Source organism: Kitasatospora sp. NPDC096140 (assembly GCF_040303045.1).
Classification (GTDB): Bacteria; Actinomycetota; Actinomycetes; order Streptomycetales; family Streptomycetaceae; genus Kitasatospora.
In genome coordinates this window covers 1-47,297 of the sequence record NZ_JBEOUW010000060.1, presented here as the reverse complement: position 1 = coordinate 47,297, position 47,297 = coordinate 1, and the positions used below count along the sequence as shown (strand labels likewise).

The 47,297-nt window shown below is 73.9% G+C and carries 33 protein-coding genes, 1 tRNA gene, 1 pseudogene and 1 riboswitch; of the genes and pseudogenes, 9 read left to right on the top strand and 26 right to left on the bottom strand.

Annotated elements, in window-relative coordinates:
• Positions 1 to 137 precede the first annotated feature (137 nt).
• Positions 138 to 2,696 (top strand): ABC transporter permease, encoded by a 2,559-nt coding sequence (locus tag ABT048_RS37830; protein ID WP_350526161.1) that lies wholly within the window; start codon positions 138 to 140, stop codon positions 2,694 to 2,696.
• 170 nt (positions 2,697 to 2,866) lie between these two features.
• On the opposite strand, the gene ABT048_RS37825 is transcribed toward ABT048_RS37830, so the two are convergent.
• The 7 genes and pseudogenes from ABT048_RS37825 to ABT048_RS37795 all read right to left on the bottom strand — a co-directional run bounded on the left by ABT048_RS37825 (position 2,867) and on the right by ABT048_RS37795 (position 11,175).
• Positions 2,867 to 4,234 carry an NAD(P)/FAD-dependent oxidoreductase gene (locus tag ABT048_RS37825; RefSeq protein ID WP_350526160.1) on the bottom strand — a complete coding sequence of 456 codons (1,368 nt, stop codon included), beginning with the start codon at positions 4,232 to 4,234 and terminating at the stop codon, positions 2,867 to 2,869.
• A 428-nt stretch (positions 4,235 to 4,662) separates the two neighbouring features.
• Positions 4,663 to 5,598 (bottom strand): Ppx/GppA phosphatase family protein, encoded by a 936-nt coding sequence (locus ABT048_RS37820; protein WP_350526165.1) that lies wholly within the window; start codon positions 5,596 to 5,598, stop codon positions 4,663 to 4,665.
• Positions 5,599 to 5,804: 206 nt separating this feature from the next.
• A pseudogene (locus ABT048_RS37815) lies at positions 5,805 to 6,326 on the bottom strand (DUF501 domain-containing protein); the annotation flags it as partial.
• The gene (locus ABT048_RS37810; protein WP_350526159.1) at positions 6,298 to 6,780 is read right to left on the bottom strand and encodes an FtsB family cell division protein; all 483 of its coding nucleotides are present in this window, start codon (positions 6,778 to 6,780) and stop codon (positions 6,298 to 6,300) included. The pseudogene ABT048_RS37815 and the gene ABT048_RS37810, both read right to left, overlap by 29 nt.
• A 141-nt stretch (positions 6,781 to 6,921) precedes the next feature.
• Complete coding sequence (gene eno / locus ABT048_RS37805; protein ID WP_350526158.1) at positions 6,922 to 8,208, bottom strand: phosphopyruvate hydratase; 1,287 nt, start codon at positions 8,206 to 8,208, stop codon at positions 6,922 to 6,924.
• A 269-nt stretch (positions 8,209 to 8,477) separates the two neighbouring features.
• Complete coding sequence (locus tag ABT048_RS37800; protein WP_350526157.1) at positions 8,478 to 9,281, bottom strand: transglycosylase family protein; 804 nt, start codon at positions 9,279 to 9,281, stop codon at positions 8,478 to 8,480.
• 5 nt (positions 9,282 to 9,286) lie between these two features.
• Positions 9,287 to 9,453, bottom strand: a riboswitch (cyclic di-AMP (ydaO/yuaA leader).
• A 243-nt stretch (positions 9,454 to 9,696) separates the two neighbouring features.
• Complete coding sequence (locus ABT048_RS37795) at positions 9,697 to 11,175, bottom strand: cytochrome P450 family protein (RefSeq protein WP_350526156.1); 1,479 nt, start codon at positions 11,173 to 11,175, stop codon at positions 9,697 to 9,699.
• A gap of 266 nt (positions 11,176 to 11,441) precedes the next feature.
• Here ABT048_RS37795 and ABT048_RS37790 point away from each other — a divergent pair, with 266 nt between their 5' ends.
• On the top strand, positions 11,442 to 11,867 hold the full coding sequence (locus ABT048_RS37790; protein WP_350526155.1) for an SDR family NAD(P)-dependent oxidoreductase: 426 nt from the start codon (positions 11,442 to 11,444) through the stop codon (positions 11,865 to 11,867).
• A gap of 4 nt (positions 11,868 to 11,871) precedes the next feature.
• On the opposite strand, the gene ABT048_RS37785 is transcribed toward ABT048_RS37790, so the two are convergent.
• The 4 genes from ABT048_RS37785 to ABT048_RS37770 form a co-directional block, all read right to left on the bottom strand.
• A complete protein-coding gene (locus ABT048_RS37785) occupies positions 11,872 to 12,900 on the bottom strand; it encodes a nucleoside triphosphate pyrophosphohydrolase (protein WP_350526154.1) in 1,029 nt (342 codons plus the stop codon).
• 1,173 nt (positions 12,901 to 14,073) lie between these two features.
• Positions 14,074 to 15,762 carry a serine/threonine-protein kinase gene (locus ABT048_RS37780; RefSeq protein ID WP_350526153.1) on the bottom strand — a complete coding sequence of 563 codons (1,689 nt, stop codon included), beginning with the start codon at positions 15,760 to 15,762 and terminating at the stop codon, positions 14,074 to 14,076.
• Positions 15,759 to 16,499, bottom strand: a complete 741-nt coding sequence (locus ABT048_RS37775; protein ID WP_350526152.1) for a hypothetical protein — start codon at positions 16,497 to 16,499, stop codon at positions 15,759 to 15,761. The genes ABT048_RS37780 and ABT048_RS37775 overlap by 4 nt, the downstream gene beginning before the upstream one ends.
• A gap of 181 nt (positions 16,500 to 16,680) precedes the next feature.
• The gene (locus tag ABT048_RS37770; protein WP_350526151.1) at positions 16,681 to 18,942 is read right to left on the bottom strand and encodes an N-6 DNA methylase; all 2,262 of its coding nucleotides are present in this window, start codon (positions 18,940 to 18,942) and stop codon (positions 16,681 to 16,683) included.
• Between the two features lie 208 nt (positions 18,943 to 19,150).
• Here ABT048_RS37770 and ABT048_RS37765 point away from each other — a divergent pair, with 208 nt between their 5' ends.
• Entirely contained in the window at positions 19,151 to 19,789 is a 639-nt protein-coding gene (locus tag ABT048_RS37765) for a DUF4352 domain-containing protein (protein ID WP_350526150.1), read from the top strand.
• A 126-nt stretch (positions 19,790 to 19,915) separates the two neighbouring features.
• Here the strand turns inward: ABT048_RS37765 and mfd are convergent, their stop codons facing one another.
• The 4 genes from mfd to ABT048_RS37745 form a co-directional block, all read right to left on the bottom strand.
• Positions 19,916 to 23,545 carry a transcription-repair coupling factor gene (gene mfd / locus ABT048_RS37760; protein ID WP_350526149.1) on the bottom strand — a complete coding sequence of 1,210 codons (3,630 nt, stop codon included), beginning with the start codon at positions 23,543 to 23,545 and terminating at the stop codon, positions 19,916 to 19,918.
• An 818-nt stretch (positions 23,546 to 24,363) separates the two neighbouring features.
• Positions 24,364 to 25,905, bottom strand: coding sequence for a hypothetical protein (locus ABT048_RS37755; protein WP_350526148.1), 1,542 nt, complete (start codon positions 25,903 to 25,905; stop codon positions 24,364 to 24,366).
• 265 nt (positions 25,906 to 26,170) lie between these two features.
• Positions 26,171 to 28,873, bottom strand: coding sequence for an SUKH-4 family immunity protein (locus ABT048_RS37750; protein WP_350526147.1), 2,703 nt, complete (start codon positions 28,871 to 28,873; stop codon positions 26,171 to 26,173).
• A 76-nt stretch (positions 28,874 to 28,949) separates the two neighbouring features.
• On the bottom strand, positions 28,950 to 29,951 hold the full coding sequence (locus tag ABT048_RS37745; RefSeq protein WP_350526146.1) for an HNH endonuclease: 1,002 nt from the start codon (positions 29,949 to 29,951) through the stop codon (positions 28,950 to 28,952).
• Positions 29,952 to 30,505: 554 nt separating this feature from the next.
• Between ABT048_RS37745 and ABT048_RS37740 the strand changes: the two genes are divergently transcribed.
• Complete coding sequence (locus ABT048_RS37740; protein WP_350526145.1) at positions 30,506 to 30,967, top strand: YwqJ-related putative deaminase; 462 nt, start codon at positions 30,506 to 30,508, stop codon at positions 30,965 to 30,967.
• Between the two features lie 52 nt (positions 30,968 to 31,019).
• Positions 31,020 to 31,601, top strand: coding sequence for an SUKH-3 domain-containing protein (locus tag ABT048_RS37735; protein WP_402806137.1), 582 nt, complete (start codon positions 31,020 to 31,022; stop codon positions 31,599 to 31,601).
• Between the two features lie 22 nt (positions 31,602 to 31,623).
• Here the strand turns inward: ABT048_RS37735 and ABT048_RS37730 are convergent, their stop codons facing one another.
• On the bottom strand, positions 31,624 to 32,892 hold the full coding sequence (locus ABT048_RS37730; protein ID WP_350526144.1) for a sensor histidine kinase: 1,269 nt from the start codon (positions 32,890 to 32,892) through the stop codon (positions 31,624 to 31,626).
• A 259-nt stretch (positions 32,893 to 33,151) separates the two neighbouring features.
• Between ABT048_RS37730 and ppc the strand changes: the two genes are divergently transcribed.
• Complete coding sequence (ppc, locus tag ABT048_RS37725) at positions 33,152 to 35,950, top strand: phosphoenolpyruvate carboxylase (protein WP_350526143.1); 2,799 nt, start codon at positions 33,152 to 33,154, stop codon at positions 35,948 to 35,950.
• Between the two features lie 55 nt (positions 35,951 to 36,005).
• On the opposite strand, the gene ABT048_RS37720 is transcribed toward ppc, so the two are convergent.
• From ABT048_RS37720 to ABT048_RS37685, 8 genes are all read right to left on the bottom strand, one after another.
• Entirely contained in the window at positions 36,006 to 36,956 is a 951-nt protein-coding gene (locus ABT048_RS37720; protein ID WP_350526142.1) for a hypothetical protein, read from the bottom strand.
• Entirely contained in the window at positions 36,946 to 37,467 is a 522-nt protein-coding gene (locus ABT048_RS37715; RefSeq protein ID WP_350526141.1) for a SigE family RNA polymerase sigma factor, read from the bottom strand. The genes ABT048_RS37720 and ABT048_RS37715 overlap by 11 nt, the downstream gene beginning before the upstream one ends.
• A 104-nt stretch (positions 37,468 to 37,571) precedes the next feature.
• On the bottom strand, positions 37,572 to 37,886 hold the full coding sequence (locus tag ABT048_RS37710) for a hypothetical protein (protein ID WP_350526140.1): 315 nt from the start codon (positions 37,884 to 37,886) through the stop codon (positions 37,572 to 37,574).
• A 136-nt stretch (positions 37,887 to 38,022) separates the two neighbouring features.
• Entirely contained in the window at positions 38,023 to 38,601 is a 579-nt protein-coding gene (gene pth, locus ABT048_RS37705; protein WP_350526163.1) for an aminoacyl-tRNA hydrolase, read from the bottom strand.
• A gap of 129 nt (positions 38,602 to 38,730) precedes the next feature.
• Positions 38,731 to 39,318 (bottom strand): 50S ribosomal protein L25/general stress protein Ctc, encoded by a 588-nt coding sequence (locus ABT048_RS37700; protein WP_350526139.1) that lies wholly within the window; start codon positions 39,316 to 39,318, stop codon positions 38,731 to 38,733.
• Positions 39,319 to 39,598: 280 nt separating this feature from the next.
• Positions 39,599 to 40,576, bottom strand: coding sequence for a ribose-phosphate diphosphokinase (locus ABT048_RS37695; protein WP_350526138.1), 978 nt, complete (start codon positions 40,574 to 40,576; stop codon positions 39,599 to 39,601).
• 204 nt (positions 40,577 to 40,780) lie between these two features.
• Positions 40,781 to 42,235 carry a bifunctional UDP-N-acetylglucosamine diphosphorylase/glucosamine-1-phosphate N-acetyltransferase GlmU gene (glmU, locus tag ABT048_RS37690; RefSeq protein ID WP_350526137.1) on the bottom strand — a complete coding sequence of 485 codons (1,455 nt, stop codon included), beginning with the start codon at positions 42,233 to 42,235 and terminating at the stop codon, positions 40,781 to 40,783.
• Between the two features lie 143 nt (positions 42,236 to 42,378).
• A tRNA-Gln gene (locus ABT048_RS37685) sits at positions 42,379 to 42,449 on the bottom strand.
• 248 nt (positions 42,450 to 42,697) lie between these two features.
• Here ABT048_RS37685 and ABT048_RS37680 point away from each other — a divergent pair.
• Positions 42,698 to 43,693, top strand: a complete 996-nt coding sequence (locus ABT048_RS37680) for an acyl-CoA desaturase (protein ID WP_350526136.1) — start codon at positions 42,698 to 42,700, stop codon at positions 43,691 to 43,693.
• Between the two features lie 179 nt (positions 43,694 to 43,872).
• On the top strand, positions 43,873 to 44,475 hold the full coding sequence (locus ABT048_RS37675; RefSeq protein WP_350526162.1) for a TetR/AcrR family transcriptional regulator: 603 nt from the start codon (positions 43,873 to 43,875) through the stop codon (positions 44,473 to 44,475).
• A gap of 7 nt (positions 44,476 to 44,482) precedes the next feature.
• On the opposite strand, the gene ABT048_RS37670 is transcribed toward ABT048_RS37675, so the two are convergent.
• Positions 44,483 to 45,340: a methyltransferase domain-containing protein gene (locus ABT048_RS37670; RefSeq protein WP_350526135.1), complete on the bottom strand. Its 858-nt coding sequence runs from the start codon at positions 45,338 to 45,340 to the stop codon at positions 44,483 to 44,485.
• 111 nt (positions 45,341 to 45,451) lie between these two features.
• Between ABT048_RS37670 and ABT048_RS37665 the strand changes: the two genes are divergently transcribed.
• Positions 45,452 to 45,949, top strand: coding sequence for a MarR family winged helix-turn-helix transcriptional regulator (locus ABT048_RS37665; protein WP_350526134.1), 498 nt, complete (start codon positions 45,452 to 45,454; stop codon positions 45,947 to 45,949).
• Positions 45,950 to 45,961: 12 nt separating this feature from the next.
• Here the strand turns inward: ABT048_RS37665 and ABT048_RS37660 are convergent, their stop codons facing one another.
• Positions 45,962 to 46,978 carry a LuxR C-terminal-related transcriptional regulator gene (locus ABT048_RS37660; protein WP_350526133.1) on the bottom strand — a complete coding sequence of 339 codons (1,017 nt, stop codon included), beginning with the start codon at positions 46,976 to 46,978 and terminating at the stop codon, positions 45,962 to 45,964.
• Between the last annotated feature and the right edge of the window lie 319 nt (positions 46,979 to 47,297).

Sequence of the window (47,297 nt, the reverse complement as noted above, 5' to 3'; positions counted from 1 at the left end):
GAACTCCACCACCCCACCGCCGACACCGTCCTGGACCGCATGCGCCGCTTCGACGCCAAGGGCCGCACCAGCTAGAGCACACCCCCTCACGGCCCGCCGCCCCGCAGCCAGCCCACCGACCCTTCCCAGGACACCCCATGTATCGCACCGCACTGCGCAACGTGCTGGCCCACAAGGGCCGACTGCTCATGACGGCGCTGGCCGTCATGCTCGGCACCGCCTTCGTGGCGGGCACCATGGTCTTCTCCGACACCTTCGGCAAGGCCATGCGGGACAGCAACTCCAAGAGCTACTCGGACGTCTCGGTCCAGGTGGTCGACCAGGCGGCCGGCTCCGCCGCGAGCGCCAAGCAGAAGAGCGAGAGCGGCTCCGCCGCGCTCACCGACGCCACCCTCCAGCAGCTGGCCGCCCTGCCGGGCACCGCGAACGCGCGCGGCGTGGTGAGCGGCTTCACCGGCGTGGCCGACCACAAGGGCAACCTGATCGGCCAGTTCTGGGCCGCCAAGGGCGCCAACTTCGCCCCCGGCCAGGACGGCCGGGACCCGCGCTACCCGATGGCCGAGGGCCAGGGCCCGAAGAACGCCAAGGAGATCGCACTCGACCGCAAGACCGCCGACAAGGCGGGCTACAAGGTCGGCGACACGGTGCGGGTGGCCGCCAACGGCCCCGTGATCGAGGCGAAGCTCACCGGCGTCTTCACCACCGACGACCCGGTGGTGAACACCGGCGGCACGCTCACCCTGTTCGACAAGGCCACCGCCCAGCAGCTGCTGCTGGAGCCCGGCCGCTACAGCGGCGTCGTGCTCACCGCCAAGCCCGGCACCACCGAGGACGCGCTGCTCGCCCAGGTGCAGCCCAAGGTGCCGTCCGGCAGCCAGTTCGACGTCGAGACCGGCGCCAAGCTCAAGGCCGACGAGCAGAGCATGATCACCAAGGGCACCGACAACATGCGCACGATGCTGCTGGTGTTCGCCGGCATCTCGCTCTTCGTCGGCATCTTCATCATCGCCAACACCTTCACCATGCTGGTCGCCCAGCGCACCAAGGAGCTCGCGCTGCTGCGGGCCATCGGCGCCAGCCGCAAGCAGGTCACCCGCTCGGTGCTGGTCGAGGCCCTGGTGATCGGCACCGTCTCGGCGCTGGCCGGTCTGGCCGCGGGCGTCGGGATCGGCGCGGGGATGCAGTCCCTGATCGTCGGTCTGAACGAGAACATGCCGAGCGGCGCCCTGGTGATCAAGCCGGTCACCGTCGCGGTGACCCTCGTGGTCGGCGTCGTGGTGACGGTGCTGTCCGCGCTGCTGCCGGCCCTGCGCGCCGCCCGGATCGCCCCGGTGGCCGCGATGAGCAGCGGCGACCAGCCGGCCTCCCAGAAGAGCCTGGTGGTCCGCAACACCATCGGCTCGCTGCTCGCCGCCGGCGGCCTGGCCCTGATCGGCTACGGCGCCTCCACCGGCAGCACCGACGGCCGGGTCCCGGTCGGCCTGGGCGCGTTCCTGGCCCTGATCGGCGTGTTCGTCCTGCTGCCGCTGCTCTCCCGCCCGGTGGTGGCCCTGCTCGGCCCGCTGCTGCGCGGCCTCGGCGGGACGCCCGGCAAGCTGGCCCAGCAGAACGCGGTGCGCAACCCGCGCCGGACGGCGGCGACGGCCGCGGCGCTCACCATCGGCCTGACCCTGGTCAGCGGCCTCACCGTGATCGGCGCCTCGGTGTCGGACGTGGTGGACCGGGCCGTCACCAGCTCGATGAAGGCCGACTACATCGTCTCGACCGCCAACGGCATGAACCTCTCCGAGCAGGTGCCCGCGCAGATCGCCAAGGCCCCCGGGGTGGCGGCCTCCTCGCCGATGACCACGGCGTACTGGGAGCTCGACGGCACCGGCAAGTCGATCTCCGGTCTGGACACGGCGACCTTCGACCAGCTGGTCGACATCGACCTGACCAGCGGGTCCGCCGCCGCGCTCGGCAAGGGCCAGCTGCTGGTGGACGAGGACGTCGCCAAGAAGTTCAACGTCACCACCGGCTCGACCATGACCGTCTCCTACCCGGACGACACCAAGGGGCAGCTCACCGTCGGCGGCGTGTACAGGACGGGCGGCATGCTCGGCCCGGCCCTGCTGGCCAACAGCGAGATCGCCAAGCACGACCCGAAGCCGTACGTCTCCGACGTCCTCGTCAAGGGCAAGGACGGCGCCACCGACACGCTCAAGCAGTCGCTCAAGGACGCCACCGGCGCCAACCCGGTGATCGAGGTGAAGTCCAAGCAGGACGTCCGCGACGGCTTCAGCCAGACCATCACCTTCGCGCTGAACCTGATGTACGGCCTGCTGGGCATGGCGGTCCTGATCGCGATCCTGGGCGTGATCAACACGCTGGCGATGTCGGTCTTCGAGCGCAAGCGCGAGATCGGGATGCTGCGGGCGATCGGCCTGGACCGCCGGGGCATCAAGCGGATGGTCCGTCTGGAGTCCGTGGTGATCTCGCTGTTCGGCGCCGGCATCGGCCTGGCCCTCGGGTGCTTCATCGCCTGGGCGATCAACGGCACCCTGAAGTCCAGCCTGGCCGGGCTGACCACCGTCCTGCCGTACGGCCAGCTGGCGCTGTTCCTGGCGCTCGCCGGAGTGGTGGGCCTGGTGGCCGCGATCTGGCCGGCCCGCCGGGCGGCCGGGCTGGACATCCTGTCGAGCATCAAGACCGACTGACCCGGGACGCGCGGAGAGCCCCTGCCGATCCCGGCAGGGGCTCTCCTACTGCTGTACTCCGCCCGGTCACAGGGCCGGCTGAGCACCACGGAGGTCGTGGTCCGGCAACGCTGCCGGGCGGAGGGCCTCCGACTCATACCCCGGTGCTCCCACACCGGGGTCTCAGTCGCTTACTTGCTCGCGAGTTCCTTGTCGGCGGCCGGCTTGGCGGCCTCGACGGGCTTGGTGGGCGGGGTGACCTCCTGGATCGGAAGCTGCGGCTTCTCCATCTGGGAGAGGCCGACCATCTCGCGCTTCAGGAACATCGCGAGGGTCCAGTCGGTGAAGACGCGGACCTTGCGGTTGAAGGTCGGCACCATCGCGCCGTGGTACAGGCGGTGGAACCACCAGGCCGGACGGCCCTTCAGCTTGTACTTGCCGAAGAGGATCGCGACGCCCTTGTGCAGGCCGAGACCGGCGACCGCACCGAGGTTCTTGTGCTTGTACTCCGCCTGCGGGAAGCCGCGCATGCCGGAGATCACGTTGTCGCCGAGGACGACGGCCTGACGGCAGGCGTGCTGCGCGTTCGGCGGGCACCAGGCGCCCTCGCCGGCGGCGAGGTCCGGGACCTGGGCGTTGTCGCCGGCGGCCCAGACGTAGTCGAAGCCCTGGACCTGGAGGGTCGGCGCGGTGTCGACGTGGCCGCGCGGGCCCAGCGGCAGACCGAACTCGGACAGCACCGGGTTCGGCTTCACGCCGGCCGTCCACACGATGGTGGAGGCGTCCATCTCCATGCCGTTCTTCAGCATGACGTGGCCGTCGACGCAGGAGTCCATCGAGGTCTCGATGTAGACCTCGATGTTGCGCTCTTCGAGCTTCTCCTTGGTCCACAGACCGAGGTCCGGGCCCATCTCGGGGAGGATGCGGTTGGCGGCCTCGACCACGACGAAGCGCATGTCGTCGCGGCTGACGGTCCGGTACAGCTTGGACGCGTCGCGCGCCATGTCCTCGATCTCGGCGATCGTCTCGATGCCGGCGAAGCCACCGCCGATGACGACGAAGGTCAGGGCCTTGCGGCGGACCTCCTCGTCCGTGGTGGACTCGGCCTTGTCGAGCTGGGCCATGACGTGGTTGCGGAGGCCGATGGCCTCCTCGACCGTCTTCATGCCGATGCCGTTCTCCGCCAGACCCGGGATCGGGAAGGTGCGGGAGACCGAGCCGGTCGCGACGACCAGGTACTCGAAGGGCAGCTCGTAGCTGTCGCCGGCCGCGGGCTGGACGGTGGCGACCTTGCGGGCGTGGTCGATGCCGGTGACGGACCCGGTCAGCACCTCCGCCTGCTTGAGGGCGCTGCGCAGCGGCGCGACGAGGTTGCGGGGCGCGACGTTGCCGCCGGCCGCCTCGGGGAGGAAGGGCAGGTACGTCATGTACGACCGCGGGTCCACGACCGTGACGGTCGCTTCGCCGTAGCGCATCTTCTTGAGGATGCGCATCGCGGCATACAGGCCGACGTAACCACCGCCGACAATGAGGATGCGAGGACGCTCCGTGGTGCTCATATCCGAAAGTATCCAGCACCGTCCGGAGCAGCCTTCGTGAGCCCGGTCACAAGCTCATGGACCCCCCGTGCTACACTGCGCGGCCACAAAACCGGCACGGGCGCGCAACCTCACGGCCCTTCACGCCCCCTCGTGAACATGCGCCGGAGCACCACCCTGCTGAGCAGCAACGATCCGTACAGGGCCCGGGTTCCCGCGCGTGGTTTTGATATTCAAACCCCGAACGAGCCCTGACCTGCGATCCAAGGGTCGTCACTACCGGGAGGCCTTCGGTCCCACAATTCGGACGTAGCGGGCGAGCCGGTGCGACGAATGGCCTGATCGTCATGTGAAGAAATTCACGAACCTTTTCGCACGGGCCCGGGCGCGTCCCGGCCCCGGCCCTCCGAAAGGGGTGCCGGGGCCGGTCGGGTAAGCCCTGCCGGGGGTCAGGAGGCGATACCCCAGGCGATCCCGTCCAGGATGTCGTGCTCGCTCACGACCACCTCGGCGGCGCCGGTGCGCTCCATGATCTCCAGCAGCTCCAGCGCGCCGGCCGCGATCACGTCCACCCGGCCCGGGTGCATCGACGGGATGGCCGCGCGCTCGGCGTGAGTCGCGGCCAGCAGCTCGCGGGCGATCTCGGCGACCCGCTCCCGGCCGATCCGCGAGTGGTGGATCGCGGCGGAGTCGTAGTCCGGCAGGCCCTGGGCGATCGCGGACACCGTGGTGACCGTCCCGGCCAGGCCCACCAGGGTGGCCGCGCCGGTCAGCGGGACGACCTCCTCGGCCTTGTCCAGCTCGGCCCGCACGTGCGCCCGGGCCTCGGCGACCTGCTCCGCGGAGGGCAGCTCGGCGCCGCCGAAGTGCCGCTCGGTGAGCCGCACGCAGCCGATGTCCACCGAGCGCGCCGCCTGCACGTCCTCCGCGCCGAGCACGAACTCGGTCGAGCCGCCGCCGAGGTCGAACACCAGGTAGGGGGCGGGGAACTGACCTCCGGTCAGCTCCTTGGTGGCGCCCAGGAAGGACAGTCGCGCCTCCTCCTCGCCGCTCACCACCTCGGGCTCGACGCCCAGGACGTCGCGCACGCCCTTGACGTACTCGTCGCTGTTCTCGGCGTCCCGGGAGGCGCTGGTGGCGACGAAGCGCACCCGCTCCGGGCCGACCCCGAAACCGGAGATGATCTCCTGGTACTCCCGGCAGGCCGCGAAGGTGCGGGCCAGCGCGTCCGGGTGCAGCCGGCCGGTCTGGTCCACGCCCTGGCCCAGCCGGTTGACGATCATCCGGCGGTCGAGGTCGGTGATCTCCCCGGTCTCCGGGTCCAGGTCGGCGACCAGCAGCCGGATCGAGTTGGTGCCGCAGTCGATCGCGGCGACTCGGGTCATGGTCACTGCGACTCCTGCTGCCCGCCGGTGTCCCCGGCCGACCCGCCCGGGGCCGCCGCGTCCTGCGCCGCGTCCTCGGCCGGCTCCTGCGCGGCACGCTTCTTGGCGGCGCGCTCGGCGGTCTTCTGCTGCTTGGCGGCGATCACGGCGTCGTGGTCCTGGTCCTTGGCGCGGTTGCGGGCGACCCGCTCACCGGCCGCCTGGACCTCGGCCGGGGAGACGCACGGGCCCTTCGCCCACCAATCCTCCAGCATGCCGATCGCCTCGTCGCCGAGCGGGTTGACGCCCTCGCCGGCCGCCAGCGAGTGGCCGACCAGCACGTGCAGGCACTTCACCCGGTCCGGCATGCCGCCGGCGCTCGGGAAGCCCTCCAGCACCTCGATGGCGTCGCGCCGGGCGATGTAGTCCTCGTGCGCCTCCTGGTAGGCGGCGGCCAGCTCCGGGTCCTCGGCGAGCCGGGCCGTCTGGTCCTTCATGACGCCTTCCGCCTCCAGGGTGCCGATCAGCGAGGCGGCCTTGGGGCAGGTCAGGTAGTAGAGCGTCGGGAACGGCGTGCCGTCGGGCAGGCGGGGAGCCGTCTCCACGACGTCCGGGTTGCCGCACGGGCAGCGGTGGGCCACGCCGCGCAGGCCGCGCGGCACCCGGCCGAGCTGGGCGGCGATGGCCGCGACGTCGGCGTCGGAGACGGCGGGGTGGTTCTCAGTGGTCATGGGGGGAGGTGTCTCCAACGGGGGACGGTGGGAGCGAAAGGGGGGTGCCGGGGGCCGGCGCGGCGGTGTCGGCGGCGTCGACCGAGTCCCAGATGCTGGTGTACCAGGGCTTGGCGGCCGTCGCCTGACCGGCGGCCACCCCGGCGGCGGGGGCGCCGGCGGCGGACGAGGAGGGCTTGGCGGAGGCCTGGCCGGCCGGATCCACCGCGATGTACGGGGTCTCCCCCGGCACCGCGTAGTGCAGCCGGGCGCGCGCCTGCGCCTTGACGTACTCCGGGTCCTGCCAGCGGGCCCGGTCCCGGCGCAGCTGCTCGACCTGCCGGCGCACCTGGTCGGCCTTCGCCCGCTGGGCGGAGATCTCGGCGCGCTGGGAGATGAACTGCCGCGTCGGGTAGGCGAGGATCGCCACCAGCGAGCACAGCACCAGGACGAGGACGGTCGCCCGGCTCGTGAACCGAGGCCGGGCCGCCAAGCCCGGGATCCTCCAGCCTGCCATCTCCCGTATCCCCTCCTGGTCGCGACGGTGCCCCGCCGTCCACCCTACGGGGTGAACGGCGGGGCACCGGTCAGGCTTGCGCTACCGGGAGCGCTCGGCCCTCGTGACCTCGCGGTCTCAGCCCTCGTGCTTGAAGCGCGGGAAGGCGCCGCGGCCGGCGTACTCGGCGGCGTCGTCGAGGATCTCCTCGATGCGCAGCAGCTGGTTGTACTTGGCGACGCGCTCGGAGCGGGCCGGGGCACCGGTCTTGATCTGGCCGCAGTTGGTGGCGACGGCCAGGTCGGCGATGGTGACGTCCTCGGTCTCGCCGGAGCGGTGCGACATCATGCAGCGGTACCCGTTGCGCTGGGCCAGCTCGACGGCGTCCAGGGTCTCGGTCAGCGAGCCGATCTGGTTCACCTTCACCAGCAGCGCGTTGGCGGTGCCGGTCTCGATGCCCTTGCCCAGGCGGGCCGGGTTGGTGACGAACAGGTCGTCGCCGACCAGCTGGACCTTGTCGCCCAGCTTGACGGTCATGGCCTTCCAGCCGTCCCAGTCCGACTCGTCCAGCGGGTCCTCGATGGAGACCAGCGGGTAGGCGGCGACCAGCTCGGCGTAGTACTCGATGAGCTCGGCGGCCGAGAGGGCCTTGCCCTCGAACTGGTAGGCGCCGTCCTGGTAGAACTCGGAGGCGGCGACGTCCAGGGCCAGCGCGACGTCACGGCCGGGCACGTAGCCCGCCTTCTGGATGGCCTCGGTGATCAGGTCCAGGGCCTCGCGGTTGCTGTCCAGGTTCGGCGCGAAGCCGCCCTCGTCGCCCAGGCCGGTGGACAGCCCGCGCTCCTTCAGCACGCCCTTGAGGGTGTGGTAGACCTCGACGCCCCAGCGGACGGCCTCGGAGAAGGACTCCGCGCCGATCGGGGCGATCATGAACTCCTGGATGTCGACGTTGGAGTCCGCGTGCGAGCCGCCGTTGAGGATGTTCATCATCGGGACCGGCAGGACGTGCGCGTTCGGGCCGCCCAGGTAGCGGAACAGCGGCAGGTCGCTGGCCTCGGAGGCGGCGTGCGCGACGGCCAGCGAGACGCCCAGGATGGCGTTGGCGCCGAGCGAGGACTTGTCCGGGGTGGCGTCCAGGTCCAGCATGGCCTGGTCGATCAGGCGCTGCTCGGTGGCGTCGTAGCCGACCAGCTCCGGGCCGATCTGCTCGATGACGGCGAGGACGGCCTTCTCCACGCCCTTGCCGAAGTAGCGGTTCTTGTCGCCGTCGCGCAGCTCCAGGGCCTCGAAGGCACCGGTCGAGGCACCCGACGGGACAGCGGCACGACCCGTGCTGCCGTCGTCGAGGCCGACCTCGACCTCGACCGTGGGGTTGCCGCGGGAGTCGAGGATCTCACGGGCTACGACGACATCGATGGACGGCACGAGGCATCTCCTTGCGGAAGCAGGGTCCCACTGACGGTGGCGCTGTCGGCGGGACGATTGCGGAGTCGTTACGGACCAGAGCCTAACCGCCCGGGCTCTCCAGGCCACGTCGGCCTCGGTCCCGTCTCAGCGTGTGGCCCCGCTACCCACCGGTAGTTCACCTGCTTGTCCCAGCTTGTCCCACCGGAGCGGGCGAATGCGGACGAAGGGGGCCGGCCGGACCGACCCCCCGTCACGCGTGTCGCGGGTGCCGCCAGGGACACGTCGGCTCAGCCGAGGTGCAGCACCTGGCCGGGCAGGATCAGGTCCGGGTCGCCGCCGACGGTGGAGCGGTTCTGCTCGTACAGCGCGTGCCAGCCGCCGGACACGCCCTGGGTGGCGGCGATGGTCGACAGCGTGTCACCGGCGTGGACGGTGTAGTCGTGGCCGGTCTGCGCGGCCGGGGCCGGCTGCGCGGGGCGCGGGGCCGCGTGCTTGGGGACGTACTGCTGCGCCGACTGGTCGACGGGCTTCTCGGCCTGCACGGGGGCGGCGTGCTTCGGGGCCTGCTTCTGGACGGGCTTCGCGGCCGGCTTCTCGGCGGGCTTCTGGACCGGCTTCTCGGCCGGCTTCTGGGCCTGCCGCTTGGGCGTCTGCTGCTGCGGGGCCGACTGCGGCTTGGAGTCCGAGGAGGTGTCGACGGACGCCGGGGCACCGCCCTTGGTCAGGCCGGCCTTGACGGAGCAGACCGGCCAGGCGCCGGGGCCCTGCGAGGCGAGCACCTTCTCGGCGATCGAGATCTGCTGCGCCTTGCTGGCCTGGTTGGCCTGCGCCGCGTACGAGGTGCCGCCGTACGCCTTCCAGGTGCTGGAGGTGAACTGCAGGCCGCCGTAGTAGCCGTTGCCGGTGTTGATGCTCCAGTTGCCGCCGCTCTCGCACTGGGCGACGGCGTCCCAGGTGGAGACCGGGGCGGCGGAGGCGCCGGTGGCGGTGAGGAGCGGCATCGCGAGTCCGACGCCGGCCACACCGGCGACGGCGATGGCCTTCTCGGTCTGGGTGCGACGACGGTGACGGCCGGTTCCAACGAACAGCATGAAGAGGTCCCTCTCCGCACGCCTGCGAGGTGAGCTGTCGGGTTCGGACCGGGAGGTGGCCCGGCCGCCGTAAGCGGAAACGATTCCGCTCGGGCGGCTTCACCCCAAGCCGTGGGGACGGCAACAAACCTGGTTCCCCCGCCCCTGCCCAGGGTTCTGGTCGGTTTCCCGTGACGCGGCGGGCAGGATTCGGCGTTCCGCGCACGAGGTCCGCAGCTGCGAACTCCAGGGAGAGTAGACAGATCTTCAGACCGATCACAAGCTCATATCCCGGATATCACACAGAAATTACGGCACGTGTCCGATCGCCTACCAACGGCGCCACTATGTCGGCATTGATGGGTTTTCACACCCCGCCGGAAGCCCGCCGGGCGACGTTCCGTCAGCACGCCGCCCGGCGTTCCGCCACCTCGCGTCAGTTCGCCGGGGGCGCGGAAGGAGCGTGCGGCGGCGTATGCGGGGAGCGGCTCTCCGGAGTGAATTCGACCGGGAGTTCCCGCAGGCCACGCATGATCAGACCGCCCCGCCAGCGCAGATTCTCCGGGCTTTCCGCGAGCTGCAGATCGGGCAGCCGGGAAAGCAGCGTGGCCAGTGCGGCACGCCCCTCCAAACGGGCCAGCGGAGCACCGATGCAGTAGTGGATGCCGTGCCCGAACCCCAGGTGCGGATTGTCCGTCCGGGCCAGGTCCAGGGTGTTCTCGTCCGCGAACCGGGCCGGATCGCGGTCCGCGGCGGCCAGCACCACCAGCACCGGATCGCCGACCGGGATGTCCACCCCGCCGATGGTCACCGGACGCGTCGCGAACCGCCAGGTCGCCAGCTCCACCGGCCCGTCGTAGCGCAGGAGTTCCTCGATGCCCGTCTCCAGCAGCGCGCTCTCCCCGCGCGCCACCGACTCCTGCAGCAGCCGGCGCTGGCCCGGGTTGCGCAGCAGCGCGTACGTCCCGTTGCCGATCAGGTTCACGGTCGTCTCGAAACCCGCGAAGAGGAGGATGAAGGCCATCGCCGCGGCCTCGTTCTCGGTCAGGTGCTCACCGTGGTCGCTCGCGCGGATCAGGCCCGAGATCAGGTCGTCCCCGAGGTCCGCCCGCTTGCGGTGGATCAGCTCCAGCAGGTACGCCCGCATCCGCTTCACCGCCCGCCCCACGCCGCCGCGTTGGCCGCCGCCGTGCCGGATCATCATCCCGGCCCAGTCGCGGAAGTCGTCCTGGTCCTCGGCCGGCACGCCCAGCATGTCGCAGATCGCGTAGATGGGGAGCGGGAAGGCGAACTCGTGGATCAGGTCCGCCGAGCCGCGCTGCGCGAAGCCGTCGATCAGCCGGTCGGTGAGCTGCTGCACCCGCGGCTCGAACTCGGCCACCCGGCGCGGGGTGAACGCCTTCGACACCAGGCGGCGCAGCCGGGTGTGGTCCGGCGGGTCGATGTTCAGCAGGTGCGTCATCAGGTCCGCCTGCCGCTCCCCCGGAATGCCCACCCGGCCGGTGCGGTGCGCCTGCTCGCTGTGGTGCGCCGGGTTCTTCGACAGCCGGGCGTCCGCGAGCGCCTGCCGGGCGTCCGCGTACCTGGTCACCAGCCAGGCCTCGACACCGCTCGGCAGCTTGGTGCGGTGCACCGGGGCGTGCTCGCGCAGCCAGGCGTAGGCGGGGTACGGATCGGCGGCGAACTCCCAGGTGAACAGCTGCGGAGCGGCGGCCTCGGGCTGCGGCGCGGTGGCCTCGGGCTGCGGAACCTCGCCCTCGGGCTGCGGAGCGGCGGCGTCGGGCTGCGGAGCGGTGGCCTCGGGCTGCGGAGCGGCGGCGTCCGACGGGGTCGCTGCGGGCCGGGCGGGATCTGCGGGCGGGGTGGCGTCGGACGCGGTGGCTGCGGGCCGGGCGGGGTCGGGCTGAGCTGGCATGGGTCGACCGTATCCGCTGGGTGCGCTCCCCCCTCCGCCGACGGCTCGCGACCCCCGTGACAACGGCGTACGACGGGCGCCCCAACACTCCGTGGACGACCCGTGGACGGTCCGTGGACAGCTCTTGGACAGCTCTTGGCCGGACGGCGGGCGTGAGCCTGGTCACCTGAGGGGTAATCCCTGTTGCGGAGGGTCAGGTCGTGCCTACGATCCTCCGCAGTACGCGTGGGCGCCGGTGCGGTGTCGCCCACAGGGAGGAGCAGACCATGCGGGTCAGCGGGTCAGTCGTCGTCATCGCGGTACTCGACGGCGGGTCGGGCGCCGACCTCGCCCGCCGGTTCTCCGCGGCCGGCGCCGCCGGAATGCTGATCGCCGACCAGCACGTCGGCATCGCCGAGGACCTCGCCGCCGAACTCGACCGGCCGGGCTGCCCCGTCGTCGGCGTCTCCGGCGACATCCGCCGCCCCAGCGACGTCGCCGCCCTCGTCGACACCGCGGAGAAGCACCTCGGGCCGATCGACCTGTTCGCCGTCGCCGGCCCGGACGGCGAGCGGATCGTCTCCCTCGCCGAACTGCCCGACCACCTCGACCTGGAACGCCTCGCCGAACTCGTCGTCCTCGTCGGCGAAGCCATCGGCGAACTCGTCCCGCCGCAGCGGCGCCCGGTGGAGAGCACCGCCACGGCGGCCTGAGCGCCTACTCCCCGTCCGGCTTGAGGCCCTCGGCCGCGCGCACCGCGTCCCGGTAACCGCGCGCGGCCGAGCGCAGCGCCGCGTCCACGTCCACCCCGGCGTCGTGCGCCCGCTGCGCCACCGCGAGCAGCAGCCGGCCCGCCGACCCCGCGGTCAGCTCGGCCGGCAACTCGTACGGCTCGTCCGGCACCCCGGAGAAGCCCGACCGGCGCACCCGCGACACCAGCTTCGCCGCGTACGCCAGCGAGGGCAGCCCGGCCGGCACGCCGTCCAGCACCGACTCGCGGTCCGCCTTCTCCGCGGCCTTCAGCTGCTCCCAGTTCGCCTCCACCTCGGCGGCGCCCCCGGCCTCGACGTCCCCGAACACGTGCGGGTGCCGGTACATCAGCTTCTCGACGATGTCCCCCGCCACGTCGTCGATCGAGAAGGCCCCGGTCGGGTGCTCCTCGGCGATCCGGGAGTGGAAGAACACCTGGAGCAGGACGTCCCCCAGCTCCTCGCGCAGCGTGTCGCGGTCCCCCTCCTCGATCGCCTCGACCAGCTCGTACGCCTCCTCGACCAGGTACTTCACCAGGCTCTCGTGCGTCTGCTCGGCGTCCCACGGACAGCCGCCCGGCGAGCGGAGCCGGTCCATCACCGTCACCAGGTCCAGCAGCCGCGCCCCCGGCAGGTCGTACGAACCCGGCAGCACCTCGATCTCCGGCACCTCACCGGCCCGCTCCACCGCGAGCCGCGCGAGCGCGTCCGTCAGCCCCGGATCCCCGTCCGGACTGCCCAGCCACACCGTCGCCCCGGCCCCGGCGGGCTGCTCGGTCAACAACCGCGCCAACGCGGGCGCCGAACCGGGCGCCACCACCTCCACCGCGACCCCGGCCTGCCGGACCGCCGCCACCTGCGGATGCCCCTCGTCCGCCACCAGCACCCGCCCCGCCGCCCGCAACGCCTCCCACGCCGGCCACGCCAGCAACCCGGGGGCCACCCGGTGGGTCGTGGTCAGCAGAATCAACTTGGCACCGGGAACATTCGTCGTCACACCCCGAACCTACCCGCCCACCGCGGCCACCTGCGGCCCTCGCCCCACCCACCCCACCCCTCCCGGCGACCCGGGTAGGCGCGGGGCGACACACCCCGCCCACCGGAGTCGACCAGCCCGACGGTCGAACGGCGGAGCCGGGCCCCTGTGCTCCCCCCTCCATGGCAACGACACCCCGAGGCGGCCCCGCGCAGCCCGACAACGGAACCCAGCCCACCGGACTCCCACACCCAGGCGTACCGCCGGAGCGGCGCAGGCAGCGCCCTACGGGACGCGGCACCCACCGGTCGGAACCGAGACCGCCGGCCACAAGGCGGGCTCGGGGTTGGCAAGGCGTGGAGTCCGGACGACCCCGGTGGACACGATCCGCTCGTGGACGAGAGGTGCCCGGCGGGGTGCGGGCACCGACCACCCTCGCACGAGAAGTCGGCCCCGCCGACTTCCTGCGCACGCTGCGTCCGCCGGAGCTGGCCTCATCCCCCACGCAGCCCCCAGCGGTCTTGAACGCGGGACGGTCGAAGCTGCCCGCAGCGAGAGGCCCCAGCGCCAGAAGTCGGCCCCGCCGACTTCCCCCTCCGGCCAGCCGGCGACGTGGAGCGGGATCGGCGGAGGCAGCGCACGAGCCGGACGACGAAGTCCCCGCACCGCATCAGAGATCGGCCCAGCCGACTTCCCACTTCCGATCAGCGACGCCAGGCGGCAGGAGAGCAGGGAAGAGGCCCATAGGAAGTCGGCCCCGCCGACTTCCCACTCCTGGCCCGCGGTCGCGGGCCAGGAGTGGGGTGAGGGTTGAGGGCGGAGAAGAATCACCCCACCGACCTCCTATGCCCCGCCCGCGAGGGCCACGGGGTGAGGTGGGGGTCGATAGGTGAGCGCGATCGGCAGGGGCTGCGATAAGGCCAGGATGCCGAACCCCATAGGAGCCCACCGGAAGTCGGTCCCACCGACTTCCCACTCCCAGCCCGCGATCGGGCACCAGGGGATGAGGTGGGGGTGGAGAGGTGAGCGGTCCGCGAGGCCGCGAGGGCCAAGACTCCGAGCCCCATAGGGGCGCCACAGGAAGTCGGTCCCGCCGACTTCCCACTCCCGGCCTCGGTCGCAGGCCAAGGGATGCCCCGGTTGCGGTCGCAGACCACGGGGTGAGGGTGGAGGGGGAACCGCCCCGTCGGCGTTTTATGACCGGCCTGTGGGTGGGGACCAGGGGGTGGGGTGGGGGTTGAGGGTGGAGAGGGATTGGCGGAGGCGGCGGACGGCGGGGTGGTGGGGGCCGTCGCGGCGTTCGCGGTCGAGGAGGAGGGGGAGCAGCCACTGCCAGGCGTTCTGTGGGTCGCCGGTGGCCGCGAGGTGGAGGCCGATGCGTTCGCGCAGGTCGTAGGTCCGCTCGGGGTCGGTGTCGAGGCCGGATTCGAGGCGGGCGGTGTGGGCGGTGAGGAGGGCCTGGTACTCGGCGAGGGCTTCGGCGCCGTGGCCGAGGTGTTCGAGGCAGATCGCGGCGCGGTAGCGGTGGTCGAGGCCTTGGGGGCCGTGCGGGCCGCCGTCGGCGGTGGCGGCCAGGCGGCGGTACTCGGGGAGGGCCTGCCGGGAATGGCCCTCGTGGAGGAGGGTGCGGGCGTAGATGGTGCGGATGGTGCGGACCAGGGGTGCGGCGTCACCGAGTTCGGCCTCGGCGCGGGGCAGCAGGCCGGCGGCGAGGTCGAGGACCTCGGTGTGACGGCCGGCGTCGACGAGGTCGGAGAGACGGGCGCACTGGGCACCCAGGTCGGGGAGCGACGGCGGCGGAGTGGCGGGAGCAGGCGGAACCACCGGAGCCGCCGGTACGGACGGTGCGGACAGGACGGGCGGAACGGACGGGACGGGCGTACGCAGGAACGGGCTCGGTTCCGGGCGGACCGGCGGCTCCGGGGCGACGGCGGCGGGTTGCGGTTGGTGCGGGAACCGGTACGGCCGTACGGGGTCGGGCAGCGGCGTGTAGCGGGGCTGCGGGGTGCCCGTGGCCGGGGGCAGCAGCGGGAGCAGCCGCCCGTACACCGTCTGGGCGTCGGCGGGGCGGTCGGCGGGCCGTTTGGCGAGGAGGTCGAGGACCAGCCGCTCCAGTCCGTGCGGCACGTCCGGGCGCAACTCCCGCAGCGGGACGGGCGGTTCGTCGACATGTCGGCGCAGGACGCCGAGCGCGGTGGGCGCCCGGAACGGCTCCTCGCCGGCGAGCATCTCGTGCAGCAGGCAGCCCAAGGCGTAGAGGTCGCTGCGCGGGTCGGTGGTGGCGGCGAGGGCCTGTTCGGGGGCCATGTAGGAGGGGCTGCCGACGGGCACGCCGGTGAGGGTGAGGCGGGTGGCCTCGGTGTCGAGGGCGGTGGCGATGCCGAGGTCGAGCAGGACGGTGCGGCCGTCCTCGCGGACCATGACGTTGCTGGGCTTGAGGTCGCGGTGGACCACCGGGATGGCGTGGACGGCGGCCAGCGCGGTGCAGAGCTGGGCGGCGACGGCCACGGCGCGCTCGATGGGGAAGGGCGCGTCCTCGGCGATGAGGTCGGCCAGGCTGACGCCCGGGATGCGCTGCATGACGAGGTAGAGCTCGCCCTCGTCCTCGCCCGCGTCGAAGACGGTGACCAGTCCGGGGTGGTCGAGCGCCGCCGTGACCCGGCACTCGCGCAGGAACCGGCGGCGCAACTCGTCTCCGTGGCTGCCGCGTTCGCCGCCGGTACGGCCGGTGCCGCCGGGGAGCAGGTGCTCGGGGCGGAGCAGCTTGACCGCGACCGCGCGGTGCAGGCGTTCGTCCCGGCCGGCCCAGACCTGGCCCATGCCGCCGTGGCCGATCTTCTCGGTGAGCCGGTAGCGGTCGGCGATCAGCCGGGTGGTGGTCACGGCTGGTCCTTGCGGGCCTGCCGGCGCAGCAACTCGCCGAGCTCGCGCAGGTCGTGGGCGGTCCCGGGGGCCGGGGTGGCGGGCGCGGAGGGAGCCGGGGGCGCGGTGGGAGCGGCCGGTGCGGGAGCGGCGGCCGGCGCGGGTGCGCCGTACCCGGGCACGGTCGCCGCGTACGGCGGGGCGGGCGGCGAGCCGTACGGCGCGGGGTAGGGCGCAGCGGCCGGTGCCGCGTACGGTGCCGCGTACGGTGCTGCCGCCTGCGGCGCGGGCCGGCCGGACTCCCACACCGCGCGGCGGTCCATCAGCAGGAAGTGCGCCGTGGGCGCCAGCCACAGCACGACCAGGGTGATCTGGCCGGTGGTGTCGGCGGTCGGGTCCTGGAGGCTGCCGGCGATTCCGGCGGAGACCATCAGGGTCAGCAGCAGCGCGCAGAACACCACGGCGCCGACGATGTCGTACGCCCGTCTGCGCCGGACCGCCAGCACCAGCGAGGGGACGACGCCGAGCAGGCCGACCGTCAGCAGCGGGGCCAGCGCGCACGCGACCCGCACGGGCGTCCCGAATCGGCCGGGCACCGGAGCGCGGCCGGCACCCGGCCCCGCGCCCGCCGGCGGAACCGCGCCCGTCACCGGAGCCGCGCCCGGCCCGTACGGCATGCCCGGCCCGTACGGCATGCCCGGCCCGTACGGCGTGCCGCCGGGCGGCGGTCCGAACTGCCCCGGGTACTGCCCTGACATGCGCGCTCCTGAGCTGGTGAGGACCGGTGGCGGTGCGAACGGTCCAGCACACCGTACCGTCCGGCCCGGTCGGCCCGGAGGCCTTCCGTCCGCTCGGTGCCGCATCGGTATCGCGCCGGTACCGCCCCGCTACTGGGCCGCCACCCGGCCGACGGCGGAACGCCGCTGAGCCTGCGTCACCTCAGTCGGTCGGCGGCGCCAGGGTGCCCGTCGCCAGTGCGTCCGTCGCGCCCTGGACCAGGGTGCGTCCGAGGGCGGCGGCCTGGGCGAGAGCGGTGTCGAAGGCGGCGAGGCCGGCGAAGGCGGCGCCGAGCCGCCGCTGGGCGGGGAGCGGGAGGCGGGGCAGCTCGACCCGGCGGATGTCGAGGCGGGCGGTGGTGGTGGCGTGGCTGGCGGCGCGCCGGGTGCCGGCGGTGGAACGGAAGTGGCCGGCCAGGAACTCGGGGTCGAGGGCGCCCGGGTCGGGCCGCAGCAGGTGGAGTTGACGTCCGAGGGCGGCGCCGACCAGCGGGCCCTCGGCGGGGACGACGCGGGCGGTGCCGCCGCCGAGGGCGGGGACGAGGACGTCGCCGGGCCGGGTGCGGACGTCCCCGGCGGGGCCGGTTCCGGTGGCGAGGACGGCGCTGGGCGCGGCGCCGGTGGCGAGGTCCTGATCGGTGACGACCAGGGTGCCGCCCGCTGCCTCACCGGCCGCTCCCGTACGGCCCGTGCCCGCCCCCGCCGAGCCGGTGCCGGTGCCGGTGCCGGTGCCGGTCCCGGTCCCGGTCCCGGAGGAGTACACCTCCAACGCACCGCTGCGGACCAGTTCGCCGACGGTGACCACGCCGACGGACCCGGCGCCGGATTCGGCCCCCGCCACGAAGGCCGGAGCGACCCCCGCCACGACGCCCGCTTGCCCACCCGGCTGCGGCAGCAGCGCGACCGGGTCGGCCAGGCCGGCCAGGAGCTCGGCCAACCGGCCGGCGACGTGGGAGAGTTCGGCCGCGCCGCCGAGCGGGGCGGCGGGCGGGACGTGCCGGGCCGGGGAGAGGTCGGTCTCGTCGTCGAGCAGGTCGATGGCGGCCACGGCCCGGTGGACGCCGGGGCGGTCGGCCGGGACCGGCAGGCCCTCACGGGCTGCCAGGTCGAAGCTGCGCCAGGCGCCCAGGACGGTGCGGCGCAGCTCGGGCCAGTCGACCTTGTCCCGCCCGCCCTCGGCGGCGGGCGCCGCCGCGGCCCCGCCGGCGAGCGCCGCCTTGGTGGAGTGCGCCGCCCCGGCGTCGAGCAGCAGCACCTGGCGGAAGTCGTCCCCCGGCCGGGGCGCGCGCAGCACCCACAGGTGCAGCGGGACGCCGTACGGCGGGGCGGCGCCGGCGGGCAGCGCGATGACGGCGCGCAGCGCGCCGGAGCGGAGCAGTTCGGCGCGGACGCGGCGGCCGGAGCGGCGGGTGGCGACGGTCGGCGGCAGCAGGAGCGCGGCCAGACCGCCGGGGCGGGTGTGGGCGAGGCAGTGCAGCACCCAGGCGAGTTCGGACTCGCCGCGCGGCGGCACGAGCCCGCCGGGCCAGCGGGCGTCGAACTGCAACTCGTCGTGGCCCCAGTCGCGTTCGTTGTACGGGGGCTGGCAGAGCACGGCCTCGAAGGTGTCGCCGGGGTAGCCGTCGGCCCGCAGGGCGTCGCCGGTGCGCAGTTCCAGCGGGAGCGGGCCGGGTTCGTCGCCGGGGGTGTGCAGGGCGAGCCGGAGCCGGGTGAGGGCCGCGGCGACCGGGTCGGCGTCCTGGCCGTAGCGGGCGGTGGTCGGCGGGTGTGCGAGCAGGACGGCGCCGAGGCCGACGGCCGGGTCGAGCACGGTGGCGGGGACGCCGGCGACGGCGGCGAGCAGTTCGGCGGCCTCCGGCGGGGTGGGGCTGAGCTGCCGGGTGTTGGCTTCGGCGTGACGGGTGAGCAGCTGCTCGTACGCGCCGGCCGGGCCGGCGTCGGCGGCGAGCGCGGCGAGCCGTCGGGCGAGGTCCAGTTGGGTGCTGCCGAGCAGGCCGGGGAGGCCCAGGAGGCGGGCGCCCGCCGGGCCGAAGGTGTGAACGGAGGTGTCGGCCACAGCCCGGGGCAGCGCGAGGGCGAGCCGGGTGTCGGGCTGGTCGGCGAGCTCGACCCAGCGCGCGGGCGCCCGGTGCAGCAGCAGGAGCAGTGCGCCCGCCTCGACCAGCGGGGCGGCGGGGTGGCCGGCCGGGTCGCGGAGGGTGTCGACGAGCTGCCACACCTGCTCCAGCAGCGGGAGTTCGGCGATCTTGCCCTGGGCTCGCAGCCAGGAGTCCACGTCGGCGAGCGCGAAGGTCGGGCTGGCGTCGGTGCCGCCGACCGGGCGGGGGAAGTCGGGGTGGCGCCTCCGCCAGTTGCTGACCGCGGCCCGGCCGACGCCGGCCAGCCGGGCGATCTCGACGGCGGTGACTTCGGGGCGGTCCGGCACGGGGGCCTCCTTCGGTGGGGGCTGTGGCCACACAGCGGGGCTCTGTGACCACACAGCATAGCGATGCGCCTCACGATCAGAGTTCACATGTGAACAGAGGTCTTTCGCGAATCATCGTTGACAGGGTTCACAGCCGAGTGGTGGGATTTCTCCGTCGCCACCGACCGGGGGCGACACGGGGAAGACCACCGATCACCGGGAGACACCCATGTCCACGACCGCCCGCCGCACCGCCGTCCGCCGCTCCACCACCCGCCGCGCCGCCGCTCTGCTGCTGGGCGCCGCACTGGTGACGCTCTCCGCGACGGCGTGCAACTCCACCGGCGGCTCCTCCGTCTCGACCGAGGCGAAGCAGACCGCAGCCGCCCCCGCCGCCGGCACCGACGTCGCGAAGCCGGCCGAGAGCAAGCCGGCCGACACCGCCAAGGCCCCCGCCAAGGTCGGCGACACCATCGCGCTCAAGGGCAACGACCCGGCCGACACCGCCGACGTGACGCTGGTGAAGGTGGTCGACAACGCCGAGGGGGCGGACGAGTTCACCCACCCGGCCGACGGCAAGCGCTTCGTGGCGATCCAGTTCCGGATCAAGGCGAGCGGCAAGAAGGCCTACAGCGACGCGCCGGGCAACAGCGCCAAGGTGGTGGACGCCCAGGGCCAGGCCTTCGGCACGACGATCGCGGACACCAAGGCCGGCCCGAGCTTCCAGGTCCCCGCGAACATCGCCCCCGGTGAGAGCGCCCTCGGCTTCGTCACCTTCGAGGTGCCGAAGGACGCCAAGCTCGACAAGGCCCAGTTCGGCCTGGACAGCGGCTTCGCCCCGCAGACCGGCCAGTGGAAGCTCGGCTGACGGCCCTGTTCACAGCCGTCGGAGCCGCACAGCCGTCGGAGCCGCACAGCCGTCGGGGCCGCAGAACGCGCAACGGCGGCCCCGGGCCGAAGCCCGAGACCGCCGTGGACACCCCTGGGGGCGGTGCTACTTCTTCGCCCCCGCCAGATCGTCGAACATGGCCGACAGGAACTCCCGGCACCAGCCCAGCAGTTCCCGGCCGACCAGCGGCTTGCCGCCGATCCGCCCGGTGCTCGGCCGGGGCACCAGGAGCTGCTGGGCCGCCGCCTTGACCTGGCTGCGCGGGTAGAGCCGGTTCAGCCGCAGCTGCTGGGACTCCCGCAGCTCCACCGGCCCGAAGCGGACGTTGGAGCCCTGCAGGGTGATGTCCGAGATGCCGCACCGCCGGGCGTACAGCCGCAGCGCCGCGACCAGCAGCAGGTTCTCCACCGGCTCGGGCAGCTTGCCGTAGCGGTCCACGAGTTCGTCCCGGACCTGCTTGATGTCGTCCTCGGAGTTGACCGCCGCGATCGAGCGGTACGCCTGCAGCCGCAGCCGCTCGCCGGGCGCGTAGTCGTGCGGCACGTGCGCGTCGACCGGCAGCTCGATCTTCACCTCCAGCGGCTCCTCCTCCGGCTCGCCGCCACTCGCCAGCGACTCGCGGAACTCGGCCACCGCCTCCCCGACCATCCGCATGTAGAGGTCGAAGCCGACGCCCGCGATGTGCCCGGACTGCTCGCCGCCGAGCAGGTTCCCGGCGCCGCGGATCTCCAGGTCCTTCATCGCGACGTACATGCCGGCGCCCATCTCGGTGTGCTGGGCGATGGTGGCCAGGCGCTCGTGCGCGGTCTCGGTGAGCGGCTTCTCCGGCGGGTACAGCATGTACGCGTAGCCGCGCTCGCGACCGCGCCCCACCCGGCCGCGCAGCTGGTGCAGCTGGGAGAGGCCGAAGGTGTCGCCGCGCTCGACGATCAGGGTGTTGGCGTTGGAGATGTCGATGCCGGACTCCACGATCGTGGTCGACACCAGGACGTCGAACTCCTTCTCCCAGAAGTCGACGACGACCTTCTCCAGCGCGGTCTCCCCCATCTGTCCGTGCGCGGTGGCGATCCGCGCCTCGGGCACCAGGTCCTTCAGCCGGGCGGCCGCCTTGTCGATCGACTCCACCCGGTTGTGGATGTAGAACACCTGGCCCTCGCGCAGGAGTTCACGCCGGATCGCGGCCGAGATCTGCTTCTCGTCGTACGGCCCGACGAAGGTCAGCACCGGGTGCCGCTCCTCCGGCGGGGTGGTGATGGTGGACATCTCGCGGATGCCGGTGACCGCCATCTCCAGGGTGCGCGGGATCGGGGTCGCGGACATGGTGAGCACGTCCACGTTGGCCCGCAGCTTCTTCAGCTGCTCCTTGTGCTCGACGCCGAAGCGCTGCTCCTCGTCGACGATGACCAGGCCGAGGTCCTTGAACCTGGTCTCGGAGGAGAACAGCCGGTGGGTGCCGATGACGACGTCCACCGAGCCCTCGAACAGCCCCTCCAGCACGGCCTTGGCCTCGCTGTCGGTCTGGAAGCGGGACAGCGCCTTCACCGTCACCGGGAAGTTGGCGTACCGCTCGGCGAAGGTCGAGAAGTGCTGCTGCACCAGCAGCGTGGTCGGCACCAGCACCGCCACCTGCTTGCCGTCCTGGACCGCCTTGAACGCGGCCCGCACGGCGATCTCGGTCTTGCCGTAGCCGACGTCGCCGCAGATCAGCCGGTCCATCGGGACGGACTTCTCCATGTCGGACTTGACCTCGGCGATGGTGGTCAGCTGGTCCGGGGTCTCCGCGTACGGGAACGCGTCCTCCAGCTCCCGCTGCCACGGGGTGTCCGGGCCGAAGGTGTGGCCGGGGGCGGCCATCCGCGCCGAGTACAGCTTGATCAGGTCGGCGGCGATCTCCTTGACCGCCTTCTTGGCCCGCTGCTTGGTCTTCGCCCAGTCCGCGCCGCCGAGCCGGTGCAGCGTCGGGGCCTCGCCGCCTACGTACTTGGTGACCTGGTCGAGCTGGTCGGTCGGCACGAACAACCGGTCGCCGGGGTGGCCGCGCTTGGCCGGGGCGTACTCCAGCACCAGGTACTCGCGGGTGGCGCCCTGGACGGTGCGCTGCACCATCTCGACGTACTTGCCGACGCCGTGCGCCTCGTGGACGACGTAGTCGCCGGCGGCGAGCGCCAGCGGGTCGATCGCGTTGCGGCGGCGCGAGGGCATCCGGCGCATGTCCTTGGTGGAGGACTTCTGGCCGGACAGGTCGGTCTCGGTGATGACGGTGAGCTTCAGCTCCTCGTCCACGAAGCCGTGTTCGATCGAGCCGCAGGACACGTGGACGACGTCCCGGGTGGGCGCCTCGGCGAGGTCGGCGACCAGCCGGGCCGGGATGCCCTCGTTGCCCAGCACCTCGGCGAGGCGGGAGGCGGGCCCGTGCCCCTCGGTCACCATGACGACCCGCCAGTCGGAGGCCAGTCGCTCCTTGGCGTCGGCGATCGCCCGCGCGGTGTCGCCCCGGTAGGCCTCGACGGCGTGCATGCCGAGGGTCAGCGTGTTGGCGTCGAACTCCAGGATGCCGTCGACGGCCGACTCGCTGGTCGCGAACGGGCTGACGGACCACCAGGGCAGCCCGATCTCGGCGGCGTGCTCGCGCACCTCGGCGAGCGAGCGCAGCGAGGCGGCGGAGACGTCGATCGCCTCCAGGTCGATCGGCCGGTCCCCGCCGGCCGCGGCCGCGACCCAGGAGGCGTGCAGGAACTCCTGGCTGGTCGCCACCAGGTCGGCGGCCCGGGTGCGGACCCGCTCGGGGTCGCAGACCACCGCGACCGAGCCGAGCGGCAGCACGTCGACCAGCAGCTCCATGTCGTCCACCAGCACCGGCGCCAGCGACTCCATGCCCTCGACCGCGATGCCCTCGGCGATCTTGTCCAGGATCTCGGCCAGTCCGGGGTGCTCGGCGGACAGCTCGGCGGCCCGCGCCCGCACCTCGTCGGTGAGCAGCAGCTCACGGCAGGGCGGCGCCCACAGGCCGTGCTCGGCGATCTCCAGCGAGCGCTGGTCGGCGACCTTGAAGTACCGGATCTCCTCGACCTCGTCGCCCCAGAACTCCACCCGCAGGGGGTGTTCCTCGGTCGGCGGGAAGACGTCCAGGATGCCGCCGCGGACGGCGAACTCACCGCGCTTCTCGACCAGTTCGACCCGGGCGTAGGCGGCTGCGGCGAGCCGGCGGGCCACCTCCTCCAGGTCGTGCGACTCCCCCCGCCGGACGGCCACCGGCTCCAGCTCGGCCAGGCCCTTGACCTGCGGCTGCAGGACCGAGCGGACCGGGGCGACGATCACCTGCACCGGCCCGGCCGCCGGGTCGTCCGCCCGCGGGTGGACGATGCGGCGCAGCACGGCCAGCCGGCGGCCCACGGTGTCCGAGCGGGGCGACAGCCGCTCGTGCGGCAGCGTCTCCCAGGCGGGGAACTCGGCGACCGCGTCGGCGGGCAGCAGCGAACGCAGCGAGGCGGCCAGGTCCTCGGCCTCCCGGCCGGTGGCGGTGACGGCGAGCACCGGACGGCCCCGGTCCCCGGCGGCCTGCCCGGCGAGCGCCCGGGCCAGTGCGGCGATGGCGAACGGCCGGGCGGCGGGCGGTCCGACCAGGTCCAGGTGGCGGCGTCCGCCGGCCGCGGCTCCGGTGGCGGTGGCCGCCTCGATCGCCTCGGCGAGCGCCGCGTCCCGCGCGACGACATCGAGCAGTCCGGTCAGGCTCATCTGGGGTCTCTTCTTCGTCCCGTGGCTGGAGCTGCCCCCGGGCGACGAGGGCCCGCCAGGGCAACACGAACGACCCGGCACGCCGAGCGGCCGGGGGTCTCCAGACTACGCCGCGGCAGGGACACGCACGCGGCGTACCGCCCCGGCGGGGCCGGGCGGGGACGAACCGCCGCCCGACCCCCTTCCTCCGGCCCGGGCGCCGCCCTCCTCCGACCGGCCGCGGCCCACCCCCGGCGGGAGCGCGTCCGGGGACGAACCACTGGACGGAACACCGGCCGGAACGCCGGACCGGCGGGTGGACGAACCAGCCGGACACCGCGCCCCACCGGCCACGGCCATCCGCCACGAACTGGACATACTCCGGTCACTGGCCGTCCATGGAGATCGCGCACCATGGTGAACGTGCCCGCCGCACCCAACCGTGGGGGATGGCTGTGGCGGCACTGTCGCACCCCCGATGGGGGTCGGAGGTGCGAGGCCGGGCGACCCTGGGTGGGGGCGCCCGCCCAAGCGCCGGGAACCGTGGCGCCCTTTCCTGGAGGGCGCCACGGGTCTCGGCCTACTTCGTTTCCCCGGCCGGCGCGTGGCCGCCGCACCGGACGGCCACCACTGTGGGCCACCGATGCCAGCCACCGATGCCGGCCACCGTTGCGGGCCGCCACTGCCGATCACCGATGCGGGCCGACCGCACGGCGGAGGCCCCGACCGCCCGGCAGGAGGCGGTCAGGGCCCGGGACGGGACACTCACCCGGCCGCTCGCGGGCGGGGCGAGCCGGACGGCACCGTGGCGCGCAGCCGCCGGAGGACCCGGCGTACCGTCAACGGCGCCGGTAGCTCACGGTGTTGGGGGTCGCGTAGCCGCTGCCGTCGTCGACGATGATGATCTTCGGGACGATCCGGGTCTCCTCCTCCGGCTGCCACGGGGCACCGGCTCCGACCTTCCCTTCCGTACCGCCGTCCCCGTCGACCGCCGCGTCAGCCGTCGCTTCGGACGGCGAGGCGGACGGCGCTTCGGACGGCGATGCGGCCTGCGGGGACGGCGGCGACGCGGGCTTCGGCGGGACGGCGGCCGGAGTGACCGGACCGGTCACCACGGCCTCGGCGGGCGCCTTGACGGCGCCCCCGCCGACGACCGGCGAGCGCAGCGCCGTCGTCGCCTTCTCCGCCGCCGTGCCCGTGCCCGCACCCACGGCCCGCAGGGCGGTCGGCGCCTGCCCGGAGGTCGAGGCCTTCCGCAGGTTCGTCACCGGGATCTCCCCGGTGTCCGCCTCCGAGTCCACCGACCCGGCACCGGCGACCGCGTCCGTCGGAGCCGGAGCCGGAGCGGAGTCCGGTGCCGACGCCGGAGCGGACGCCGACCCCGGAGCGGACGCCGGTGCCGACGCCGGCTCCGGTGCCGGGGCCACAGCCGGGACAGGAGTCGCGGGCGCCGCAGGCCCCGCGGGAGCCGCCGCAGCGGCGGCCACCGCCTCGGGCTCGATCTGGCCGACCGCCGCCCCGGTGAGCGAGGCCAGCGTGGCCTTGATGTGGTCCAGGTGCTGCTGCACCGTGTCCAGCCGGGTGTCGAACTCGCGCTGCTCGCGCTCGCTCGCCGCGTTGATCTTCTCGGCCTCCCGGCGGGCCTGCTCGATCAGCTGGTCGGCCTTGGCCTGGGCGTCCGTCTCCTGCTGCTTGATCCGGTTCAGCACGGTCTCCCGGTGCTGCTCCGCCTCCTTGACCCGGCGCTCGGCGGTCGAGGAGACCTCCGCCTCCTCGGCGTCGGCCTCGGCCTGGGCGGCGGCGAAGGTCTCGTCGGCCTTGCGGCGCCGGGCGGCCAGCTCGGCCTCGGCCTGCTCGCTGGCCTCGGCGGCGGCGACCCGCACCTTGGCGGCGTAGGCGGTGGCGGAGTCCCGGGCGGCGCGGCTCTCCCGGTCGGACTCCGAGCGGATGCCCTCGGCCTCGGCGCGGGTGCGCTCGTCGGTGCGGCGGGCGGCCGCGTCGGCCTCGGTGCGGGTGGTGGTGGCGTACTCCTTGGCCTCCCGGTCGAGCGTCTGCCCGGCCTCGTAGACCTCGTCGCGCAGGTCCTCGGCGAAGCGCTCCGCCTTCTCCCGGACGGCGCGCGCCTCGTTCCCGGCCATCACGGCCAGTCCGGCGGCCTGCTCGCTGAGCACCTGGTAGTCGGGCTCCGGAGCCTCCTCGGCGGTCCGGCGGATGTCCTCCAGCCGGGCCTCCATCTGCCGGATCCCGGCACCCAGGACGCTGAGCCGTTCCCACGCCTCGTCGCGCTGCGCGGTGAGCGCGACGAGCGCTCGCTCGACCTGCTCGGGCGCGTAGCCGCGCCGTGCCTGGGTGAAGCCGTACTGGGGGACGGCGTCGCTCATGGGCTCTTCCCCTCGTTCGCGGGCTGCGGAGCCCATGATCGGACGGAACGGCCGGATCCGGAACCGGTTCGGTGCCCGGGGCCGGATTCGGTCGTCGTGCGGACCGGAATACGTCGAGGACCGGACGAATAGATCCATCCTCTTGACCTATTTTGCGCAGATCCGGGCGAAACCCCAACGAGGCACAGCCACGGCGGCACGCCGGAGGGGCCGTCCCGGACACCGGAACGACCCCTCCCCACCTGCGAGGATCCTCGACGGTCCGCTACAGCAGACCGTCCCAGAACTGCTCCAGCAGCACGGCCCACCACGTGTCCGCGTTCTGCAGGGCCGCCGGGTCGATCGCGGCGAGCTGGGCCTGGAAGTCGGTCGTCCAGCGACCGGCCTGGTCCGGCGTCAGCCCGTACCGCAGCCGCCACATCCGGCCCAGCAGGGCCAGCGCGCGGACGAACTCCGGTACACCGCTGTTGACGAACCGGGGCGGCTGGCCGGTTCCATCGACGTCCACCGCGACCACGTTCGCCGTGCCGTACTGGACGCAGAGCTGGCGGCCGTAGTCGTTGCCGAGCACCAGGTAGCCGCCGAAGTCCGGGCCCCCGGCCAGGCCGCGCTCGGCGGCCAGCTCGGCGAGCGTCGGGATCGGACGGCCCTCCTGCGCCTGCGCCCAGAAGAACGGCCCGAAGTCGCGCGGCAGCCCGGCCCACATCAGGCTCTGGGACACCGGCTCGGGCACGCCCTGACGGGAGACGGCCCGCTGCTCGTAGCGGAACACGTTCTGCCCGAAGGCGGCGCCGACCTCCTGGGCCAGCTGCTGCGGCGGGAGCGGCGGCAGCGCCTGGACCGTCCCGGGCGCGGGCGGCGGCACCCGGAACGGGCGGACCCGCTGGGCACCGGAAGCCAGCTGGTGCAGCTCGTCCAGGTGGTCGAGCAGCTCGGCCATCCCCGCCTGCCGGGACGCGTGGTCGCGGCCGTACGGGGCGGTGTGGGTGAGCCGGACGTTCGGCCAGGACGCGGCGATCATGCGGTTGCAGTACCCGCCGGGCAGGTCGCACGACTCCAGCTCGGTGTAGAGCTCCAGCACCTGCTCCGGCGGCACGTTGAGCCGGCGCAGGTCCTGCAGGATCTTCCACTCCGGGTGCGGGGTGCCGGGCTCGCTGCGGTGCAGCAGCTTCTGCTCCGAACCGTCCGGGCCCCGGTAGCTGAGCGCGGCGAAGTAGCCCGGGCCGACGGCGGGCACCCCGGGGGGCACCGGCGCGGCCTGCGGCGAGCCGGTCACCGCCGCCGGGGGGACGACCCCGGCGGCGCCGCCCGCGTTCGGGTAGCCGTAGCCGGCCGCGGGCGTGGCCGGGGCCGCCGGACCGCCGGGCGGCGGCGGGACGGCGGGGCCGCCGGACGGCGGGGTGCCCGGGTCCGCCGGGCCTGCGCCCAGCAGGGCGGGGTCGATCGCGCTCGCCAGCTGGGTCGCCTCGTACGCCACCCCGGCCGAGGGCGTGCCACTGGCCGGAGTGCCCTGGGGCGCCGGGGCACCGCCGCGCAGCCCCGCCGGGGGCGGGGGCGGCGGGGCGGAACCGGCCCCGCGACCGCCGGGGGCGCCGGCGGGCGTGCCGGAGCCCGCGGTGTGCTTCAGCCCGGCGGGCGGGGGCGGCGGCGGGGCGGAGCCGCCGCTGCGGCCCAGTGCACCGGGGGCGGCGCCCGCACCGGGCGAACCGGCGGGGCCACCGCGCAGCGCGGCCGGCGGGGGCGGCGGCGGGGCCGAGCCCGGCGCGCGGCCGAGCCCGCCCTGCGGCGCGCCGGCGGCGGGCGTCCCGGTGGGCGGGGTGCCCGGGGCGCCGGGCAGGCCGGCGAGGCCGGGGGCTCCCCCGGGCGGGGCCAGCATCGTCGGCGCCTGCTCCACCGGGGCGCCGGGCGGGGTCGCCGGCGCACCGGGCAGGCCCATCAGCCCGGGCATGGCGTCCGGCGGCGCGAGCAGCGTCGGCGCCGGTTCGGCAGCCGGGGCCGGGGCGGGTGCCTGGGTCGGCGGTGCGGCCGGGGGCTGGGCCGCCGGCGGCTGGGCGCCGGACGGCGGGACCGGAGGCATGCCGTAGCCGCCGCTCGCCGGCGGCATCAGCATGGTCGCGGCCTCGGCACCCGGCGCGGGCGCGTCGGGCAGGTCCGAGCCGGTGGTCCGCAGTCCGTCGGGCATCAGGACGGTCGCGGCCTCGGCACCGGCCGGAGGCGCGGGCGGTCCGGCGGGCGGTCCGGCCGGAGCGGCGGTCGGCGGGACGGGCATGGCGGCCTGCGGCTGCGGCGCGGCGCCCGGCCCGTCGAAGCCCGGCGGCGGGGCGAGCATGGTCGGCGCGTCCCCGGCGGGCCGGTCGGAGACCGGCGGCTCGGTCAGGACGGCGGGCGCGGGCGGCACCGGCGGAGCGAACGGCTCCTCGACCGGCACCGGAGCGGGCGCAGGCGTCGGCGCAGGCGCAGGCGCAGGCGCAGGCGCGGCAGCGGCAGTGGGCGCAGGCGCGCCGGCCTGCGGGGCGGCCGGACCGCCCGCCAGCCGCTCCGCCTCCGCCGCGATCGCCGCGGCCCCCGCCTCCTGCAGCCACTGCGGCGGGCTGAGCAGGAAGGACGTCGCCTCCACCGGCCCGGGCGCGGGCTTCGCCGCCCCCGCCGGGTTGGCCGCGACCGGCCGCCCGTAGACCTCCTCGTACTGCCGGACCACCTCGTTGACGGGCAGCGCCGGCCAGAGCGTGCTGGCGCCCGTGTCCCGGGCGATCACCAGCCGCGCCTCGCCCGAGCCACCGCCCGGAGCGACCGAGCCGTCCGGCCCCACGGCCCCGGCCGCGTTCCCGGTGCCGTCCCCGGGCGGCATCGCCCAGCAGACGAAGCCCAGGTCGAACTCCCGGACCCGCACCTCACGCTGTTGCGAGCGCGGCACCCCGCCGTTGATCCACTCCTCGGCGAGCTCCTGCGCCTGCGCGTACGTCACCACGCCCGGTTCACCCCTGTCCGCATCCTCGTCGTCCCCCGTTCCACCAGCACCACCACGTCCACCGCGATCCCGTGCATCAGCCCACCGGGACGGCCCGGGCGAACCCGCCGTCCACCATCAGCTCCGCGACCGTCTCCAGCTCCGGCGGGCTGCCCGCCAACCGCAGCAGGAAGGCGTCGAAGTCTTCGCCGCAGGGCAGCAGCAGTCGGGCGCAGCGGTCCTCCGGGGCCTCCGGGCCACCGGAGTCGCGGGCGTCGTCGTACAGGTGGAACCAGACCGAGCCGGTCCGCTCGCCGCGCACCTTGAGCGCGACGAGGCCGCCCTGCGCGTAGGCGACCGCCAGGTAGTCCTTGGTGAGGTGGTCGCGCAGGCACTTGTTGGCGTACACGACGTCATCGGTGCCGTACTCCTCGGTCAGCGTCAGGAACGGCTGGTCGAGCAGCAGGCCGAGGTCGGTGTCCAGCGCCACGCCGACGGGGGCGCGGCCGCCGCCCAGCTTGAGGAAGGTGCGGTAGGCGCCGGGCAGCCGGTAGCCGAGGCGCTCCTCGGCGCGCTGAACCAGGTCCTCGGGGACGCCGATCGGGTCGCCGCCGTCCTTGGCCAGCGAGAAGTGGACCGGCCGGCGCTCCTGCAGCGGGCGGGTGCCGCGCCGGGTGTGGTCGGCGGCGGAGGTGGCCAGGCCGCCGTGGTGCCGCAGCAGTGCCTTGACCTCGACCGGGACGAGCTCCATCCGCCGCCAGCCGGGGGCGGCGCGGCCGACCGCGTGGTGCCAGGTCCAGCCGGGCGGGGTGGCCACGGCGGTCTCCAGATCGGCCCAGAGCGGGTGGCCCTGGGTGTAGAGCGCGGCATTGGCCGAGACGTAGTCGGTCAGCCGCAGTTCGTCCACGCCGAAGCCCTCCGGCGGGTCGGCGACCTCGGCCGCGGCGGCGGCGTACGGGCCGAAGTCCGGGTAGCCGTACTCGTCCACGCTGACCCCGGCGGGGTGCCGCTCGGCACGGACCGGATCCGGGAACTGCACCACCTGACCTGCGTACGCCGCGTTCGGTGCGGCGGCGACGCCGGGCCGACCTGTCGTCATCTGGGAGCCCCCACTGGCTGCTGCAAATACTCGGTGCTTGCTGGCACCAGCCTAGGGGGTCCCCTCAAGGCCCGGACCCCCGCCTTTGGACAACCCCCGCCCCCGGGGACCGCCCCGCCGACCGCTCGCGTCGGCCGCCCCGGCCGTGCCCGGTGGGGTGCGGCCCCGACACCCGACCCCGACACCCGACCCCGACACCCGGCCCCGACCCCCGACCCTGACGCCCGGCCCCGCGCCGCGGCCTCAACACCCGCTGCGGGCACCGGAGTCGGCCCCGCCGGAAGCCTCCCTGATCGCCGGTCGCACCCGCCCGGCCCGCCGCCGGAACGGTAGCGGCCGCCGCCCCGGCCGGTGACCTTTTCGGTGAATCGGCGGACAAGTCATGACGAGGGGGTGCGCATTCGGCCAGCATCGGGGAACGGCCCGCGCGGTCCGCCCGGTATCCGCCGCGCCCGCACCCCGGTTGTACGGATGTCGGTGTCGTTTGACAGGCTTGCCCAGGACCGGCCGGGCCACCCCGGCCGACGGCCGGGTAACGAGGAGGAGGACGACGGATGACCACCGGTGAGCCGGCGGACCCGCCCGTGCTGCGCCACCACCGCGACAGCCTGCTGCCCGCCGTCGCCGCCGCGCTGTCGCTCAAGGGCGGCGAGGTGCACACCCTGGCGGGCGGCAAGGACGACCGCCGCCCGGTCCTGCACCACCTGGTCACCGGCTTCCTGGACACCCTGCCGCTGGAGGCCCGCGAGCGGTTCACCGGCCGCTGTCCGGAGGCCGTCCTGCTCTCCCAGTACCTGGCCGCGGTCGACGGTCGGCGCTCCAAGCGCGCCGCCCGCAAGCCGATGAGCCTGAACGAGGCCCGCAAGGCGCTCAGGGGCTCCCGGATGACGACCCTGCGGATCCGCGAGGAGGGCGATCCGGCGCACGGCACCCACGCCCCGCCGTGCCGCTCCTGCGCGCCGATGCTGGAGCACTTCACCGTGCAGAGCGTCGCCGTCGGACCGACCGTGCGCTGACCGGTCGAGCGCCGGTCCGTCCGTCCCCCGTCCCCGAGCCCTGGAGGCCACCCTGAATCCGCCCAGCCCGCCCCCGCCGCCGCCGGCGACCCTCTCCGCCCCCGGCGGTGGAGCCCCCGGCGACTCCGCCACCGGCACCGTCGGACGGACCCGCCCGCGTTTCCCCGCCGACGTCGCCGCCGAGCTGAAGGCGGCCGGCTGGCACCCCGGCCGCTGGGAGATGGGGCAGGCCGAGGAGTGGGCCGACGCCCTGGTCGGGTACGGCGCGCCCAACGGCGTGGCGCACTCGGTCTTCCCGGCGGCGGTGGAGGCCTGGGCCGAGTTCGGCGGCCTCGCCTTCGACCTGTCCGGCCCGGGCCGCCAGCTGGCCCGCACCCCGTTCCTGGTCGACCCGCTGTGCGGCCTGCACCAGCCGCGCACCCTGCTGGACCTCGGCCGGGCGCTGGGCACCCAGGTCGCGCCGCTCGGCGAGGAGGCGTACGGGCAGGCGCTGCTCGCCGTCGACGAGGAGGGCCGGGTCTACAGCCTGGACCACACCGGCGAGTGGTTCCTCGGCCACGGCATCGACCAGGCGATCACCGCGTTGGTGCTGGGCACCTCCCCGGAACGGCTGCGCACCGCCGACGACCGCTGAGCAGGGCGGGAGCGGCGGCGGTTCACCGCAGCCGCTCGGCCCGCACCGCCAGCCGGGAGGGCAGTACCGCCTCGACGCGGAACCCTCCGTCCGCCTCCGGCCCGGACGAGAAGGTGCCGCCGAGCGCGATCACCCGTTCCCGCATCCCGACCAGTCCGTTGCCCCCGCTGGGCAGCTTGGCCGCCCCCCGCTCCCCGCCCGGGCAGGCGTTCACCACGCTCACCCGCACCCCGTTCGGCGCGTACGCCAGCAGGACGGACACCTGGGCGCCGCCCGCGTGCTTGTGCGCATTGGTCAGCCCTTCCTGGACGACCCGGTAGGCGGTCTGCTCGGCCTCGCCGGTGAACTCCTGGCGGCTGCCGCTGACCGTCAGCGTCACCGCCATCCCGGCCGCCCGGGACTGGTCGACCAGCCGCGGCAGCCCGGCCAGCGAGTCCGGCTCCGGCTGCCGCTCGTCGTCCATCCGCAGCACACCGAGGATCTCGCGCAGCTCGTTCAGCGCCTGCCGGCCCACCTCGCCCATCAGCTTGGCGCTCTGCGCGGCCTTCTCCGGGTCCTTGACGACGATCCGCTCCAGCGCCCCGGCGTGCACCACCATCAGCGAGACCCGGTGCGCCACCACGTCGTGCATCTCGCGGGCGATCCGGGTGCGCTCCTCCAGCCGGGCCCGGCGGGCACGCTCCTGCGCCTGTTCGGCCAGCAGGTCCAGCTCGGCCTCCAGGCCGTGCGCGCGGTCCTTGAGCGACTCGATCAGCCGCCGCCGCGCGCCCACGTACAGGCCCGTCACCACCGGGGGGACGGTCAGCCCGACCGCGACCAGCACCGCTATCAGGACCTGGCCCCACAGCGGCGGCGGCTCCGCGGCCGAGTCGCCGGGGGTCAGCATCGACACCATCATCACGGCGACCGCCTCGGCGAAGGCCAGCGCGGACAGCGCCACCACCCGCCAGCGCCGCGAGGGCCACTCCCAGGTCTCCGCCAGCGTGTACAGCGCCACGACCAGCAGCAGGACGCCGAGCATCCCAGGCATCGCGAGCAGGGTGACCAGCACCGGAACGGCCGGCCAGCGCCGGCGCAGCACCAGCGAGCCGCCGGCCAGCGAGCCCAGCACCGCGACGCCGATCACGCCGGCGGTCGACAGGTCGACCCGGGCGGAGAGGAAGGCGATCGTGCTGACCGAGCACTCCAGGGCGGCGAGCACGGCCAGCCCGATGTCCAGGAAGGCGCTGCGCGGCCGCTTCCACCACCAGAACGACCGGTCCTGTGCGCGCTCCCCCGGCGACAAGCTCATGCCCGACAGACTATGCGGCAATCCCCACCCCTCCCCACCGGGATTGTCCGGCACACCTTCCGAGTCCGCCAAGTGGTCCAGACCACCGCCGCTTTTCGGCAGCTCTGTCCGCCATCCGGCCACCTCGCGGACAGCGAACGCCCCGACACCTATGCTGGTCGCGTCGGACAGCGCGGTCCGCACGCGTCACAACCGCCACACGCGTGTGGACCTGTGACGATGAGCCGTTGCCGAACCCCACCACCACAGGGAGCCAGCCGTGACCGCTCCGGTCCCCGCCCCGGCGGACAGCCCCACGCCCGTCGTCGCCGACAACGCCGCCCTGCGTGCGGACATCCGCCGCCTCGGCGACCTGCTCGGCGAGACGCTGGTCCGCCAGGAGGGCCCCCAGCTGCTGGGCCTGGTCGAACAGGTCCGCCTGCTCAGCCGCACCGACGGCGAGGCCACCGCCGAACTCCTCTCCGACATCGACCTGGACACCGCCGCCAAGCTGGTCCGGGCGTTCTCCACCTACTTCCACCTCGCCAACGTCACCGAGCAGGTGCACCGCGGCCGGGAGTTCGCCACCCGCCGCGCCCGGGAGGGCTCGCTGCTCGCGCAGACCGCCGACCAGCTCGCCGAGGCCGACCCCAAGCACCTCGCGGACACCCTGGCCCACCTCGCGGTCCGCCCGGTCTTCACCGCGCACCCCACCGAGGCCGCCCGCCGCAGCGTCCTCAACAAGCTGCGCCGGATCGGCGAACTCCTCGACCGCATCCACCGCGAGGAGCTCGCCTCCGGCCTCGTCGCCGCCGACCCGGCCCGCACCAGCAGCGCCAAGCGCTCCGCCGACCGCCGCCTCGCCGAGGTCATCGACCTGCTCTGGCAGACCGACGAGCTGCGCATCGCCCGCCCCGAACCCACCGACGAGGCCCGCAACGCCGTCTACTACCTGGACGAGCTCTACCGCGAGGCCGTCCCCGAGGTCCTGGAGGAGCTGCAGGAGGAGCTCGCCCGGGTCGGCCTCAACCTGCCCGACGGCGTCCGCCCGCTCACCTTCGGCACCTGGATCGGCGGCGACCGCGACGGCAACCCCAACGTCACCCCGCAGGTCACCTGGGACGTCCTCAACCTCCAGCACGAGTACGGCATCAAGGACGCCCTCGACGCCATCGACGACCTGCGCAACACCCTCTCCACCTCCGAGCGGCTGGCCGGGGCCTCGGTCGAACTGCTCGCCTCGCTCAACAACGACCTGCACCTGCTCCCCGAACTGAGCCCGCGCTACAAGCGGATGAACGCCGAGGAGCCCTACCGCCTCAAGGCCACCTGCATCCGGCTCAAGCTGGAGAACACCCGCGAGCGCCTGGCCGGCGGCACCCCGCACATCGACGGCCGCGACTACCGCGGCACCCGCGAACTCGTCGCCGACCTGCGGCTGATCCAGGACTCGCTGCGCGCCCACCGCGGCGAACTCATCGCCGACGGCCGCCTCGCCCGCGCCATCCGCACCATCGAGGCCTTCGGCCTCCAGCTCGCCACCATGGACGTGCGCGAGCACGCCGAGGCCCACCACCACGCCCTCGGCCAGCTCTTCGACCGCCTCGGCGAGGAGGCCTGGCGCTACGCCGACATGCCCCGCGAGTACCGGCAGAAGCTCCTCGCCAAGGAACTCCGCTCCCGCCGCCCGCTCGCCCCCACCCCGGCCCCGCTGGACGAGGCCGGCACCAAGACCCTCGGCGTCTTCAACACCATCCGCGAGGGCTTCGAGCGCTTCGGCGACGAGATCGTCGAGAGCTACATCATCTCGATGTGCCAGGGCGCCGACGACGTCTTCGCCGCCACCGTACTGGCCCGCGAGGCCGGCCTGATCGACCTGCACGCCGGCGTCGCCAAGATCGGCATCGTGCCGCTGCTGGAGACCACCGACGAGCTCCAGCAGGCCGACCGCATCCTCGACGAGATGCTCTCCGACCCCTCCTACCGCCTGCTCGTCTCCCTGCGCGGCGACGTCCAGGAGGTCATGCTCGGCTACTCGGACTCCTCCAAGTTCGGCGGCATCACCACCTCCCAGTGGGAGATCCACCGCGCCCAGCGCCGACTGCGCGACGTCGCCCACCGCTACGGCATCCGGCTGCGCCTCTTCCACGGCCGCGGCGGCACCGTCGGCCGCGGCGGCGGCCCCTCGCACGAGGCCATCCTGGCCCAGCCCTGGGGCACCCTGGAGGGCGAGATCAAGGTCACCGAGCAGGGCGAGGTCATCTCCGACAAGTACCTGCTCCCCTCCCTCGCCCGGGAGAACCTGGAGCTCACCCTCTCCGCCACCCTGGCCGCCTCCGCGCTGCACACCGCCCCGCGCCAGGCCCCCGAGGAGCTGGCCCGCTGGGACGCCGCGATGGACCGGGTCTCCGAGGCCGCCCACACCGCCTACCGCGGCCTGGTCGAGCAGGAGGACCTGCCGAAGTACTTCTTCGCCTCCACCCCGGTCGACCAGCTCGCCTCGCTGCACCTGGGCTCCCGCCCGTCCCGCCGCCCCGACTCCGGCGCGGGCCTGGACGGCCTGCGGGCCATCCCGTGGGTCTTCGGCTGGACCCAGTCCCGCCAGATCGTCCCCGGCTGGTACGGCGTCGGCTCCGGCCTCGCCGCCGCCCGCGCGGCCGGCCTGGGCGACGTGCTGGACGAGATGTACGGCGAGTGGCACTTCTTCCGCAACTTCCTGTCCAACGTCGCGATGACGCTGGCCAAGACCGACCTGCGGATCGCCCGCCACTACGTCGAGCAGCTGGTGCCCGGCGAGCTGCGCCACGTCTTCGACCAGATCAAGGACGAGCACGCCCTCACCCTGCGCGAGGTGCTCCGGCTCACCGGCGAGAGCGAACTGCTGGAGCACAACCCGGTGCTGAAGCAGACCTTCGCCGTCCGCGACGCCTACCTCGACCCGATCTCCTACCTCCAGGTCGCGCTGCTGCGCCGCCAGCGCGAGGAGGTCTCGGCCGGCCGCCACGACGACCCGCTGCGCGCCCGCGCGCTGCTGCTCACCGTCAACGGCATCGCCGCCGGCCTGCGCAACACCGGCTGATCCGGGGAACGCGAAGGGGCCGACGGCGCGTGCCGTCGGCCCCTTCGCGTTCCGGTCAGTGCGGCCGCACCTCGATCACCTCCGACCCGTAGCGGGCCATGACGTCGGCCCTGACGGCCGCGAACTGCGGGGTGTGCACGAGCACCCCGGTGCCGTCCTCGGAGATCGTCACCCCGGAGACGGTCACCCCCCGCGCCGCCCAGTAGCCGCCGTCGTCGACCGTGATCCGCCGCGCCAGCGCCAGGTAGTGCCGACGCGACCCCGGCACGTCCACGAAGTTGATCGTGACCCCGTGGTGGCTCACGGCGGCCGACACGACGGCGTCGAGGTCGGAACCCGGCACCCGCATGACGTACACCTGGCGGTCCAGGGTCTCGCAGACGCCGAACCAGTGGTCCGGGTACTTGTCGGCCCCCACCCTCCTGATGTCGGCGGCCACCCGGATCGGGTCGAGGTCGAGGGCGTCCGGCCCCCCGCTCGTGCTCGCCCCCGCGGACGGCACGTACGGGGGCGTCGTCGTCGACGACACGGGCGGTGGCCCCGACGGCAGGCCGGACGGCCCGCTCGACGGCGGCCGCGAGGACGTCGTCCCCGAAGCCGTCACCTGGTCCCACGTGGGCAGCCGCAGCGAGGCCGGCCCGCCCTGGCAGAGCAGCAGCGGCCCCCCGGTGTCCGGCGCCGACGACGACGGCGAGCCCGGTGACGCCTGCGGGACGGGCGGCCGGCTCCCCGTCCCCGGGGACGGGGACAACGACCCCCCGCCCACGACCTGGGCCGACCCCCGTACGGCCCCGGTCGTGCTCCCGCCCCACTGCGCCAGCGCGCCCACTCCCAGGGCGAACACGGCCGCCCCCGCCACCGACCGCACCACCAGGCGCGACCGCGCCCGGCGCCGACCGGCCTCCCGCAGCTGGGGCAGCGGCGGGCTGCCGGCCACCGACCCCGCCCGCGCGCCGAGCCGGACGACCAGTTCCTCCTCGAACCCGTCCGGGTGTTCAGCCGCCATGCCCCACCATCTCCCTCGCCGGTGCCAGCTCCTGCCGGAGCGTCTTCATCGCCCGCGCCAGATGCGTCTTCGCCGTGGCCTCCGAGCAACCGAGCTCCTGCGCGACCCGCGCCACCGGCAGGTCGACGTAGTAGCGCAGCACCACCACCGCCCGCTGCCGGGGCGGCAGGGCCCGCAGCGCCGCCGCCAGCTGCTCGTCGTGCTCGGCCACCGTCGCCTCCGGGGAGTCCGGCAGCACGGGCGTGAGCACCTCGCGCCGGGTGCGCCGCCAGCGCGAGACGTGCGTGCGGACCATCGTCGTCCGGACGTACCCCTCGGCGGCCGCCACGTCCCGGATCGCCGTCCGCTTCGGGTACACCCGGGCCAACGCGTCGTGCAGCAGGTCCCGGGCGTCGTGGACGTCCCCGGTGATCAGGTACGCCCCCCGCAGGAGGGCCTGGTAGCGAGCCGCGACGAACTCGTCGAACGGATCGGCCCCCGAGCCCCCCGGGCGCAATGATTCGCGCTTCATACCCCCATGACGCCCGGCGCGCCGGAAACGGATGACACCCCCGGGAAAGTACGACGAAGGGCCGGTGCCCACCGTCGTGGACACCGGCCCCTGAGGACTCGTGACTACTCCGCGGGCTCGCCCGCGCGCCGGCGCTTCAACCACAGCGCCGCTCCGCCGCCCGCCACCAGCAGGCCGCCGCCGACCGCCAACAGCCCCGCGTCGGGGCCCATCGACTCGCCGAGCACCGGCTGGGCGGCCGGCTCCGGGGCGATCAGCGGATCCGGCTCCGCCACCGGGTCGGCGTGCGCCAGCGCACCGCTCGACAGCAGCACTCCGGCCGCCCCCAGCGCACCGGCCGTACCGATCCGCCGCCCGAACTGCTTCAGCCGGACCACCCGGATCCGCCGCAGTGGGCGGACCGGACCCAATCCCCGCATCGAGAACTCCCCAGGACTCGTTCGCGTACCCGGGCCGACGCTATCCGATCCCGCACAGGCTTCTCACACGGATTCAGGTTTGACCGGTCAAGCGTTGTACGACTGTTGCGTACCCGCCACGCCTGTTGACGGACGTTCAGGAGTTGTACGTGCCCTGGGCCCGCTCCAGACCCTCGGACAGCAGCGCCTCCACCGCGTCCGCCGAGCGGTCCACGAACCACTCCAGTTCCTTGCGCTCGGTCGAGGAGAAGTCCTTCAGCACGAAGTCCGCGACCTCCATCCGGCCCGGCGGGCGGCCGATCCCGCAGCGCACCCGGTGGTACTCCGGGCCCAGCGACTTGGTGATCGACTTCAGCCCGTTGTGGCCGTTGTCCCCGCCGCCGAGCTTCAGCCGCAGTGCCGCGTAGTCGATGTCCAGCTCGTCGTGGACCGCGATCAGCGCGGCGGCCGGCACCTTGTAGAAGTCGCGCAGCGCCGTCACCGGCCCGCCGGAGAGGTTCATGAAGGACATCGGCTTGGCCAGCACGACCCGCTTGCCCGCCAGCCGCCCTTCGGCCACCTGCGCCCGGCTCTTGTGCGCCTTGAACCTGGCGCCCATCCGCTGCGCCAGCAGGTCCACCACCATGAACCCGATGTTGTGCCGGTTCCGGGCGTACTGCTCGCCCGGGTTGCCCAGCCCCACCACCAGCCAGGGGCCCTCGTACTCGTCCGCCATCGCGCCCTCACTCCTCGCCTTCACGCTCGACGCCATCATCCCCGGAGACACCGCGTCCCGGACACACCGCTGCCCCGGCCGCTCCAGCGGGAGCGACCGGGGCAGCGGTCAAAGCTTTCGGGGCGAGGCTCAGGCCTCGGCGCCCTCGGCCTCCTCGGTCTCCTCCTCGGCCGGGGCGGCCTGGGCGGCGATGACCTGCAGGACGACGGCGTCGGCGTCGACGGCCAGGGCGACACCGGCCGGCAGGACGATGTCCTTGGCGTGGATCGAGGCGCCGGCCTCCAGGCCCTCGACCGAGACGGTGACGGCCTCGGGCAGGTGGGTGGCCTCGGCCTCGATCGGCAGGGCCTGCAGGACGTGCTCCAGCAGGTTGCCGCCCGGGGCCAGCTCGCCCTCGGTGTGGACCGGAACCTCGACGTTGACCTTCTCGCCACGCTTGACCAGCAGCAGGTCGACGTGCTCGATGCTGCGCTTGATGGCCTCGCGCTGGACGGCCTTCGGCAGGACGTACTCGTCCTTGCCCTCGATCGGGACGACCAGCAGGGCGTTCGGGGTCTTCAGGGCCATCATCAGGTCGTGGCCGGGCAGGTTCAGGTGAACCGGGGCGTGGCCGTGGCCGTAGACGACACCGGGGACGAAGCCGGCGCGGCGGGCGCGACGGGCGGCACCCTTGCCGAACTCGGTACGGGTCTCAGCGGCAATACGGATCTCGGACACGACTGCACTCCTCGTGGAAAATGGCGCGGGGGTGCAGGCAACGCGAAAAACCGCCGGGACCACACCCTCAGTACGTTCGGGGGTCACTCGGCGGCAACGGCCTGCCGGCGGACGGGAATCCGGCACCGGCAGCGCGTCGATCACGGAGCGAGCGCCCGTCGAGCAGGCACACGGCATCCCTCGCCGAGCAGTTTCACGAGTCTAACCGCACCTACCGCCTCCCGCGAAATCGGCGGCGGCCCCGGCCCGCTGGGGACCGGGGCCGCCTGCGCGGGCTTCGTCAGTGCACGCCCTCGAAGAGGCTCGTGACCGAGCCCTCCTCGAACACCTCGCGGATCGCGGCGGCGATCGACGGGGCGATGGACAGCGTGGTGATCTTGTCCAGCTGGAGCTGCGCCGGGGTGGGCAGCGTGTTGGTGAACACGAACTCGCTGACCCGCGAGTTCTTCAGCCGGTCCGCGGCCGGGCCGGAGAGCACACCGTGGGTGGCCGCCACCAGGACGTCCGCGGCGCCGTTCTCGAACAGCGCGTCGGCCGCGGCGCAGATGGTGCCGGCGGTGTCGATCATGTCGTCGACCAGGACGCAGACCCGGTCCTTGACGTCACCGACGACGTCGGCCGACAGGATGGTGTTGGCCTGGGTGATGTCGCGGCGCTTGTGGATGATCGCCAGCGGGGCGTCCAGCCGGTCGCACCACTGGTCGGCCACCTTCACACGGCCGGCGTCCGGCGAGACGACGGTCAGCTTGGAGCGGTCGACCTTCTCGCCGATGTAGTCGGCCAGCAGCGGCAGCGCGAACAGGTGGTCCACCGGGCCGTCGAAGAAGCCCTGGATCTGCGCGGTGTGCAGGTCCACGGCCATCAGGCGGTCGGCACCGGCCTGGCGCAGCAGGTCGGCGACCAGCCGGGCCGAGATGGGCTCGCGGCCGAGGTGCTTCTTGTCCTGGCGGGCGTACCCGTAGAACGGCAGGATCGCGGTGATGCTCCGGGCGGAGGCCCGCTTCAGAGCATCGATCATGATCAACTGCTCCATGATCCACTGGTTGATGGGAGCCGTGTGGCTCTGCATCACGAAGCAGTCCGCGCCGCGGGCGGACTCCAGGAAACGGACGTAGATCTCGCCGTTGGCGAAGTCCAGGGCCTTGGTGGGGACCAACTCGGTCTCGAGCGCCGCGGCCACCTCCTTCGCCAGCTCCGGGTGGGCACGGCCGGAGAAGAGCTTCAGCTTCTTCTCACCCGACGTCGTGATCCCGCTCACTGCACCGTCTCCTCGCGTTTGCGGACGCTGAACCCGCGACCCGGTGCCGGGCAGGCGAGGCCCACGCGCGGTACGGGGTCGGGGAATTGTCGGTACGCCTGGACACGGGCGGTAAGCCCAGTGGCGCACGTATGTCCCCAAGGTTACGCGCCCGCGCAGAAACCGTCCGCCCCGGGACCGCCCCGCGGTCCCGGGCCCGCCGCGTCAGGCCTCCGCGGCCGCGTCCGTCGCGGCCTTCGCGGCCTGCGCCGACACGGTGCCGGGGCGCTTGCGCTCGACCCAGCCCTCGATGTTGCGCTGGTACGCGCGGTTCACGCCGAGCGCGCCCGGCGGGACGTCGCTGGTGATCACCGAACCGGCGCCGGTGTACGCGCCGTCACCGATGGTCACCGGGGCGATGAACATGTTGTCCGAGCCGGTGCGGCAGTGCGCGCCGATGACGGTGCGGTGCTTGTTCACGCCGTCGTAGTTCACGGTGACCGAGGCCGCGCCGACGTTGGTGCCCTCACCGATCGTGGCGTCGCCGATGTACGAGAGGTGCGGGACCTTGGCGCCCTCGCCCAGCTCGGAGTTCTTGATCTCGACGTAGGTGCCGACCTTCGCCTTGCGGGCCAGCTTCGCGCCCGGCCGCAGGTAGGCGTACGGGCCCGCGACGGCCAGCTCGCCCACTTCGGCGCGGTCGGCCGTGGTGTTGCTCACACGGGCGCCGGCGCCGATCAGGGTGTCCTTCAGGGTGGAGTTCGGGCCGACCTCGCAGCCCTCGGCCAGGTGGGTGGCGCCCTGCAGCTGGGTGTTGGGCAGCACCACGGCGTCCGGCTCGTAGCTCACCTGGACGTCGAACCAGGTGGTCGCCGGGTCCACCACGGTGACGCCCGCGCGCATCGCCCGCTCCAGCAGGCGGTCGTTCAGCAGCCGGCGGGCCTGTGCCAGCTGGACCCGGTCGTTGATGCCCAGGATGTCCCGGTGGTCCTCGGCGACCACGGCGCCGACCCGGTGGCCCGCCTTGCGCAGGATCTCCAGGGTGTCGGTCAGGTACTCCTCGCCCTGCGAGTTGTCCGTGGTGAGCGCGGCCAGCGCCTCGACCAGCAGCTTGGCGTCGAAGGCGAAGACGCCCGAGTTGATCTCGGCGATGGTGCGCTGGGTGTCGGTGGCGTCCCGCTCCTCGACGATCGAGGCGACCGTGCCGTCCTCGTCGCGCAGGATCCGGCCGTAGCCGAAGGGCTCGGGGACGACGGCGGTCAGCACGGTGACGCCGTTCTGCTGGGCGGTGTGCGCGTCCGCCAGCCGGCGCAGGGTCGCCCCGGTCAGCAGCGGCGAGTCGCCGGCGGTGACGATCACCGTGCCGTCCAGGACCACGTCGTCCGCGGCCAGCGCCTCCAGCGCCGTCCGCACCGCGTGCCCGGTGCCGTTCTGCTCCTCCTGCACCGCGGTCCGCACGGCCGGGTAGTGCTCCACCAGGTGCCCCTGGACCTGCTCGCGCTGGTGGCCGACGACCACCACGAGCTGCTCCGGCGCCAGTTCCCCGGCCGCCGCCACCGCGTGCCCCACCAACGACCGTCCGCACACCTCGTGCAGCACCTTGGGCAGCTTGTTCGACTTCATCCGGGTCCCGCCTCCGGCGGCGAGCACGACAACGGCGGCAAGCGAATTGGCACCCATGCGGGGAGGCTCCTCGGTAGGTTCACAGAGAGGGCAGAGCGGACCCGGCCGGGACCCAGGCCGGTCGCCATATGCACAGTCCGCCGAGCAGCACCGACAATACCGGCGTGATGGGAGACGCCCGAACCGGAGGCGTGCAGAGGCTCCGCCGCTAGGATTCGAACCCAGACAAAGGCCTCCAAAGGGCCCTGTGCTGCCATTACACCACGGCGGACAGACGTGTCAGACCCTACCCGAGCGGACCCCACCGTGGGTATCGACTTGCACCGATCCGAGGCCCGGATTCGAGCCCTCCGACCGAACTCCCCGGGCCCCGGGTTCATCCATCCAGTCGGGTGAATTCACTCAAGCGCCGCGCGGTGGAGTGTTCCCCTGGACACGGAGTGCAACCTACGATGCCGTAAGTTACGCCGACGTAGGCTCCGCTTCTCTCCCGTTCCGGGACGCCGCAAAGGGACGCCCATGACCATCCAGGCAGGCGAGGCGCGCGCGGGGACCACCGCGTCCCGCACTCCGACTCCCGAACCCGATCCCGACACCGCAGCCACGCAGCTGTCCGCCACCCGTGGCGGGGAGAAGCAGGGCGTGGCCGAGCGGCTCGCGCTCGGCCTGTTCATCCTCGTGCCGTTCACCGCGCTGCTGGCCGCCGTGCCGGTGGCCTGGGGCTGGGGGCTGGGGTGGACGGACGTCGCGATCACCGTCTCCATGTACTTCCTCACCTGCCACGGCATCACCGTCGGCTACCACCGCTACTTCACCCACAGCGCGTTCAAGGCCGGCCGGCCGATGCGCCTGGCCCTGGCCATCGCCGGGAGCCTCGCCGTCGAGGGCCCGCTGGTGCGCTGGGTCGCCGACCACCGCAAGCACCACCGGTACAGCGACAAGGACGGGGACCCGCACTCGCCCTGGCGCTACGGGGAGAGCGTCCCGGCGCTGCTGAAGGGCCTGTGGTGGGCGCACATGGGCTGGATGTTCGACGAGGAGCAGACCCCGCAGCTCAAGTACGCCCCGGACCTCGTCCGCGACCCGGCCATAAGGCGGATCTCCCGGCTGTTCTGGCTCTGGACCACGATCTCGCTGCTGGTGCCCCCGCTGGTCGGCGGCCTGGTGACGCTGACCTGGACGGGCGCGCTGTCCGCCTTCTTCTGGGGTTCGCTGGTCCGGGTGGCGCTGCTGCACCACGTCACCTGGTCGATCAACTCGATCTGCCACGCCGTCGGCCGGCGCCCGTTCCGCTCCCGGGACCGCTCCGGCAACGTCTGGTGGCTCGCGGTGCTCTCCTGCGGCGAGTCCTGGCACAACCTGCACCACGCCGATCCGACCGCGGCCCGGCACGGGGTGCTCCGCGGGCAGATCGACTCCTCGGCCCGGCTGATCCGCTGGTTCGAGCTGGCCGGCTGGGTCCGGGACGTCCGCTGGCCGGACGCACAGCGGATCGCCGCCCGCCGCACCGCATGAGGCGGCGCTTCCAGCATGATGTAGGGGTGAACGGGAGCAGCGCAGACACCACAGGCGGTCACCACGGCACGCGGACGGACGCGGCGCCCGCCCGCCCGCGGGCCGCTGCACCGGCGGGCGGGCCGGCCGACGGGGCCGACGCCCCGGCCGCCCCGCGCCGCCGGGGCGGCCGGGTCCGGATGACCGGCAAGCAACGGCGCGAGCAGCTGCTGGAGATCGGCCGGACGGTCTTCGCCGAGCGCGGCTACGACGGCACCTCGGTGGAGGAGATCGCCGAACGCGCCGGGGTGTCGAAGCCCGTCGTGTACGAGCACTTCGGCGGCAAGGAGGGCCTGTACGCGGTGGTGGTGGACCGCGAGATGCAGCTGCTGCTCGACATGGTGACCGGGGCGCTGACCGGCGGGCACTCGCGCGAGCTGCTGGAACAGGCCGCCTTCGCGCTGATGGACTACATCGACACCTCGACGGACGGCTTCCGGATCCTGGTCCGGGACTCCCCGGTGGCCCAGTCGACCGGCACCTTCGCCTCGCTGATCAGCGACATCGCGACCCAGGTGGAGGACATCCTGGGCCTGGAGTTCAAGTCGCGCGGCTTCGACGCGCGGCTGGCCCCGATGTACTCGCAGATGCTGGTCGGCATGGTCGCGCTGACCGGCCAGTGGTGGCTGGAGGTCCGCAAGCCGGACAAGGCGACGGTGGCGGCGCACCTGGTGAACCTCGCCTGGCACGGCCTGGAGGGCCTGGAGCGGCACCCGAAGCTGGTCGGCGACCGCAAGGGCTGAGCCCCGGCTACCGCTTGACCCCCACCGCGAAGATCCGCCGGAACGGGAAGACCGTCCCGGACGGCCCGGCCGGGTAGGCCTCGCGCAGCAGCCGCCCGTACTCGGCGAGGAAGGCGGCCCGGTCGGCCGGATCGCTGAGCCGGGTCAGGACGGGGCGCAGCGCGGTGCCCTTGACCCACTCCAGGACCGGGTCCGGCCCCGGCAGGGCGGTGAGGTAGGTGGTCTCCCAGACGTCCGGGTCGCAGCCGGCGGCGGCGAGGGCTTCGAGGTAGCGCGCGGGCGGGTGGACCCCGGCCCGGACGGCGTCCTCGCCGAGCAGGGCGCGCCAGCGGGTGCTGCGGCGCAGGTCGGCGAGCAGGGTGTGGCTGGGGGCGTCGAAGTTGCCGGGGACCTGGAACGCGACGACGCCGCCCGGGCGCAGGGCGGCGGCCCAGCGCGGGACGATGTCGAGGTGGCCGTCCGCCCGTCCCTCCTCGCCCGCCTTCGGCGAGGAGAGTCCCTGTCGGGGCCGGCGATCACTCCGGTTCATCCACTGGAGGGCGGCGTTGGAGACGACGAGGTCGGGCCGGGCCGGGGCCGGGTCGTAGTCGCGGGCGTCGGCGAGCAGGTAGTCGGCGTCGGGTTCGCCCTCGGCACGGGCGGTGGCGAGCATCGGTGCGGAGTTGTCGACGCCGGTGATGCGGGCGTGCGGCCAGCGTTCGCGCAGGACGGCGGTGGAGTTGCCGGGGCCGCAGCCGATGTCGAGGACGGTCTCCTCGCCGGGGTGCGGAAGGGTGGGGACGCGGGCGAGCAGATCGCGCAGCGGGCGGGTGCGTTCGTCGGCGAAGCGCAGGTACTGCGCAGGGTCCCAGGCGGTGGTGCTCATGGTTCACCTCACAGGTATCTCGACATCAAGATATCTCGGTGAAGCCTCGTCGGCACATTTCTCGATGTCAAGAGACTTCACATCGACACATCCACCGATACACTGATCGTCATGGAGGACGAGGTCGACAGGCTGGTCGCAGCATGGCGCCGGGAGCGCCCCGACCTCGACGTGGAGCCGCTGGAGGTGCTCAGCCGGGTCAGCCGGCTCGCCCGGCACCTGGACCGCGCCCGCCGCACCGCCTTCGCCGAGCACGGCCTGGAGCCCTGGGAGTTCGACGTCCTGACCGCCCTGCGGCGGGCCGGCACCCCGTACCAGCTCTCCCCCGGCCAGCTGCTCACCCAGACCCTCGTCACCTCCGGCACCATGACCAACCGGATCGACCGGCTCACCGGCAAGGGCCTGGTCAAGCGGCTGCCCGACCCGGACGACCGGCGCGGCGTCCTGGTGCGGCTCACCGACGACGGCCGCGACCGCGCCGACCAGGCACTCGCCGGGCTGCTCGCGCACGAACGCGAACTCCTCGCCCAGCTCACCTCCGGCCAGCAGACCGAACTCGCCGCACTGCTGCGGCTGCTGATCGCCCCGTTCGACAACATCCCGGGCTGAGCCGCGACCGGCCTACGCCCGCTCGACGGTCGCCGCCACGGACGGCGGCGGTACGGCCGGTGGCGGCACGGCCGGCTCGGCGGGGCTGACCCCGGCCCGACGGGCGACCGCGACGGCGGCCAGCGTGGAATGCACCCCGAGCTTGCCGAGCACGTTCTGCATGTGCGTCCGGACGGTGTGCGGCGACAGGTAGAGCCGTTCCGCGACGGCCTGCCGCCCCAGGCCGGCGACCATGCAGCGCAGGATCTGCTTCTCCCGCGGGGTGAGGGTGTCCACCAAACGCTCGCTCTCGGTGCGGTCCCGCCGCGCGGTGGTCAGTTCGCGGATCACCCCGGTGAGCAGCGCGGGCGGCAGGTGCGTCTCGTCCCGCAGCACGCCCCGGACCACCGCGAGCAGCCGGGCCAGTGAACTCTCCTTGGCCACCCAGCCGGTGGCGCCCGCATGCAGGGCACGGGCGGCGCGGTGCGGGTCGTCCGCGGTGGCCAGCACGACGGCGCGCAGACCGGGGTGGGCGCGGCGGAGGCGGGCGAGCAGGATGATGCCGTCGGGCGGCGGGGCGCCGGGTCTGAGCTGGTCCCCCCGGAGCGGGTCGGCCGCCGACCGGGCCCCGCCGGGCGGCGCGCCCGGCACCGTGGCGGACGACAGCGGGGAGGGCGCCCCGGGTGGTACGGCCGGCCGCCGCGGCGGCGGTACGGGCGGGGCCGCCCGGCGCCGGGCCTCCTCGGCAGGGTCCGTACCGGGCCGTCTGCGGGCCGTCGGCGGAGCCGCCCCGGGCGGCCCGACCGCTCCGGCCCCACCGACCGCTCCGGCCGCTCCGGCACCTGCGCCCCCGCCGGCCCCGAGATCGGCGTCGATCAGCGCCACGTCGTAGGCCCGGCCCTCGGCGGCGGCGCGCTCCAGCGCCCGCTCGGCGGCGGCCGCGCTGCCGGCCGCGCCCACCTCCACGTCGGGCTCGGCGGCGAGCGCCGCGGCCAGTGCTTCGGCGAAGATCCGGTGGTCGTCGACCACCAGGACGCGAATCCGCCCCATCGTCCCTCCCCCTGCTCAGACCGCCCGAGCCCGGGAGCGGGGACCGGCCCGGCGTCCGCGTTCCGGACCCGCCGTTCCGCCCGCCCACCGGTGGCCGGTGAGATCGAAAGGGCGCCGGCCCCCACCGGTACCGCACTCAGCGTACGGGGTCGGGAAACGCCCTCGTGGCGATTTGGTGAAGTTTCGTCAGAAGGTGCGTGAGCGTCCGGACTTGGTCCCCGGGCCGTGCCGCGCCACCGTCGCGGGCCGCGCTCCCCGCCGGTGGGCGGGCGGCGGCCCCCCCGCCCCGCCGCCCCGGCACCAGGGGAAAGCCGAGGGT

Bases quoted from the DNA above. Each gene is read 5' to 3' on its own strand.
- ABT048_RS37830 (WP_350526161.1), top strand. From the start codon at position 138: ATGTATCGCACCGCACTGCGCAACGTGCTGGCCCACAAGGGCCGACTG.
- ABT048_RS37825 (WP_350526160.1), bottom strand. From the start codon at position 4,234: ATGAGCACCACGGAGCGTCCTCGCATCCTCATTGTCGGCGGTGGTTAC.
- ABT048_RS37820 (WP_350526165.1), bottom strand. From the start codon at position 5,598: ATGACCCGAGTCGCCGCGATCGACTGCGGCACCAACTCGATCCGGCTG.
- ABT048_RS37800 (WP_350526157.1), bottom strand. From the start codon at position 9,281: ATGCTGTTCGTTGGAACCGGCCGTCACCGTCGTCGCACCCAGACCGAG.
- ABT048_RS37795 (WP_350526156.1), bottom strand. From the start codon at position 11,175: ATGCCAGCTCAGCCCGACCCCGCCCGGCCCGCAGCCACCGCGTCCGAC.
- ABT048_RS37790 (WP_350526155.1), top strand. From the start codon at position 11,442: ATGCGGGTCAGCGGGTCAGTCGTCGTCATCGCGGTACTCGACGGCGGG.
- ABT048_RS37775 (WP_350526152.1), bottom strand. From the start codon at position 16,499: ATGTCAGGGCAGTACCCGGGGCAGTTCGGACCGCCGCCCGGCGGCACG.
- ABT048_RS37765 (WP_350526150.1), top strand. From the start codon at position 19,151: ATGTCCACGACCGCCCGCCGCACCGCCGTCCGCCGCTCCACCACCCGC.
- mfd (WP_350526149.1), bottom strand. From the start codon at position 23,545: ATGAGCCTGACCGGACTGCTCGATGTCGTCGCGCGGGACGCGGCGCTC.
- ABT048_RS37755 (WP_350526148.1), bottom strand. From the start codon at position 25,905: ATGAGCGACGCCGTCCCCCAGTACGGCTTCACCCAGGCACGGCGCGGC.
- ABT048_RS37745 (WP_350526146.1), bottom strand. From the start codon at position 29,951: ATGACGACAGGTCGGCCCGGCGTCGCCGCCGCACCGAACGCGGCGTAC.
- ABT048_RS37740 (WP_350526145.1), top strand. From the start codon at position 30,506: ATGACCACCGGTGAGCCGGCGGACCCGCCCGTGCTGCGCCACCACCGC.
- ABT048_RS37730 (WP_350526144.1), bottom strand. From the start codon at position 32,892: ATGAGCTTGTCGCCGGGGGAGCGCGCACAGGACCGGTCGTTCTGGTGG.
- ABT048_RS37720 (WP_350526142.1), bottom strand. From the start codon at position 36,956: ATGGCGGCTGAACACCCGGACGGGTTCGAGGAGGAACTGGTCGTCCGG.
- ABT048_RS37715 (WP_350526141.1), bottom strand. From the start codon at position 37,467: ATGAAGCGCGAATCATTGCGCCCGGGGGGCTCGGGGGCCGATCCGTTC.
- ABT048_RS37710 (WP_350526140.1), bottom strand. From the start codon at position 37,886: ATGCGGGGATTGGGTCCGGTCCGCCCACTGCGGCGGATCCGGGTGGTC.
- pth (WP_350526163.1), bottom strand. From the start codon at position 38,601: ATGGCGGACGAGTACGAGGGCCCCTGGCTGGTGGTGGGGCTGGGCAAC.
- glmU (WP_350526137.1), bottom strand. From the start codon at position 42,235: ATGGGTGCCAATTCGCTTGCCGCCGTTGTCGTGCTCGCCGCCGGAGGC.
- ABT048_RS37680 (WP_350526136.1), top strand. From the start codon at position 42,698: ATGACCATCCAGGCAGGCGAGGCGCGCGCGGGGACCACCGCGTCCCGC.
- ABT048_RS37675 (WP_350526162.1), top strand. From the start codon at position 43,873: ATGACCGGCAAGCAACGGCGCGAGCAGCTGCTGGAGATCGGCCGGACG.
- ABT048_RS37670 (WP_350526135.1), bottom strand. From the start codon at position 45,340: ATGAGCACCACCGCCTGGGACCCTGCGCAGTACCTGCGCTTCGCCGAC.
- ABT048_RS37665 (WP_350526134.1), top strand. From the start codon at position 45,452: ATGGAGGACGAGGTCGACAGGCTGGTCGCAGCATGGCGCCGGGAGCGC.
- ABT048_RS37660 (WP_350526133.1), bottom strand. From the start codon at position 46,978: ATGGGGCGGATTCGCGTCCTGGTGGTCGACGACCACCGGATCTTCGCC.